This window comes from Salinicola lusitanus, assembly GCF_038648475.1.
GTDB lineage: Bacteria > Pseudomonadota > Gammaproteobacteria > Pseudomonadales > Halomonadaceae > Salinicola > Salinicola lusitanus.
On the sequence record NZ_CP151919.1, the window covers coordinates 2,392,207 to 2,449,877 of the forward strand.

Here is a 57,671-nt window from a genome sequence, read left to right on the forward strand (position 1 = left end):
TGATCGCCTTCGATAGCGAGGAGGAGGCGGTCGCCGCCGCCAACGCCACGCCGTTCGGTCTCGCCGCCTATCTGTGGACCCGCAACCTGGGGCGGGCGGCGCGCGTTTCCGAAGCGCTGGACTACGGTATCGTCGGTGTCAATGACGGTGCGCCTTCCGTGCCCCAGGCGCCGTTCGGCGGCGTCAAGGATAGCGGGCTGGGCCGCGAGGGTGGTCGTTACGGCATCGACGAATATCTCGACACCAAGTTCGTCTCGACGCGGCTGGATGGCTGACCGCCGTGTCGGTTGACGAAACCGACCTGAAGCGGCCGCCGGTCGAGCTCGACCTGGCCACGGCGCTGCGCGAGACCAATCTGCGTCACGCTCGCGTGGTGGCCGGCGAGCGCTCGTTGGATCGGCCGTTGCGCTGGGTGCACATGGTCGATCATCCCGATATCGTCGCCTGGGTTCGCGAGGGTCAACTGCTGTTGACCACCGGTTACCACTGGCCCGACGAACCGGCCGCCGAGCGCTCGCTGATCGAGGCGCTGGTGAAGAAGGGGCTCGCCGGCGTGGCGCTGGCGGTGCCGAGGTTTCTCACTGCCTTTCCCGAGACCAGCCGTCGCGTCGCCGAATCGCTGGATTTCCCGCTCCTGGAGATTCCCTGGGATGTACCGTTCAGCCAGATCACCGAGGAGGTGCACGCCTGGCTGATCGCCCGTCAGGGGCAGTTGATCGCCCAGGCGGAGAGGATTCATCGCGATCTCACCCGGTCGGCGCTGACTGCGCGCAGTCTGGGCGATATCGCCACGGCATTGAGCCTGTTGCTAGAGCGGGACGTGCTCTTTACCGGTCTGGAGGGCGAGTGGCTGGGAGGCAGCGCCGAACTCGACACGAGGCGCCTGCCGACATCGGCCATGCTGACCGATGCCCAGTTCCTGACCTCGGTCTCGGCGCGCTCTCTGGGCGAGGAGGGCGATGGCCGAATGCTGGCCTGTCCGGTACGGATTCTGGAGATGCCGGCCGCCACGCTGTGGATCGACGAGACGGCGTCTCCCGTCGGCGAGCTGGAACGGCGCGCCGCCGAGCAGGCTGCGCTGATCTCTGCACTGCACCTGTCCCACCAGCGGGCGCTGCAGGCACAGGAGACCCGGCTCGGCTACGCCTTCGTCGACTCGTTGCTGGAAGGGCGGTTCGAGCCCACCCCGGCCGCGCTGGAGCGGGCGTCGCTGCAGGGGTGGGACCCCCGAGCCGGCTACCATGTCTGTGCCATCCTGCTCAACGAGCCGGTGCCGCTGAGCCGGGACGGGCTGCTGCGTCGGGAGCGATGGGAGCGTCGCCTGAGGGAGCTGCTCGAGACCCAGGGCCTGCCGCCGCTGATCTCCGTCTCGCTCAACCAGTTGCTGTTTCTGGTTCGCACCGACATCTCGACCGCAATGCTGTGGCGCGAACTCAACGATGGCGCGGCGGCCATGGCGATCAGTCGCGAAGCGCGGGGGGCGACAGCCATCGCCGAGGGCGCCGGCGACGTGGCGCGCCTGCTGCCCTCCCTCAGGCCGGGAGAACGCCGGGATTTCGAAGCCTTGCTGTTCGACCGGGTGCTGGAGGGCGATGCCGAGGCGCGACGACTGTTCCTCGAACGCATCTCCCGTGCCCTGGGGCAGGGCGCGCGGCGGCAGAGTGCTGTCGAGACGCTCTCGGCGCTGGCGGACAGCGGCTTCCAGCTGGCGCAGACCGCCCGGGCGCTCGATATCCACATCAGCACGCTGCGTTACCGGATCGAGCGATTGGAGACGGCGCTGGGCATGCCCCTGAACGACGCCGACGCCAGACTGCAGCTCCAGGTCGCCATACGCCTGCTCAACACGGAGTCCGGTTGAACGCCAGCCGAAGCATTGACATACGACTCTGGAAACGCATTTCGACACTACCCGAGAGAACACCATGCAATTGACGGATTTCACCACCCTGACCTTCGACGTCTACGGCACCCTGATCGACTGGGAGAGCGGCATGGTCGCCGGGCTGCAGCCGCTGCTGCAGCGCACCGGGCTGAGCCTGAGCCGCGACCAGGTGCTCGAGGCGCACGCCCGACATGAATCGACCCAGCAGCGTTACACGCCACACCTGCAGTATCGGCTGCTGTTGGCGGTCGTCTACAAGCGCCTGGCGGAAGAGTGGGGCGTGGCGGTCAACCATGACGAGTGCCTGGCCTACGGTGACTTCGTCAAGCAGTGGCCGGCCTTCGCCGACACGGCGGAGGCGCTTGGCTATCTCAAGCAGCACTACAAGCTGGTGGTGCTATCCAACGTCGACAACGAGAGCTTCGCTTACAGCCAACGCAAGCTTGGCGTCGAGTTCGATGCGGTCTACACGGCGGAGGACATCGGTTCCTACAAGCCGGCGGCGCGCAACTTCGACTATATGCTGGAAAAACTCGGTGAGCGCGGGATCGACAAGTCGAAAATCCTGCATACCGCCGAGAGCATGTTCCACGATCACCAGCCGGCCAACCGCTATGGACTGGCCAACTGCTGGATCTATCGTCGCCACGACAAGGAAGGCTTCGGCGCGACCATGAATCCCGGCGACATGCCGACGGTCGACTTTCGCTTCAACAGCATGGCGGCGCTCGCCGAGGCGCATCGCGAGTTGGCGTGATCGCCTTCAGCGAAGTGCCCCCCACACCTGCGCTTCGCTGATGCCCAGCGCCTCGAATTCCGCCTGCCTCAGTGGCGCTTCGTCGAGCAGGAAGAATTCGTCGAGCTGTGGCGGGGCGACGTCGGTCTCCGAAAGCATGGCATGAACCTGGCCACGGTGATGCGTCTGGTGGACGAAGAGATGTGCCAGCACGCGATGTGCTGGCTCGAGTTGTCGACGGTCGGCCCGCTCGAGTGTGACGTTGTCGGCGAGCGTCGAAGGCTTCAGCTCGTCGCAGACAGCGATCAGTCGTCGGTCCAGCATCTCCTGCGCCGGCAGAAGCGTATCGATGCGCGCGTGCGGTGTCTCGTCCTCGAACGCCCGCTGACCGAGCGTGCCCCCCTCGAGCGCGTCGATGTAGTAGGCGTCGACGACCAGGATATGGTTGAGCGTGGCATGGATCGACGGGAAAAAGCTGCTGCGCCTGGCCTGTAGCTCGGCCACCGACAATCTGGCGCAGGCCTCCAGCAGGCGATGGTTCGACCACAGATTGCAGTAGGCCTGATGGCGAAAGTGTTGGATCATGACAGGATTACCTCGCGCTTCTCTTCGGCATCGCAGGAGTCGTCATGGAAATCCTACACGGTTTGGTCGTCATCACCTTCGTGCATCTGCTGGCGGCCGCCTCGCCGGGGCCGGACTTCGTCCTCGTCACCCAACAGACGCTCAACCACGGCAAGCGCATCGGCCTGCTGTGCAGCCTGGGCATCGCGCTGGGCCTGTCGATCCACATCGTCTATTCCGCCTTCGGGCTCGCCGCGGTGATCGCCAATTCCGCGGAAGCGCTGTGGGCGATCAAGCTGCTGGGCGGGGCCTACCTTCTCTATCTGGGGATCAAGGGGTTGCGCTCACGGCCGGCTGCCGTGACGGCTAACATCGGTGACGCCCCGGTGGTAGCGCCGCGCTCGGCGCTGCGAACCGTCGGCACCGGGTTTCTCTGCAACGCGCTCAACCCCAAGGCACCCATCTACTTCGTCTCGCTGTTCACCATCGTGCTGTCGCCGTCGATGCCGCTATACCAGATCGCCATCTACGGCGCCTGGATCATGCTCATCCAGTTGGGTTGGTTCTCGGCGGTGGCACTGTTGCTCTCCACGCCGCCCATTCATCGGGGGTTCAAACGCTTCAGTCACTGGATCGACCGGGTGCTGGGGCTGGCGATGGTGGCGTTGGGTATCAAGGTGCTGACGACGCGGGTGTGATCCCGAAAATGCCGGCACACAGCTGCGTTCGCCCGCATTGCGTTGAAATCCGGCTCAAAATGCTCGTTTACTCCCCGTAAACGGCGTTTCTTCGACGGAGTTTGCCTCCAGGGGTATCGCTCGTGACGTCCGTCGGCACCTCGCCGACGCTTTCCTCGCCGACTCATTTTCGGCATCCTGAATCGCATTCCATCTACCGGCGAGGAAAGCTCATGGAGACTTGGTTGCGTGAACTGCCCAAGGTCGAACTGCATCTGCATATCGAGGGTTCGCTGGAGCCGGAGTTGATGTTCTCGCTGGCGGCGCGCAATAACGTGGCGCTGCCTTACGATACCGTGGACGAAGTGCGCGCGGCCTACGATTTCAGTAATCTGCAATCTTTTCTGGACCTCTACTACCAGGGTATGCGGGTGCTGCACACCGAGCAGGATTTCCATGATCTGGCGATGGCGTACCTCGAGCGTGCCCACGAAGAGGGCGTGGTGCATGTCGAATTGTCATTCGATCCCCAGGCGCATCTGAACCGGGGAGTGGAGCTGGCGATCCCGTTCGAGGGGTTGCGCCGCGCGATGCGAGATGCACAGCGCCGCTGGGGCATGACCACGGCACTGATCATGAGCTTCCTGCGCGATCGTGATGCGAGCGAAGCGATGGATGTGCTCGAGAAAGCGGCGCCCTTCTACGAGTCGATCGACGCGGTGGGGCTCGATAGCGCGGAGGTGGGCAATCCGCCGGCCAAGTTCGCGGCGGTATTCGAACGGGCCAAGGCGCTGGGCATTCCTCGCGTGGCGCACGCAGGGGAGGAGGGGCCGGCGGCCTATATCAGTGAGGCATTGGACGTGCTCGATATCTGTCGGGTCGATCACGGCGTTGCCTGCTTGCAGGATGAGACGCTGCTGGAGCGTCTGCGTGAGTCCCAGGTGCCATTGACCGTCTGTCCACTCTCCAACGTGCGATTGAAGGTCGTTCCGACGATGGCCGATCATCCGTTGCCCGCGATGATCGAGCAGGGTGTGAAAGTCACGCTCAATTCGGACGATCCGGCCTATTTCGGTGGCGGCGTGCTGAATAATTACCTGGCGTGTTTCGAAGCCTTCGACTGGGATCGGGAGCTTTTCAAGCAGTTGGCGGGCAACGCGATCGAAGTCGCGTTCATGTCGGAGGCTCGCCGCAGCGAGCTCTTGGAAAGGCTGTCGACCTGCTGAACGGTTTCGAACCCCGCGCGAGACTGCCCGCCGAAGATGGCGGGCAGTCTCGTTCAGCCCTCTAGATAGGCAGTGGTGTCCTGTGAAGCCTCGGCCAGCTCGGTAAGGAACGGAGTCAGTCGGTCGAGCGCTTCCTTGGCAAGCTCGGGATCGATGGCGAAGCAGATCCGAAGGTAGTCTTCACCCTCCGGACCGAAGGCGCTGCCCGGAGCTACGCCGACTTTGGCTTCCCGCAGAATCCGCTTGGCCATCTCCAGGCTGGATTCATCGAGCCCGTGAACCTTGAAGAAGAGGTAGAAGGTACCTTCGGGTGAGAATACGGTCACGTTGTCCAGCGCGGTCAGCCCGTGGACCAGGACGTCCCGCGATGCCTGGCAGCGGGCGACCTGCTGGGCGATGAACTCATCGCCCTCCTCGAGAGCGACGATGCAGGCCCGCTGAATGAACGATGCCACGCCGGTGGTGTTGTACTGGCAGAGTCGGGCGAACAACTGATCCATGCCGCCTGGGAATGTGATCCATCCCGCACGCCAGCCGGTCATGCACCAATTCTTGGAAAACGTGTTGGTCACCAGCAGCTTGTCATCAGGCTTGCAGATCTGCAGGAAGGATGGCGCCGGGCCTCCGCCGTCATAGACGAAGTGATTGTAGACCTCGTCGGCCACGATCCAGAGCCCTTTCTCTCGGCAGAAGTCTCTCAGCCGCCGCATGTCCTCGAGCGGCATGCGCCAGCCCGTCGGGTTGGACGGTGAGTTGATGAAGACGGCACGGGTGCGCTCGGTCACTCTGGCGAACAGCTTGTCCAGGTCGAGCTCGATATTGCCATCCGGATGGAAGTCGAAGGCAACCGGCACGTTGACTCCTCCCACGATCTCGATCATCTGCCTGGCATTGGGCCAGGCCGGGGTGGGCATGATGACTTCGCTCCCTTCATCGAGAATCGCCTGCATCGCCATGGTGACGGCATTCATGCCTCCGATGGTGACGCAGAAGCGATCGCTGGAGACCTCCACCTGCCAATGGCGACGATGGTAATCGGCCAGTGCCTGGCGAAGCTCGGGCAACCCTTGAGAGTAGCTGTAGCGGGTATCGTCGTCCTTTAATGCATCCATTGCCGCCTGTTTGATGTATTCAGGTGTCGGCAGGTCACCCTCACCGATCCAGAGCCTGACGACCGAGGCGTCGTGCCGGGCGAGATCCGCGACCGCGACGATCTGGTTGTCGGGCATCGTGTGAACACGGGAAGAGCAGGAAGGACGCAGGCTTGAGGGAATGACGTCAGACATGGAGGGGCTCGCTGGTGGTCAGGGGCGCATGCCTCGATCATAACGCCTCGATGGCGAGTCGACTAATGACGGATCTCGTACGGCATCGGGGGAGTGACGGCAAGGCGAGGAATCTTCGTGACATCGCGTTAACGATCAAAGCGAATTGATTACCTTGAAAATATTCGCGGTGAGAAGGGTGCTGAAACTCATGCGGAATCAGGGGTGCGCGACGAAAGATAGCGCCTGTGGAGTATTAAAAAACTAATGAAAAAAGACTATCTGTAGAATGGTGCGTGCAATTCGCCTTTAGTGTGTTACTGTTTGTATCTATATATGGCATAAATCTAATAAATTGGTGGCTTATTGGGGCTCGGCGATTCGGGATGTCGCCGCGATAGCCGCCGCGGACATCTGGCTCGGGGAACAACTGTGACGCAGTCTCAGGATATTTCGCATTTGTTGAGGGTGGTAGGAGAGGACCGGGTACGGTACCAGGAGACCGCTCCCCAGTCCGGTCAAGGACGTTGGTTGCTCCTCAACCAGGTTCGAGGTGTGCCGCTCGCCGACTCCAGTGCGATGGCGCCACCGCCGCCCCGAGTAGAGACAGTCGCCCCTGGCCAGCGGGAGCCTGCCGTCCAACGAGCTGACATTGCGGTGTCGCCGGAGCCGGCGTGCTCGTCCGTGACTCCCGGACTGTACCCCTCGCGGCCGGCACTGGCGCCGCAGGAACAGAACGAGCCGGCGCTGCGCGGGTCGCTGCCGACGCTCGAGAGAGAACGGCCGCATCCGCCTGAACCATTACCGAACTTCAAGCTCTTCGAGGCGGAAGTCCCGGCCAGTGCCTCCTTGGCGTCCGGCCCCTCCGAGGGACACGGCGAGCCTCTGTCCAGCCTGCTGAAGCGGATCTCACGATGCCGCTGATCAATATCATGTCACCCAAGGGCGGTGTCGGTACCACCACGCTCTGCGCCAATCTCGCTGAGGCGCTGCGGCGCCTCGGATATCGCGTCGTCATGATCGACTTCGATCCGCAGAATGCGTTGTGCCTGCATTCCCGGTTCGGTCTGGATGACGAAAGAGGGTTGGTGACCCGATTCGAGGAAGAAGGCGACTGGCGTGCCTTGCTGCTGCCGGTCGCGGATGGTGTCGAGATGCTGCCGTTCGGATTGGGCAGCGTCAGCCAGCAGCGTGCACTCTTGCAAGCGCTCGGCCAGCGCAGTTTCGTCGAACCTCACCTCGAGCGACTGATACAGAGTCGCAATACCTTCGTGCTGGTGGATATGCCAGCCGGCCAGAGCCCGGTGACAGAGGTCATGCGCGATATCGCCAACCTGTCGTTGGCCGTGTTCCTGGCGGATCCCGCCTCTCTGGCGCTACTCCCACGAATGAATGCGTTTCACGGAGAAACCGGAGCGACCCAGAATGATGGGCGGTTGGGTTACGTCATCAATCAGATGGACACGCGTTCGCGGCTCAATCGCGAAGTGGTCGGTCTGATGCTCGAGCGCTTCGGCCCGTACCAGTGGGGTGTCGTGCACCGGGATGAAGCCCTTATGGAGGCGTTGGCCGAACAGCGCTCCGTATTTGATCTGGCGCCTGCCAGTGCTGCGGCAAGGGATATCGGGGAACTGGCTCGACGTCTGGCCGAGCGCTTCCCGCTGAATTTTGCCGGTGACGGTGGGAGGCCATTCTAGGTGGCCGTATTCAAGAACGCCGTGTCGCGTCTGTGGCTGGTGATCGTCGTCCTGATCACGCTGCCTGTGATTGCCTTGACCGTATTGACGCCCATGTCGGTGGCGCACCAGGGGCTGTTTGGCCTGATCACCGTAGCGGCGATGCTCATCCTGTTACGGTTGCGGGCGAAGTCCAAGCCCATCGCGGTCTTTCTGATCCTGTTATCCGCCGTCATCTCAACCCGTTATCTGTATTGGCGTGCCACCGAGACACTGGTCTTTCAGAGTACCCTCGAGGCGATTCTGGGGTATGGGCTTTTCGCCGCGGAGACCTACGCATGGCTCATCCTGATCATGGGATACCTGCAGAATCTCTGGCCGCTGGAAAGGAAAGTCGAACCGCTTCCGGACGACATGGAACGGTGGCCGAGCGTTGACGTATATATACCCAGCTATAACGAGAGTCTGCAGATCGTGCAGGATACGGTCCTGGCGGCGCAGAACATCGATTACCCGCGCGACAAGTTGAGCATCTATCTGCTTGACGATGGCCGTCGCCCCGATTTCGCCGCCTTTGCAGCGTCGGCGGGCGTCGGCTATATCACCCGCGATGACAATCAGCACGCCAAGGCGGGCAACCTCAATCACGCTCTGAGCAAGACCGGGGGCGAGCTCATCTGCATCTTTGACTGCGATCATGTGGCCACGCGCGGTTTTCTACAGATGACAACGGGCAGTTTCCTGGTGGATGACAATCTCGCGCTGATTCAGACTCCGCACCATTTCTACTCCCCCGATCCGTTCGAGCGAAATCTCAGTGTGGGCCATCAGATGCCCAGTGAGGATGAACTTTTCTATGGGCTCATCCAGAAAGGGAACGATTACTGGAACGCGACCTTTTTCTGCGGTTCCTGTGCAGTCATTCGCCGATCGGCGCTGGAGGAAATCGATGGATTCGCCGTGGAAACGGTGACCGAAGATGCACACACGGCGCTCAAGCTTCAGCGCCGAGGCTGGAAGACCGCCTATCTGGGGATCCCTCTGGCCGCAGGCCTGGCCACCGAGCGGCTTTCCCTGCATGTCGGCCAGCGCATGCGTTGGGCGCGTGGTATGACGCAGATCCTGCGCAGGGACAACCCGATGCTGGGCAGAGGGTTATCCTTCATGCAGCGGCTCTGTTATCTAAACGCCATTCTGCACTTTCAGTTCGGTCTGCCGCGAATCGTCTTCCTGACGGCGCCGTTGGCGTATCTGCTGATAGGGCAGAACATCATCGCGGCCTCGGCATCGATGATCTTCGTCTACGCCTTGCCCCACCTGGCCCATACCCTGGCACTCAATTCGCTACTGCAGGGGCGCTATCGTTTCAGCTTTTGGGCGGAAATCTACGAAACGGTGTTGTCCTTCCATTTGGTGAAGGTGACGTTCTCGACACTGATCAACCCGCGGCGAGGCAAGTTCAACGTGACGGACAAGGGGGGACTCCTGCCGGAGGGTTTCTTCGATTTTCGTATCGTGCGTCCTCACTTGATAGTGGCCGTCTTGCTGTTCGTGGCCATCGTCTGGGGCGTGGTCAGGTTGATATGGGATACCCACTTCGGCATCGAACGTGGCGTCATGTTTCTCAATCTGTTCTGGGCCTCCTTCAGTCTGCTGATGCTGATGGCGGCCATTGCCGTCGCCAGGGAAACCCGGCAGGTCCGGCATGATGTGCGGGTGGATGTCTCGTTACCGGCGACGGTATACATGGCCAGCGGGCACGCCATATCGGGATTGGTCAACAACCTGTCGATGGGGGGAGCGCGCATTGAGGTGCCGTCCACGGCGGGCAATTTCGTGGGCGAGATCGAGTGGATCGAGTTACATCAGGATCAGCGCTACATCGCCTTCCCGGTATCCGAAATCCGCCGGGAGGCGCTGGAGGAGCGCCCTGACACCAGCGAGGTGCGGCTGCGTTTCGGGCGCCTGGATATCGGCCAGCGGCGCATGCTGGTGCGGGCCGTGATGGGCCGTGCGGATGCTTGGTTGCCTACTGGCGAGCAGGTCGATCATCCTCTGCGGTCGCTATGGTGGGTCGTCAAGGCCGTCTTCGGGCTATTCTTCACCTCCTGGCAACGCCGGCATGACGGTTCTCGGAAAACCATCGTCCAATCGGCTTGGCCCGCCGGACGCCTGCTCCTGCTTACCTTCCTGGCGGCGCTTCTGCTGATTACGGCACGCAGTGCGCTCAGCCAGGAGTCGGTGTCGTCGGACGTCACTCTTACCGCCGGCCCGCGCCCCTCGGCCGTCACGGGGTTGCCCGCGCCACAACGTCAGGCGGATGGCGGACTCTCGTTTCTCGCTGGGGGCAGCGGCAACGCCTCTTCCGAAGCCTCTGGTCCGGTCTGGGAGAGCGTGACTCTAGGGGAGCTGAATGGCGAGCGTGACATGGTGCTGGGTGGCAGCCAGACCCACTCCGGCGTGGCTTTTTCGCTACGCCCTGATGACATCGCGACGCAAGCTTCACTGGTGCTCGACATTCGCATGCCCGAAACGGAGATGGCCTCGCGTGCGTTTCTCAACGTATCCCTCAATGGCCAGCTTCTGAGAAGCGTCGTTCTCGACAAGGAGGCCGGAGAGCGCTTTTCGCTGACACTGCCCGTCGCCCCCGCACTGCTGGTGACTCACAACCAACTGGACTTTGCGATTACCCGTCAGCAGAGCGAAGAGTGCCTGTTCGAGGAGGGTGTCAGCGGCGGGCTGGTCATTGCCGCCGAGTCGCTGATTCAACTATCGCGGCAGCGATTCGCTCTGGGGCATGATCTGGCCAATTATCCACTGCCGTTCTTCGATGACGTGGCGATATCCCCCCCTCACGTCTCCATCGTCGTTCCCGAGCACCCGAGCGAGACGACATTGCAGGCGGCAGCACTGATGGCCTCCTACATCGGGACCCGCGTCGGATCCCGAGGCATCGACTTCGATACGCATTTGGGCGAACTGCCGGCGGAAGACGCCATCGTCTTCACCAACCGAGACGAGCCGATTCCCGGCATTACCGCCGCACAGTCGGCGGGCGATGGCGTGCGGCTGATCGACAATCCGCGCGATCCGACCCGCACGCTGATGCTGATTCATGGTGACGATGCAACGGGCGTGCTTTCCGCCGCGCGCTATTTCGTGGCCAATCAGCCGACGCTTTCGGGAGCCGAGGTGGCGGCAAAGCCGGTGACGCGTTCCTCTCCGGAGGCCTACCAGGTCCCCAACTGGATCTCGACGCAAGTGCCGGTCAGGCTGGATGCGCTGGTGACGCCCGACACATTGGTCAGTCCGGACATCGCCCACTCGGCCATCGATATCAACTTCAGAGCGTCACCGGATCTCTTCCTGTGGCCGGGAGACACGATTCCCCTGCGTCTGCGTTATACCTTTCCCGGAAGCGATTGGCTGGATGAAACTCGCTCACGGCTGGACGTCAACCTCAACGGGACCTATCTCGGTTCCCTCGGTGTCAACCACACCGGCTTCCTCGAGCGCGCCTGGGGCTGGCTCGGTGGCGACACTCGCCGTGACAGCGGGGTGATCGATATTCCGCCCTACCTGATCTATGGCGAGAATACGCTCAGTCTCTACTTCAATATCCAGACCCAGGATAGTGCCGGCTGCGCGCCGGTCGGCGGCAATGTGCAGAGCGAAGTCGACGGAACGTCGACACTCGATCTAAGCCGGACCCGTCATTTCGACTCGCTTCCCAATCTCTCTTACTTTGTCGGGGCGGGGTTTCCGTTCACGCGATATGCAGATCTCTCGACAACGGCATTCATTCTCTCCGCGCAACCCGATGCCAACGAGCTGACGGCGATGATGGGAGCCGCCGCTCGCCTGGGCGAGTCGAGCGGGGTGGCGGCCTATGGGGCGCGTGTCGGATTGGGTGTGACCGGGTTACAGCAATACACCGATCGCGACCTGCTGGTCATCGCGACCACGGATTCTCCGGTCTCGGCAGCGCTGCTTGCGGAGGGCTCGGTTCGCATCATCGATAACAAGCTGGTAGCCGAGGATCTGCCATGGAGCCAGCGCATGATGCGCTGGGCTCAGGGCGACTGGCGCAATGACGGCGATGCGTTGCAGCGGGCGCTGATCAGTCGCCGTAGCGTCAACGCCTTGATCGGCGTCGAGGCGCCTTCCGGCGGCGGGCGCAGTGCCATTCTACTGACGGCGGCGGACTCCGGCGCCATGCCGAAAATGATGTCGGCCTTCTCGGACCTGGCAGTCAGTGCCGCCATTCGCGGCGACGTCGTTCTGATCGACAGCGACCGTACCGTCAGTAGCTTTTCCCTCTCGCCCAAATATCAGGTCGGTAGCATGCCATTGCCGCTTTACTGGGTATGGCTCTTCAGTCAGCGCCCTTGGTGGCTGATGTGGTTGCTGATCGGTTGTCTGCTGATGTGCACGATGCTCCTCTATCCGGCGCTGAAACAGCGTGCGGCCAATCGCCAGCCCTCGAAGGAGGACCGTCATGAAGCGTGATCTGTGGCGGAAGGCCATTTTATTGTGCGCGCTCGGGGGGAGTGCTTCGGTTCTGGCGCAGTCATCGGATGCGACGCTTCAGCCGTTATTCGAGCAGGCCGATTTCTGGCAGTCACATCAACGCAATGATCTGGCCGAAGAATCCTTGAATCGGGTACTGACGGCGGATCCTGGCAACCCCGAAGCGCTCTATCGTCTGGGAATGATGGCCGTCGCCAATCAGGACACGGAAGCGGTGACACGGTGGCTCTCTCAACTGTCTCAAGCCGCGCCGGACGACCCCCGGGTAGAACGATTGCGCCAGGCGCAGGCGCGCAGTGACATCGACAACGCCGAACTGGCTAGAGCCCGGGCGTTGGCGCGCGCCGGCAATACCGAGCAGGCGGTGCGGGCGTATCAAAGCCTGATCTCACCCACGGACCCACCGTGGGATCTGGCCCCGGAATATTACGAAACGCTGGCAGGTACGCCCGAGGGCTGGGAGCAAGCGCGTGCCGGCCTGGAACGTCTGAATCAGCGGGATCCGGGCGATCACGCCGTGTCTCTGGCGCTGGCCCGGGTTCTCACCTATCGAGCAGAGACTCGCGAGGATGGCATCGCGCGGCTGGCGGCGATGTCCCAGAGTACGGATGTGAAGGCTGCCTGGCGTCAAGCCCTGCTTTGGCTCGATGCCAGTGCTGACGATCAGGGCGTGTACGAACGCTATCTGCAACGTTATCCCGACGACCAGGCGGTGCGGGAGTACTATCTTGCCAAGACCGCGGCACCCGAGACCGACACGCTAGGCGCGGCGCGACAAGCCGGTTACACGGCTCTGGACAAGCAGAACCTCGATGAAGCGCAGCGTCAGTTCCAGCGTGTTCTGGACGAGACGCCAAACGATGCCGAGGCGCTGGCCGGGCTGGGTCTGGTTCAACTACGCCGGCAGCGTTTCGCCGAGGCGCGGGACGAGCTTGGCAGAGCCATCTCGCTCTCGCCGCAGAGCGCTTCTCGCTGGCAGGGGGCGTTTCGTAGCGCCAGCTTCTATGCGGAATTGGCCGAGGTTCGGCGTCTGGCGGACCAGGGGCATCTCGACCAGGCGCTGAGCAAGGTGGCTCCGCTGGGTCGAACATCCGGCCAGGATGGCCGCTCCGCACAACTGCTCGAGGCAGAACTGCTGCGCCGCGACGGACAGCTGGAGGCTGCGGAGCAGGGGTATCGTCGGTTGATGGAGCGCAGTCCCTCCGACGTTGCGGCGGCCAGTGGTCTTGTCAACGTGCTTCGGGACCAGAAACGCTGGGACGAGGCGGCTCAGGTTGCCGAGAAGTTGCCGGCCCGAGTTCGCGACGGCCTTGGCGATCCGCGTCATGATCAGGCGATGGCGTTGCGACAGCAGGCGAACCAGTCTCTGTTGGCAGGTAACTCGACGCAGGCACAGCAGCAGTTGATTCAGGCGGTCAATCTGGCTCCGGAAGATCCCTGGATACGATTGGATCTTGCGCGTCTCTATCAATCTCAGGGCAAGCCGTATCAGGCCAGCTTCGTGATGTCCCCGCTACTGGGAACGGCTGCTTCGCCGGATGCACTCAAGGCGGCGGCGCTGTTGGCCAGCGAGCAGCAGCATTGGGACGAGGCGGCGGAATTTCTCGATCGCCTGCCGACGGAGGGGCGAGATGCGGACACCGTCGCCCTGGCGCAGCGGGTGACGTTCAATCGGCGGCTGGCGTCTCTACGCCAACGCCTGGACAGTCACGATCCCGCCGCGCGACAGGCGCTGCTCGACTGGTATCGACAGCCGCCGCAGACGCCTGCGGATCTGGGTGGCCTGGCGCTGTTGATGGCAGACAACGGCGAACAGGGAATGGCCCTGCAACTCGTTCGGAGTCGCCTGGCCGATGCCGACATCGACGAGTCCCCAACCGACTATCTGAACTACGCTCTCGTGCTCGCCAAGTCCGGACGTATCCGCGAGGCGAACGATCTGCTGCGACGGCTGGATGAGGCGGCCTCGAGCAGCGAGGATCGTCTGGCAGTCCAGTCGACCGCGCGAGGCCTCGCGGTCGTCGAGGCCGACAGACTGCGTCAGCAGCAGCAGTATGCGGCCGCCTACGACGTGTTGCTGCCCCAGTTGCAAGCCGCGCCGGACGACACCTCGCTGTTGCTGGCTCTGGGGCGACTCTACTCCAGTGGCGACATGCCCGAAGCCGCGGGGACTGTCTATGACCACCTGCTGGAGCGGAATCCGGACAACGATGACGTGCTCGCTGGCGCGGTGAACGCGGCGCTTGAGCAGGGCGAGGGCGACCGTGCCGAGCAACTGCTGGTGGACCATGCTCCCATTCGATCGCCCGAGCTGGTGGTGTTGGCGGCGCGCACCGCGCGCATGAAGGGAGACCATCGGCAGGCCGTTCAACTGCTCGAGCAGGCGCGGGCGCAACGACTCCAGCAGGACGGCGATCAGTGGCTGCTGCCTGGAACACGAGTCGCCAGCAGTCAATTGCTGCTGCCAGGCAATCCTTTCCGCCGGACGCGGGATGCCGCCCGGGTGACCGTCGCGAATGCCGGCGCGATGGCTTCCCGAGGGGCCTGGCTGCCGGGCGCGCCGGATTCGTCGCAAGCGTCGGCGGGTGTCGATTCGATTGCCGATGATCCCGTGCTGGTGGAGATCGACCGCCTGTTGGCGGAACTGCATGACGAGACGGCGACATACCTGAAGCCGGAAGCGACATTGCGTTCCCGAGACGGGGAGGAGGGGCTCAGCGAGCTCACTTCGCTAGGCAGCAGCGTCACTTTTTCGGCGGCGCCATTCAAGCGCGGTCGCCTGGAAGTGTCGCTCTCGCCCGAATATATCTCTGCCGGGACACCGGGCAGCAACGCTCGCGGCCGCTACGGCTCCAACGTGTTCGTGGATGCTGCCGAAAACCTAAGCGACAGTCTGGACGGTGTCGGTACCGTGCTCGACAGCATTCAGCAGTCGGCGGACAGTTACGCGGCGCTGCAGATTCAGGCGCAGGAAAATCCGGATGACCCGCTGATCGAGCGGCAGCTGGCGCGGGCGGCGGAGAACTTCGATGACGCCTTGTCGCGTAATCCGTTCTTCGAGTCCGGAATCGAAACGGCCTCGCTCTCGACCGAGCAGTTGGCAAAATTCCGGACGGCGGTTACGGATTTCGTGGTGACGGATGATCTGTCGACAGCCGATCAGGCGCAATTGCGCCGCGATATCGACGTGCTGTTCGACGCGGATTTCCAGAATGTCGACGCCGATGGGTTCGATGATATTCGCCAGACACTGGAAGAGAGCATTGCCAACGTGCAGCAGGGTATCGCGCGCCGTTTGAGTTCGGTGCCCAGCGCGGCACGCAGTCCCGACTCCATCCATGATGCAGGGGTCGGTCTGAGACTGGCATATCGCTGGGATAGCGCGGACATCGATATCGGCGCCACGCCTCAGGGCTTCGAGAAGTCCAATGTTGTCGGTGGCGTCGCCTGGCGCCCCAAGTTGACGGACAACACCACGCTGGAACTGAAGATTGAGCGACGGGCGGTGACGGACAGCGTCCTATCCTACGCTGGGGTCAAGGATCCACTGACAGGCGAAACCTGGGGCGGCGTGACGCGTACCGGCGGCGCAATCGGTATCGCCTACGATGATGGTGACAGCGGAGCCTACGCATCTGCAGGCGCCTACGCGTACGAGGGCGAGCATGTTGCCGACAACCACTCCGTGGAGGTCACCACGGGTGCCTATGTTCGCCCGATCAACGAGCCGGATCGCCAGCTTCAGATCGGGGTCAACCTCGGCTACATGGGGTACGACAAGAACCTGCGCTACTTTACCTATGGTCACGGAGGCTACTTCAGTCCGCAGGATTACGTGAGCCTCTCGCTGCCGATCAGTTACCGACAGCGCCAGGACAAGTGGACCTACCACGCCAGCATTGCACCGGGTTTTCAGAGCTACAGCGAGGACGATGCTGACTACTTCCCCGAAGATGGTGATGCGCAGGATCTGCTGGACACGCTGGCTGGGGCAGGGCTGGTCGGCCAGTCGCGCTATCAGGGCGAGAGCAAGAGCGGCTTCGGCATCACGCTGAAAGGGGGCGTTGCCTATGAGGTGGCGCCGAACTTGAGCGTCGGGGGCGCGGTCGGCTATGACACCTTTGGTGATTACTCGGAAAGTACGGGGCAGTTGTATCTCGATTATCGCTTGGGAGCGGGACCTTGAAATCCATCGATGAACACGATCGTCTTAGTCTGGATTACTTCACCCGGCGGCACTGCAGCCGCCAATGGCGAACCTTTCTTAAGGTATTGGCCAGCGAGATGCAGTCATCGGCAGGCAAGGAAGAGAGTGCGAGATTCATGCGTCACGTCGGCCGTCATCTCGCAAGCGAGTACCCGCTGGACGCGCCGGCGACCCTGGGCGATCTCGAAGCTCAGATCAACGCGCGATTGGACAGTATGGATTGGGGATGGTGCACGTTGAACGCAAGCGATGATCATCTGGCTATCGAGCATGTCGCCTACCCCGTGGCGGTCGATACGGTCGAAGATCCGGTGGCTGGCGAAGCCTGGACAAGGACCATCAGCGCATTGCTCGAAGGGCTCTACAAACATTGGCTCGATGGAGAAGGCGGCGATGCCCCTATTGCGTACCGGCATGGAGAGCCGGGGCGATACCTGGCATTTCGCTATGGCGGTTCCTGAGCGTTGGCAGTTCCTGAGCGGGCGACTGCGCCAGGGACTGTGGATCATGGTGATGCTGGCGATGTCGGCCACGGCATGGGCTCAACCCTTCTTCTCCCGCGGTGACGCGGGCTGGGAGAGCTACAAGTCGCATTTTCTGTTGCCGGAGGGTCGGATCATCGATACCGCCAACGGCAATGTCAGTCATACCGAAGGGCAGGGCTGGGGGATGTACCTGGCGGTTCAGTTTCAGGATCGCGAAACCTTCGACCGGTTGTGGCAATGGACCGAAGCTCACTTGGCGAGAGAGGATGTCGCCCTCTATTCGTGGCGCTATGACCCGGCGTCCACGCCTCCCGTCGCGGATATCAACAATGCCAGTGACGGGGATCTGTTCATCGCCTGGGCACTGCAACTGGCCGCTGATCGCTGGGACGACCCGAGATATCGGGCTCGCGCCGACCAGATACTGGATGCGGTCCAGGATGACCTGATCGTGGAGGTAGCGGGATATCGCATCCTGCTGCCCGCCATGCAAGGGTTTCGTCACCCCGGGTACGTGAACATCAACCTGTCCTACTGGGTCTTGCCGGCATTGCGGGATTTCGCGGCCAGGGAGCCCGCCGGTCCCTGGCAGTCGCTGATCGACAGTGGCGCCCGACTGTTGACGCTGGCCCGATTCGGCGACCATGACCTGCCTGCCGACTGGTTGAGATTGAGCGACTCTGCCAGATTGGCGCCTGCCGAGAAGTGGCCGCCACGCTTCGGCTTCGAGAACGTGCGGGTGCCACTCTACTTCACTTGGGGCAATCGTCGAGATGTCGACACGCTCGAGGAGATCGCGCGATTCTGGGATACACCGCTGCCCCCGGCCTGGATCGATGTGACTACCGGCGAGGTCGCGGGATACCCGCTATCCGAAGGCGGAATGGCCATCAATGCGCTGTTGGCGGGAAAACCGTGGGAGATCCCGCAACAGTCTGCTGCGGGAGAAAACTACTACTCGGCAACGTTACTGATGTTGGCACGGGTCGCGGCCAACCAGCTCAGTCTGAGCGGGAGTTACCCGTGATGGCGAGTCGCGCGGCCGAATCGGCGGTGGATCCGGCGCGACTTGTCTCAGTGGCCGCGGATACTCACCGTCGAGCGTGCCGAGCATCGACCGTGGCGGTTGCTGAGCGTTACCCAACTCGGCGGCGCCCCCGATAGAAGCCGGAGTTAGGGGTCAAGTGAGTGCGGCGGCAAAGGTTCAGCGACCCCTATTCGAAAGTGGCCGACGTTCGCGTTGAATATGGCTCGTCGCCGCTGGACCTGGCATCCACCGACTAGGACTGGCTTGAGAGTCCCCTCCGACATCGAGTTGATACCCCTCAATTCGACACCCGAACCAATACTTCTGATGATCGGCGCCTCTGCCGTTCTTTCCCCCTCAGCCGCGCCGCGCTTTCGATTGATGCGTCGATTGGCCCGAGTCCTAGAAAAGTGTCATGGCTTCTTCCGGACATCGTCTGAATACGGGAAGCAAGGCATTGGGCCAGGTTGGCGGAGAGGGCATCGCACCAGAAGGTCTCGCCCGGGGCATGGCCCCGGCGAAACCTGTAACGCGATCGATTTAAGGGGGCTAATCGTCTCTTTGGTCGAGTCCCGTTGCGCTAACATTTTATAACACGCTGGATTTGCTAAGGTTTGTAAAAACTGCGCTACGATCAATAAAAGCTCTGCAGGATAATTAATAAAATCTTGTTGCTTCTGGATACCAAACGGTTACTTTTCGCGAATGATGGGGGTGCCTGATTCCCCGTGTCTTCTGTCTGCTGAGGTGAAAGTCGATGGCTGCTCTCGTCGTTATCGTTCGAGTCGATGGCAATGTCTTTTTGATGGACCCCCAAAAGCCCCTGGTGCAGGGGATGGCGGTTCCGGAAGGCGCCACCCTCTTCTCCCCGGATGGCGGCCGACTCATCCTTGCCGACGGTACCGTGCTGCCATTGAGCGCAGGGCAGCCGTTGACTCTACAGATCATCGAAGGCATCGCCACGGTCGCTGTGGCGGATCCGGCCGCGGCGGATCCAGAGGTAGCGGCACTTCAAGCGGCCATCGCTTCAGGGCAGGACCCTACGGCCATTCAGGAAGCCCCGGCGGCCGGTGCCGGAGAAGGCGGCGGAACGATTGCAGGCGGCGGTGGTTACTCCGCGCCTTTCGATATCGCCCGGACCGGACGTGAAGCGTCCAGCACCTATCGTTATGCGGCAACGCAGGCTGACCCCGAACGGGTAACGGTGACGCCTGCCAGCTTCAACCCCGAGGCCAACACAACGACGGGCGATGGCGCGGCGGGCGGCGGCGGCACGTTGCCCCCGGTCGTCAGTGTCAGCCTCGATGCCATCGCCATCGATGACATCGTCAATCGCGCGGAGTCGGAGCAGAACATCACGCTCAGCGGCAAAGGCGGTGGCGATGCCGTTGCTGGCGACCAGGTGACGATCACCATCGGTGGCATTGCCTATAGCACGGTGCTGAACGAGGATCTCAGCTTTGCGGTCGTCGTTCCGGGCAGCGTGTTGGCGCAATTCCCCTCGGCTACAGCGACGTTGACGCATGTCGGTGACGGTAGCGTGGTCACCGCGACCTCGACCCGGCCCTACAGTGTCGACCTCGATGCGCCTGCGCCGACCGTGCAGTTGGACACCATCGCCGGCGATGACGTGATCAACGCTGCCGAGTCCGGGGAGTCCATTACCTTGACGGGACGCGCTGGCGGCGATGCCGTTGCGGGCGATACCGTCACGATCGCGATCGGTGGCCAGCAGTACCAGGTGTCTGTCGCCGACGATTTGACCTTCAGCGTCGTCGTGCCGGGCGGGCTCCTGGCGGCTGCGGCAGGCGCGACGGTGACGGCGGTGATCAGCCACACCGACGCGGCCGGCAACACTGGCATTGCCACCACGACGCACGCCTATGGCGTCGACACCGTGCCACCGACGCTCGGTATCATCCTGGACACCATCGCTGGCGACAATGTCGTCAATGCCGCCGAAGCCGGCCAACCGATTCCGGTGACCGGCAAGGTCAGCGGCGATTACGCCGTCGGCGACCGCGTGACGCTGACCGTGGGCAACCAGACCTACAGCGGTAGCGTCAAGGCCGACGGCACGTTCAGCATCACTGTGCCCGGCAGTCAACTGGCCCAGAACGGTTCGATCCAGGCCGTGGTCAGCCACACCGATGCTGCCGGCAACACCGGCACCGCCAATACTGCCGGCAGCTATGCCGTCGATACCACTGCGCCAGTGGTCACGATCAGCCTGAACGCCGTTGCCAGCGACGACGTGATCAATGCCGCCGAGGCGCGGCAGAATGTCACTCTGAGCGGCAGGGCCGGCGGCGATGCGGTTAGCGGCGACACGGTGACGATCGAGATAGGCGGCCAGACCTATACCACGACAGTGGGTGCCAACGGCATCTTCAGCCTCTCTGTCCCGGGGGCGGTGCTGGCCAACGCCGGCACCGATCGGATCAATGCCACGGTCAGCCACACCGACGGGGCCGGTAATACCGGCACCGCCACGACCACCCACGCTTATGGTGTCGACACCACGCCGCCAACTGCGATTGCCGATACTGGCTCGACCCAGCAGGAGCAGGCGCTGAACATCGATGCGGCACACGGTGTTCTAGCCGACGATTCTGACCTGGGTAGCGACAGGTCGACGCTGCATGTCGTTGCCATCGATGGCAACGCGGAGGGCGTTGGGAGATCTGTCGCCGGTTCCAACGGCGGAACGTTCATCGTGCAATCCGACGGCAGTTATCGATTCCTGCCGGGAGATACCTACGACTCACTCGCAGCGGGCGAAAAAACCACTTCCCAGATCAGTTACACCGTCAGTGATGGCCACGGCAATGTTTCAGTGGCCACATTGACGGTGACGATCGTCGGTACGAACGATGTGGCTATCATCAGCGGTCCCGCTGTTGGCAGCGTCGTGGAAGATAGTGGCGTTAGCGGTGGAAAACTCGCGACGACAGGCTTGCTCTCGGTGGCAGACGTCGATACCGGGCAGTCGAGTTTCAATCCGGGTAGCGCGATCTTCACGGGCGCCAGTGGCGCAACTGACGGCGTGACTTCCTCGCTGGGCTCGCTTTCCATCACAGCTGATGGCCGTTGGACCTTCAATGTCGATAACAGCAAGGTTCAATACCTTGGTGAAGGCCAGGTTAGGACCGAAACCTTTACGGTGAAATCGGCTGATGGCTCTGCGAGTCAGACCATCACTATCAACATCATCGGCACCAACGACGCCCCAGTGGCCCGCGCCGATACCGGCAGCACGGGTGAGAACGCCACTCTTACCGTTAATGCCGCCCAGGGTGTGCTGACCAACGACAGTGATGTCGATGGCGGCACGTTGAGCGTCAGTGCAGTCAATGGCGTGGCAGGTAGCGTGGGGCAGTCTATCGCCGGCTCCAACGGTGGCACCTTCACGCTGAACGCGGATGGTTCCTATAGCTTCAACCCAGGTACGGCGTTCGATCGTCTGGCCGCGGGTCAGACTGACAGGACTCAGATCAGCTACACCGTCAGTGACGGCCAGGGCGGCACTGCCACCTCGACGCTCACCGTGACAGTCACAGGCACCAACGATCTGCCGGTGGCCAAGGCCGATATCCAGACCACCAGTGAAAACCAAGTATTCGAAGGCACTGTCCCGGCGGCCACCGATGTGGATGGCACCGTCGAGAGCTATCAGCTCGCGAACGGCGTGGGTCAGGGCAATGGCTCGCTGAGCTTCAATAGCGACGGCAGCTACACCTTCAACCCGGGTACCGCCTTCGACGGTCTGGCCGCCGGTCAGAGCCGTGACGTCACCTTCAGCTACACCGCCACGGACAATAACGGTGGGGTGAGCGCACCGCAGACGGTGACCATCACTGTCACCGGCACCAACGATGCGCCGGTTGCTCGCGCCGACACCGGCAGCACGGGTGAGAACGCCACCCTCAACGTCGCCGCCGCCCAGGGCGTGCTGGCCAACGACAGCGATGTCGATGGCGGCACCCTGAGCGTCAGTGCGGTCAATGGCGTGGCAGGTAGCGTGGGGCAGTCTATCGCCGGCTCCAACGGTGGCACCTTCACGCTGAACGCGGATGGTTCCTATAGCTTCAACCCAGGTACGGCGTTCGATCGCCTGGCCGCGGGTCAGACCGACAAGACCCAGATCAGCTACACCGTCAGCGATGGTCAGGGCGGCACTGCCACCTCGACGCTCACCGTGACAGTCACCGGCACCAACGATGCCCCGATGGTCCGCGCCGATACCGGCAGCACCGGTGAAAATGCCACCCTCAACGTCGCCGCCGCCCAAGGCGTACTGGCCAACGACAGCGATGTCGACGGCGGTACGCTGAGCGTCAGTGCGGTTAATGGCGTGGCAGGCAGCGTGGGCACGGCCATCGCCGGCTCCAACGGTGGCACCTTCACGCTAAACGCGGATGGTTCCTATAGCTTCAATCCGGGCACGGCGTTCGATCGCCTGGCCGCGGGCCAGACCGATACCACCCAGATCAGCTACACCGTCAGCGACGGCCAAGGCGGCACTGCCACCTCGACGCTCACCGTGACAGTGACCGGCACCAACGACGCGCCGGTTGCTCGCGCCGATACCGGCAGCACGGGTGAGAACGCCACCCTCAACGTGGCAGCAGCTCAGGGCGTACTGGCCAACGACAGCGATGTCGACGGCGGCACGCTGAGCGTCAGCGCGGTCAATGGCAACGATGTCAACGTCGGTCAGGCCATCGCCGGCTCCAACGGTGGCACCTTCACGCTGAACGCGGATGGCAGCTACAGCTTCAATCCGGGCACGGCGTTCGATCGTCTGGCCGCGGGTCAGACCGACAAGACACAGATCAGCTACACCGTCAGCGACGGTCAGGGTGGCACTTCTACCTCGACGCTGACCGTGACAGTCACCGGCACCAACGATGCGCCGGTTGCTCGCGCCGACACCGACAGCACGGGTGAGAACGCCACCCTCAACGTCGCCGCCGCCCAGGGCGTACTGGCCAACGACAGCGATGTCGATGGCGGCACGCTGAGCGTCAGTGCGGTCAATGGCGTGGCAGGTAGCGTGGGGCAGTCGATCGCCGGCTCCAACGGTGGCACCTTCACGCTGAACGCGGATGGTTCCTATAGCTTCAACCCAGGTACGGCGTTCGATCGCCTGGCCGCGGGTCAGACCGACAAGACGCAGATCAGCTACACCGTCAGTGACGGCCAGGGCGGCACCGCCACCTCGACGCTCACCGTGACAGTCACCGGCACCAACGATGTGCCGGTGGCCAAAGCGGACACGCCGACGACGGGTGAGAATCAGGTACTCGAAGGCAATGTTCCGGCAGCGACCGATGTGGATGGCACGGTCGAGAGCTATCAGCTCGCGACTGACGTCGGCCAGGGCAACGGCTCGCTGAGCTTCAACAGCGACGGCAGCTACACCTTCAACCCGGGCGCCGACTTCGACGGTCTGGCCGCAGGCCAGAACCGTGACGTCACCTTCAGCTACACCGCCACCGACAACAATGGCGGCGTCAGCGCCCCGCAGACGGTAACCATCACCGTCACCGGCACCAACGATCTGCCGGTGGCCAAGGCGGACACCCAGGCCACCGGTGAGAACCAGGTACTCGAAGGCAATGTACCGGCAGCGACCGACGTCGACGGCACCGTCGAGAGCTATCAGCTCGCGACTGACGTTGGCCAGGGCAACGGCTCGCTGAGCTTCAACAGCGACGGCAGCTACACCTTCAACCCGGGTGCCGACTTCGACGCACTGGCCGCTGGCCAGAGCCGTGACGTCACCTTTAGCTACACCGCGACCGACAACAACGGCGGTGTCAGTGCGCCGCAGACGGTGACCATTACTGTCACCGGCACCAACGATGCCCCGGTGGCCCGCGCCGATACCGGCAGCGCGGGTGAGAACGCCACTCTCAACGTGGCCGCCGCGCAAGGCGTGCTGGCCAACGACAGCGATGTCGATGGCGGGACGCTGAGCGTCAGTGCGGTCAACGGCTTGGCAGGTAGCGTGGGGCAGTCGATCGCCGGCTCCAACGGCGGTACCTTCACCCTCAATGCCGACGGTAGCTACAGCTTCAACCCAGGCACGGCGTTCGATCGCCTGGCCGCGGGTCAGCAGGACACCACCCAGATCAGTTACACCGTCAGCGATGGTCAGGGCGGCACCGCCACCTCGACGCTCACCGTGACAGTCACCGGCACCAACGATGTGCCGGTGGCCAAGGCCGATACCCAGACGACGGGCGAGAACCAGGTATTCGAAGGCAGTGTCCCGCCGGCAACTGACGTCGATGGCACCGTCGAGAGCTATCAGCTCGCCACGGATGTGGGCCAGGGCAACGGCTCGCTGAGGTTCAACAGCGATGGCAGCTACACCTTCAACCCGGGCACGGACTTTGATGGTCTGGCTACTGGCCAGAGTCGCGATGTCACCTTTAGCTACACCGCCACTGACAACAATGGCGGCGTCAGTGCCCCGCAGACGGTGACGATCACCGTCACCGGCACCAATGACGTGCCGGTGGCCAAGGCGGATACTCAGACCACTGGCGAGAACCAGGTGCTCGAAGGTAGCGTGCCAGCGGCGACTGACGTCGATGGCACGGTCGAGAGTTATCAACTGGTGCAGAACGTCGGTGATGGCAATGGCAGCCTCAGCTTCAACAGCGATGGCTCTTACACCTTCAACCCGGGTGCGGACTTCGATGGTCTGGCCGCGGGTGAACGCCGTAACGTCACCTTCAGCTACACCGCCACCGACAACAACGGCGGGGTGAGTGCGCCGCAGACGGTGACGATTACGGTTACCGGCACCAACGACGCGCCGGTAGCTCAGGCGGCCACGGCCACGACGGAGGAAAATACCGTCCTGACCAGCCAGGTTCCGGCGGCGACCGATGTCGATGGCACCGTCGAGAGCTATCAGCTTGCGACCGGCGTTGGCCAGGGTAATGGGTCGCTGAGCTTCAATAGCGACGGCAGCTACAGCTTTAATCCGGGCACGGACTTCGACGGTCTGGCCGCGGGTGAAAGCCGTAACGTCACCTTCAGCTACACCGCCACCGATAATAACGGCGGCGTCAGTGCCCCGCAGACGGTGACCATCACCGTCACCGGCACCAACGATCTGCCGGTGGCCAAGGCGGATACCCAGACCACCGGTGAGAACGCCGCCCTGAACGCTCAGGTGCCGGCGGCTACCGATGTGGATGGCACCGTCGAGAGCTATCAGCTCGCGACTGACGTCGGCCAGGGCAATGGCTCGCTGAGCTTCAATAGCGACGGCAGCTATAGCTTCAACCCAGGTACTGACTTCGACGGTCTGGCCGCGGGCGAGAGCCGCAACGTCACCTTCAGCTACACCGCCACGGATAATAATGGCGGTGTCAGTGAACCGCAGACGGTCACTATCACGGTGACTGGCACCAACGACGCGCCGGTGGCCAGGGCCGATACCCAGACCACTGGTGAAAACGCCGCCCTGAACGCTCAGGTGCCGGCAGCGACCGATGTCGATGGCACGGTGGAAAGCTATCAACTGGTGCAGAACGTCGGTGATGGCAATGGTGCACTGAGCTTCAATAGCGACGGCAGCTACACCTTCAACCCGGGTGCGGACTTCGACGGCTTGGCCGCTGGCCAGAGTCGCAACGTCACCTTTACCTACACCGCCACCGACAACAACGGCGGTGTCAGCGCCCCGCAGACGGTGACCATCACCGTCACTGGCACCAATGATGCCCCGGTGGCCAAGGCCGATACCCAGACCACTGGTGAAAACGCCGCCCTGAACGCTCAGGTGCCGGCGGCTACCGATGTGGATGGCACCGTCGAGAGCTACCAACTGGTCAACGGTGTTGGTAACAACAACGGTTCACTGAGCTTCAATAGCGACGGCAGCTACACCTTCAACCTGGGTGCGGACTTCGACGGTCTGGCCGCGGGCCAGAGTCGCGACGTCACCTTTACCTACACCGCCACCGACAACAACGGCGGCGTCAGTGCCCCGCAGACGGTGACCATCACCGTCACCGGCACCAACGATCTGCCGGTGGCCAAGGCCGATACCCAGACCACTGGTGAAAACGCCACCCTGAACGCTCAGGTCTCGGCGGCGACTGATGTGGATGGCACCGTCGAGAGCTATCAGCTTGCGACTGACGTGGGCCAGGGCAACGGCTCGCTGAGCTTCAATAGCGACGGCAGCTACACCTTCAATCCGGGGTCGGACTTCGACGGCTTGGCCGCTGGCCAGAGTCGCAACGTCACCTTTACCTACACCGCCACCGACAACAACGGCGGTGTCAGCGCCCCGCAGACGGTGACCATCACCGTCACTGGCACCAACGATGCGCCGGTCGCGGTTGCCGATACCGGCAGCACCGGTGAGAACGCTACCCTCAACGTCGCCGCCGCCCAGGGCGTGCTGGCCAACGACAGCGATGTCGACGGCGGTACGCTGAGCGTCAGTGCGGTGAATGGTCTAGCGGGCGGCGTGGGGCAGTCGACTGCCGGCTCCAACGGCGGCACCTTCACGTTGAACGCCGATGGCTCCTACAGCTTCAACCCGGGCACGGCATTTGATCGTCTGGCCGCGGGTCAGCAGGACACCACTCAGATCAGCTATACCGTCAGCGACAGCCAGGGCGGCAGCGATACTGCCATCCTGACGGTCACCGTTACCGGCACCAATGACGTGCCGGTAGCCAAGGCCGATACCCAGACCACTGGCGAGAACCAGGTGCTCGAAGGTAGCGTGCCGTCGGCCATCGATGTGGATGGCACGGTCGAGAGTTATCAACTGGTGCAGAACGTCGGTGATGGCAATGGCGCGCTGAGCTTCAATAGCGACGGCAGCTACACCTTCAACCCGGGCACGGACTTCGACAGTCTGCCGGCGGGTGAAAGCCGTGATGTCACCTTCAGCTACACCGCTACGGATAATAATGGCGGGGTGAGTGCACCGCAGACGGTGACCATCACCGTCACCGGCACCAACGATGCGCCGGTGGCCAAAGCGGATACCCAGGCCACGGGTGAGAACGCCACGCTGACTAGCCAGGTTCCGGCGGCCACCGATGTGGATGGCACCGTCGAGAGCTATCAGCTCGCCACGGATTTGGGTCAGGGCAATGGCAGCCTCAGCTTCAATAGCGACGGCAGCTACACCTTCAACCCAGGTGCCGACTTCGACGGTCTGGCCGTCGGCCAGAGCCGCGACGTCATCTTCAGCTACACCGCGACCGACAACGACGGTGGGGTGAGCACACCGCAGACGGTGACCATCACCGTCACTGGCACCAACGATCTGCCGGTCGCCAAGGCCGATACCCAGACCACCGGTGAAAACGCCACTCTGAACGCTCAGGTGCCGGCGGCGACCGATGTCGATGGCACGGTCGAGAGTTATCAGCTCGAGAACGGCGTGGGCCAGGGCAACGGCTCGCTGAGCTTCAATAGCGACGGCAGCTACAGCTTCAATCCGGGCACGGACTTCGACAGTCTGGCTGCTGGTCAGAGGCGCGACGTCACCTTCAGCTATACCGCCACCGATAATAATGGCGGCGTCAGTGCCCCGCAGACGGTGACCATCACCGTCACCGGTACCAATGATGCGCCGGTCGCCAAGGCCGACACCCAGACCACCGGTGAGAACCAGGTGCTCGAAGGTAGCGTGCCGGCAGCCACCGATGTGGATGGCACCGTCGAGAGCTACCAACTGGTCAACGGTGTTGGTAACAACAACGGTTCACTGAGCTTCAATAGCGACGGCAGCTACACCTTCAACCCGGGCGCCGACTTCGACGGCCTGGCCGCTGGCCAGAGTCGGGACGTCACCTTTAGCTACACCGCGACCGACAACAATGGCGGCGTCAGTGCGCCGCAGACGGTAACCATCACCGTCACCGGCACCAACGATGCGCCGGTTGCTCGCGCCGACACCGGCAGCACTGGTGAGAACGCGACGCTCAACGTCGCCGCCGCCCAGGGCGTGCTGGCCAACGACAGCGATGTCGATGGCGGCACGTTGAGCGTCAGTGCAGTCAATGGCGTGGCAGGTAGCGTGGGGCAGTCGGTCGCTGGCTCCAACGGCGGTACTTTTACCCTCAACGCCGATGGCAGCTACAGCTTCAACCCAGGCACGGCGTTCGATCGTCTGGCCGCGGGTCAGCAGGACACCACCCAGATCAGCTACACCGTCAGCGACGGTCAGGGTGGCACCGCCACCTCGACGCTCACCGTGACAGTCACCGGGACCAACGATGTGCCGGTGGCCAAAGCGGACACGCCGACGACGGGCGAGAATCAGGTACTCGAAGGCAATGTTCCGGCAGCGACCGATGTGGATGGCACGGTCGAGAGCTATCAGCTCGCGACCGGCGTGGGTCAGGGCAATGGCTCGCTGAGCTTCAATAGCGACGGTTCCTACACCTTCAGCCCGGGCACGGATTTCGACGGTTTGGCTGCTGGCCAGAGTCGTGACGTCACCTTCACTTACACCGCGACCGATAATAACGGCGGCGTCAGCGCCCCGCAGACGGTAACCATCACCGTCACCGGCACCAACGATGCGCCGGTGGCCAAAGCGGATACGCAGACCACTGGTGAAAACGCCGCCCTGAACGCTCAGGTGCCGGCGGCGACCGATGTCGATGGCACGGTCGAGAGTTATCAACTGGTGCAGAACGTCGGTGATGGTAATGGCGCGCTGAGCTTCAATAGCGACGGTAGCTACACCTTCACCCCGGGGGCCGACTTCGACGCACTGGCTGCTGGTCAGAGTCGTGACGTCACCTTTACCTACACCGCCACGGACAACAATGGCGGCGTCAGTGCCCCGCAGACGGTAACCATCACCGTCACCGGCACCAACGATCTGCCGGTGGCCAAGGCCGACACCCAGACCACCGGTGAGAATCAGGTACTCGAAGGCAATGTTCCGGCAGCGACTGATGTCGATGGCACGGTCGAGAGCTATCAGCTCGCGACCGGGGTGGGCCAGGGCAATGGCAGCCTCAGCTTCAATAGCGACGGCAGCTACACCTTTAACCCGGGTGCGGACTTCGATGGTCTGGCCGCCGGCCAGAGCCGCGACGTCACCTTCACTTACACCGCGACCGATAATAACGGCGGCGTCAGCGCCCCGCAGACGGTGACGATTACGGTTACCGGCACCAACGACGCGCCGGTAGCTCAGGCGGCCACGGCCACGACGGAGGAAAATACCGTCCTGACCAGCCAGGTACCGGCAGCGACTGACGTCGATGGCACCGTCGAGAGCTATCAGCTTGCGACCGGCGTGGGCCAGGGCAACGGCAGCCTCAGCTTCAATAGCGACGGCAGCTATAGTTTCAACCCGGGTGCGGACTTCGACGGTCTGGCCGCGGGCCAGAGTCGCGATGTCACCTTTACCTACACCGCCACCGATAATAACGGCGGCGTGAGCGCACCGCAGACGGTCACTATCACCGTCACTGGCACCAACGATGTGCCGGTCGCTCAGGCGGCCACGGCCACGACGGAGGAAAATACCGTCCTGACCAGCCAGGTACCGGCAGCCACCGATGTGGATGGCACGGTCGAAAGCTATCAACTGGTGCAGAACGTCGGTGATGGCAATGGTGCACTGAGCTTCAATAGCGATGGCACCTACACCTTCACCCCGGGTGCCGACTTCGATGGTCTGGCTGCGGGCCAGAGTCGTGACGTCACCTTTAGCTACACCGCGACCGACAACAATGGCGGCGTGAGTGCCCCGCAAACGGTGACCATCACCGTCACCGGCACCAATGACGCACCGGTCGCCAAGGCCGACACCCAGACCACCGGTGAGAACCAGGTACTCGAAGGTAGCGTGCCGGCAGCGACCGATGTCGACGGCACCGTCGAGAGCTATCAGCTCGCGACCGGCTTGGGTCAGGGTAATGGCTCGCTGAGCTTCAATAGCGACGGCAGCTACACCTTCAACCCGGGTGCCGACTTCGACGGTCTGGCCGCCGGCCAGAGCCGCGACGTCACCTTCACTTATACCGCCACCGACAACAACGGTGGGGTGAGTACACCGCAGACGGTGACGATCACTGTCACTGGTACTAACGACGTACCGGTCGCTCAGGCGGCCACGGCCACGACGGAGGAAAATACCGTCCTGACCAGCCAGGTTCCGGCAGCCACCGATGTCGACGGCACCGTCGAGAGCTATCAGCTCGCGACTGGCGTGGGTCAGGGCAACGGTAGCCTCAGCTTCAATAGCGACGGCAGCTACACCTTCAACCCGGGTGCCGGCTTCGATGGTCTGGCCGCGGGCCAGAGCCGTGACGTCACCTTCACTTACACCGCCACCGATAATAACGGCGGCGTCAGCGCCCCGCAGACGGTAACCATCACCGTCACCGGCACCAATGACCTGCCGGTGGCCAAGGCGGATACCCAGACCACCGGTGAGAACCAGGTGCTCGAAGGTAGCGTGCCGTCAGCCATCGATGTGGATGGCACGGTCGAGAGCTATCAGCTCGCGACCGGCGTGGGCCAGGGCAACGGCAGCCTCAGCTTCAATAGCGACGGCAGCTACACCTTCAACCCGGGTACCGACTTCGACGCACTGGCCGCTGGCCAGAGCCGTGATGTGACCTTCAGCTACACCGCCACCGACAATAACGGCGGCGTCAGCGCCCCGCAGACGGTAACCATCACCGTCACAGGCACCAACGATGCGCCGGTGGCCAAGGCCGATACCGAAACGACGGGTGAGAATGCCACGCTGACTAGCCAGGTTCCGGCGGCTACCGATGTGGATGGCACCGTCGAGAGCTATCAGCTTGCGACCGGCGTTGGCCAGGGTAATGGGTCGCTGAGCTTCAATAGCGACGGCAGCTACAGCTTTAATCCGGGCACGGACTTCGACGGCTTGGCCGCTGGCCAGAGTCGTGACGTCACTTTCAGTTATACCGCCACCGACAACAACGGCGGCGTCAGCGCCCCGCAGACGGTAACCATCACCGTCACCGGCACCAACGACGTGCCGATTGCTCGCGCCGATACCGGCAGCACCGGTGAGAACGCCACCCTCAACGTGGCAGCAGCTCAGGGCGTGCTGGCCAACGACAGCGATGTCGACGGCGGCACGTTGAGCGTCAGTGCGGTGAACGGTGTGGCAGGCAGCGTGGGGCAGGCGATCACCGGCTCCAACGGCGGTACCTTCACCCTCAACGCCGATGGCAGCTACAGCTTTAACCCGGGCACGGCGTTCGATCGCCTGGCTGCTGGGCAGACTGACAAGACGCAGATCAGCTACACCGTCAGCGATGGTCAGGGCGGCACTGCCACCTCGACGCTCACCGTGACAGTCACCGGCACCAACGATGCCCCGATGGTCCGCGCCGATACCGGCAGCACCGGTGAGAACGCCACCCTCAACGTGGCCGCCGCGCAAGGCGTGCTGGCCAACGACAGCGATGTCGACGGCGGCACGCTGAGCGTCAGTGCGGTGAATGGTCTAGCGGGCGGCGTGGGGCAGTCGATTGCCGGCTCCAACGGAGGCACCTTCACGCTGAACGCGGATGGTTCCTATAGTTTCAACCCGGGCACAGCGTTCGACCGCCTGGCTGCAGGGCAGACCGACAAGACGCAGATCAGCTACACCGTCAGTGACGGCCAGGGCGGCACCGCCACCTCGACGCTCACCGTGACAGTCACCGGGACCAACGATGTGCCGGTGGCCAAAGCGGACACGCCGACGACGGGCGAGAATCAGGTACTCGAAGGCAATGTTCCGGCAGCGACCGATGTGGATGGCACGGTCGAGAGCTATCAGCTCGCGACCGGCGTGGGTCAGGGCAATGGCTCGCTGAGCTTCAATAGCGACGGTTCCTACACCTTCAACCCGGGCACGGATTTCGACGGTTTGGCTGCTGGCCAGAGTCGTGACGTCACCTTCACTTACACCGCGACCGATAATAACGGCGGCGTCAGCGCCCCGCAGACGGTAACCATCACCGTCACCGGCACCAACGATGCGCCGGTGGCCAAAGCGGATACCCAGGCCACGGGTGAGAACGCCACGCTGACTAGCCAGGTTCCGGCGGCTACCGACGTCGACGGCACGGTCGAGAGCTATCAGCTCGCCACGGATTTGGGCCAGGGCAACGGCTCGCTGAACTTTAACAGCGACGGCAGCTACACCTTCAACCCGGGTGCGGACTTCGACGCACTGGCCGCTGGCCAGAGTCGCGACGTCACCTTCACCTATATCGCCACGGATAATAATGGCGGGGTGAGTGCACCGCAGACGGTCACTATCACGGTGACCGGCACCAACGACGCGCCGGTGGCCAAGGCGGATACCCAGACCACCGGTGAGAACGCCACGCTGACTAGCCAGGTTCCGGCGGCTACCGACGTCGACGGCACCGTCGAGAGCTACCAACTGGTCAACGGTGTTGGTAACAACAACGGCTCGCTGAGCTTCAATAGCGACGGTTCCTACACCTTCAATCCGGGTGCGGACTTCGACGGTCTGGCCGCTGGCCAGAGTCGTGATGTCACCTTCACCTATACCGCCACCGACAACAACGGCGGTGTCAGTGCGCCGCAGACGGTAACCATCACCGTCACCGGCACCAACGATGCGCCTGTAGCTGTAGCCGACACCGGCAGCACGGGTGAGAACGCGACGCTCAACGTCGCCGCCGCTCAAGGTGTGCTGGCCAATGATAGCGACGTCGATGGCGGCACGCTGAGCGTCAGCGCGGTCAATGGCAACGACGCCAACGTCGGTCAGGCCATCGCCGGTTCCAACGGCGGTACCTTCACGCTGAACGCGAATGGCTCCTACAGCTTCAATCCGGGTACGGCATTCGATCGCCTGGCCGCAGGGCAGACCGACAAGACCCAGATCAGCTACACCGTCAGCGACGGCCAGGGCGGCACCGCTACCTCGACACTGACCGTGACGGTGACCGGTACCAACGATGCGCCGGTAGCCCGCGCCGATATCGACAGCACCGGTGAGAACGCCACCCTCAACGTCGCCGCCTCTCAGGGCGTGCTGGCCAACGACAGCGATGTCGACGGCGGCACCCTGAGCGTCAGCGCGGTGAACGGCAACGATGCCAACGTCGGTCAGGCCATCGCCGGCTCCAACGGCGGCACCTTCACGTTGAACGCCGATGGCAGCTACAGCTTCAACCCGGGCACGGCGTTCGATCGCCTGGCCGCGGGGCAGACCGACAAGACGCAGATCAGCTACACCGTCAGCGACGGTCAGGGTGGCACCGCCACCTCGACACTGACCGTGACGGTGACCGGTACTAACGATGTGCCGGTGGCCCGCGCCGATACCGGCAGCACCGGTGAGAACGCCACCCTCAACGTCGCCGCCGCTCAAGGTGTGCTGGCCAACGACAGCGATGTCGATGGCGGTACCCTGAGCGTCAGTGCGGTCAATGGCGTGGCAGGTAGCGTGGGGCAGTCGATTGCCGGCTCCAACGGCGGTACCTTCACCCTCAACGCGGATGGCTCCTACAGCTTCAACCCGGGCTCCGCGTTCGATCGCCTGGCCGCGGGGCAGACCGACAAGACCCAGATCAGCTACACCGTCAGCGACGGTCAGGGTGGCACGTCTACCTCGACACTGACCGTGACGGTGACCGGCACCAATGATGCCCCGGTAGCGGTTGCCGATACCGGCAGTACCGGTGAGAACACCACGCTCACCGTCGGTGCGGCCCAGGGCGTGCTGGCCAATGACAGCGATGTCGACGGCGGCACGTTGAGCGTCAGTGCGGTCAATGGCGTGGCAGGTAGCGTGGGGCAGTCCATTGCCGGCTCCAACGGTGGCACCTTCACGCTGAACGCGGATGGCAGCTACAGCTTTAACCCAGGCACGGCGTTCGACCGTCTGGCTGCAGGGCAGCAGGACACCACCCAAGTCAGCTATACCGTCAGCGACGGTCAAGGCGGCACCGCCACCTCGACACTGAACGTCACGGTGACCGGCACCAATGATGTGCCGGTGGCAGTCGCCGATACCGGCAGCACGGGTGAAAACGCCACCCTCAATGTCGGTGCTGCCCAAGGCGTACTGGCCAACGACAGCGATGTCGACGGTGGCACCCTGAGTGTCAGCGCGGTGAACGGCACCGATGCCAATGTAGGCACCGCGATCGCCGGCTCCAACGGCGGCACCTTCACGCTGAACGCAGATGGCAGCTACAGCTTCAACCCGGGCACGGCGTTCGATCGCCTGGCCGCGGGTCAGCAGGACACCACTCAGATCAGCTATACCGTCAGCGACAGCCAGGGCGGCAGCGATACTGCCATCCTGACGGTCATCGTTACCGGCACCAATGACATGCCGGTAGCCAAGGCCGATACCCAGACCACCGGTGAGAACCAAGTGCTCGAAGGTAGCGTGCCGGCGGCCACCGATGTCGATGGCACCGTCGAGAGCTATCAGCTCGCCACGGATGTGGGCCAGGGCAATGGCTCGCTGAGCTTCAATAGCGACGGCAGCTACAGCTTCAATCCGGGCACAGACTTCGACAGTCTGCCGGCGGGTGAAAGCCGCAACGTTACCTTCACCTATACCGCCACGGACAATAATGGCGGGGTGAGTGCGCCGCAGACGGTGACGATCACCGTCACCGGCACCAATGACGTGCCGGTGGCCAAGGCGGATACCCAGACCACCGGTGAGAACCAAGTGCTCGAAGGTAGCGTGCCGGCGGCCACCGATGTCGATGGCACCGTCGAGAGCTATCAGCTTGCGACCGATGTGGGCCAGGGCAACGGCAGCCTCAGCTTCAATAGCGACGGCAGCTACAGCTTCAACCCGCTTACCGACTTCGACGCACTGGCCGCTGGCCAGAGTCGCGACGTCACCTTCACCTACACCGCCACGGATAATAACGGCGGCGTCAGCGCCCCGCAGACGGTAACCATCACCGTCACCGGCACCAACGACGTACCGGTGGCCAAAGCCGACACTCAGACCACTGGTGAAAATGCCACGCTGACTAGCCAAGTGCCGGCGGCTACCGACGTCGATGGCACGGTCGAGAGCTATCAGCTTGCGACTGACGTCGGCCAGGGCAACGGCTCGCTGAGCTTCAACAGCGACGGCAGCTACACCTTCAACCCGGGTACCGACTTCGACGCACTGGCCGCTGGCCAGAGCCGCGACGTCACCTTCACTTATACCGCCACTGACAACAACGGCGGGGTGAGTGCACCGCAGACGGTGACTATCACCGTCACTGGCACCAATGATGCGCCGGTGGCCAAGGCCGATACCGAAACGACGGGTGAAAACGCCACCCTGAACGCTCAGGTGCCGGCAGCGACCGATGTGGATGGCACCGTCGAGAGCTATCAGCTCGCCACGGATGTGGGCCAGGGCAATGGCTCGCTGAGCTTCAATAGCGACGGCAGCTACACCTTCAACCCGGGTACCGACTTCGACGGTCTGGCCGCAGGCCAGAGTCGTGACGTCACCTTCACTTATACGGCGACTGATAACGACGGCGGGGTGAGCGCACCGAAGACGGTGACCATCACCGTCACCGGTACCAATGATGTGCCGGTGGCAGTCGCCGATACCGGCAACACCGGTGAGAACACCACGCTTACCGTCGGTGCAGCCCAGGGCGTACTGGCCAACGACAGCGATGTCGACGGTGGCACCCTGAGTGTCAGCGCGGTGAACGGCACCGATGCCAATGTAGGCACCGCGATCGCCGGCTCCAACGGCGGCACCTTCACGCTGAACGCAGATGGCTCCTACAGCTTCAACCCGGGCACGGCGTTCGATCGCCTGGCCGCGGGTCAGACCGACACCACCCAGATCAGCTATACCGTCAGCGACGGCCAAGGCGGCATCGATACTGCCATCCTGATGGTCACCGTCACCGGCACCAATGACCTGCCGGTCGCCAAGGCCGATACCCAGACCACCGGTGAAAACGCCGCCCTGAACGCTCAGGTTCCGGCAGCGACCGATGTGGATGGCACGGTCGAGAGCTATCAGCTCGCCACGGATGTGGGCCAGGGCAACGGCTCGCTGAGCTTCAACAGCGATGGCCGCTACAGCTTCAATCCGGGGGCGGACTTCGACAGCTTGAAGGCGGGCGAGAGCCGCAACGTCTCTTTCACCTACACGGCGACTGACAACAATGGCGGGGTGAGTGCGCCGCAGACGGTAACCATCACCGTTACCGGCACCAACGACGTACCGGTCGCCAAGGCCGATACCCAGACCACCGGTGAAAACCAGGTGCTCGAAGGTAGTGTGCCGGCAGCGACTGACGTCGATGGCACCGTCGAGAGCTATCAGCTCGCGACCGACGTGGGCCAGGGCAACGGCTCGCTGAGCTTCAACAGCGACGGCAGCTACAGCTTCAATCCGGGGGCGGACTTCGACAGCTTGAAGGCGGGCGAGAGCCGCAACGTCTCTTTCACCTACACGGCGACTGACAACGATGGTGGGGTGAGTGCACCGCAGACGGTAACCCTCAAGGTGACCGGCACCAACGATGCCCCGGTGGCGAACGACGATAGCTACGCCACGAATGGCAAGCTTGGCGGACTTTACTCCGAGTACTTCGCCTACCAGGAGGGCGCTGACGCCGATGGTCCGAATCTCTCGAGCGTCTCGCAGGCCCAGGCATTCATCGCCGAGAAAGGCACGCCCGATGCCACCTTCGTGGCAAGCTCGCTGTTCTACAACTACATCAGTGGCAATCTCGCCAACCCCACCAATCTAAAGGCGTTTCTTGGGGCAGACGCTGACTCCTTAAGCACCGATACGCCGGCGACAGGCACCGATGCCATTCTTCGGATGCGAGGTGTCGTCGAGCTGCAAGCAGGCAGCTACTCGTTCAAGATCCTCTCGGACGATGGCTATCAGGTGATGATCGATGGCAAACCGGTGGCCACTGTCGATCACAATCAAAGCCCGGCGACCAACGAGCACAGTTTTACGGTGGTGCAGGGCGGTACGCATGCCATAGAGATCGTCTACTGGGATCAAGGTGAGCATGCGATCTTCCAGCCCGAGCTGAAGTTCGGCGACGGCGAGTACATGCCACTCGGCGACTTCGTCGTCGATGCCCCGTTGACGACCGCGGAAGATACCGCGATCTACCTGCGTCCTGGAGATCTGCTTGCCAACGACACCGACGTCGAGGGCGATACGCTGAGCGTCACGAGTGTCGGTAATGCCAGCCACGGCAGCGTGTCGTTCGTCGATGGGGCCATCGTCTTCACGCCGGAGGCCAACTACAGCGGCCCTGCCACGTTCGAGTACACGATCAGCGATGGCCAGGGGGGCAGTGACACGGCAACGGTCACGCTACTTGTGACGCCGGTGAACGACGCGCCTGTTGCTCGCGCCGATACCGGCAGCACCGGTGAAAACGCCACCCTCAACGTTGAGGCTGCCCAAGGCGTGCTGGCCAACGATAGCGATGTCGATGGCGGAACACTGACGGTGAGTGCGGTCAATGGCGTGGTAGGTAGCGTGGGGCAGTCCATCGCCGGCTCCAACGGCGGTACCTTCACCCTCAACGCCGACGGCAGCTACAGCTTCAATCCGGGCACGGCGTTCGACCGCCTGGCCGCGGGGCAGACCGACAAGACCCAGATCAGCTACACCGTTAGCGACGGCCAAGGCGGCAGCGATACCGCCACGCTGACCGTGACAGTCACCGGCACCAATGATGCGCCGGTGGCTCGCGCCGATACTGGCAGCACGGGTGAGAACGCCGCCCTCAACGTCGCCGCCGCCCAAGGTGTGCTGGCCAACGACAGCGATGTCGACGGCGGCACCCTGAGCGTCAGCGCGGTGAACGGCACCGATGCCAATGTAGGCACCGCGATCGCCGGCTCCAACGGCGGCACCTTCACACTCAATGCCGACGGTAGCTACAGCTTCAATCCGGGCACGGCGTTCGACCGCCTGGCCGCGGGGCAGACCGACAAGACCCAGATCAGCTACACCGTCAGCGATGGTCAGGGCGGCACTGCCACCTCGACGCTGACCGTGACGGTTACCGGCACCAACGACGTACCGGTGGCCAAAGCCGACACTCAGACCACTGGTGAAAATGCCACGCTGACTAGCCAGGTTCCGGCGGCTACCGACGTCGATGGCACGGTCGAGAGCTATCAGCTTGCGACTGACGTCGGCCAGGGCAACGGCTCGCTGAGCTTCAACAGCGACGGCAGCTACAGCTTCAACCCGGGTACGGACTTTGATGGTCTGGCTACTGGCCAGAGTCGCGATGTCACCTTTAGCTACACCGCCACTGACAACAATGGCGGCGTCAGTGCCCCGCAGACGGTGACGATCACCGTCACCGGCACCAACGACTTGCCGGTAGCTAAGGCGGATACCCAGACCACGGGCGAGAACGCCACGCTGACTAGCCAAGTGCCGGCAGCGACCGATGTCGACGGTACGGTCGAGAGCTATCAGCTCGCGACCGGCGTGGGCCAGGGTAATGGCTCGCTGAGCTTCAATAGCGACGGCAGCTATAGCTTCAACCCGGGGGCCGACTTCGACGGTCTGGCCGCTGGTCAGAGTCGCGATGTCACGTTCAGCTATACGGCGACCGACAACAATGGCGGCGTGAGTGCCCCGCAGACGGTGACCATCACCGTGACCGGCACCAATGACGTGCCGGTCGCCAAGGCCGATACCCAGACCACCGGCGAAAACGCCACCCTGAATGGCCAGGTCCCGGCAGCGACCGATGTGGATGGCACCGTCGAGAGCTACCAACTGGTCAATGGTGTTGGTAACAACAACGGCTCGCTGAGCTTCAATAGCGACGGCAGCTACACCTTCAATCCGGGCGCGGACTTCGACGCACTGGCCGCTGGCCAGAGTCGCGACGTCACCTTTACCTACACCGCCACGGACAACAACGGCGGCATCAGCGCACCGCAGACGGTAACCATCACCGTGACCGGCACCAATGACGTGCCGGTGGCCAAGGCCGATACCGAAACGACGGGTGAGAACGCCACCCTGAACGCTCAGGTGCCGGCAGCGACTGATGTGGATGGCACGGTCGAGAGCTACCAGCTCGCGACCGGCGTGGGCCAGGGCAATGGTGCGCTGAGCTTCAATAGCGACGGCAGTTACACCTTCAACCCGGGTACCGACTTCGACGGTCTGGCCGTGGGTCAGAGCCGCGACGTCACCTTTAGCTACACCGCCACCGACAACAACGGCGGCGTCAGCGCACCGCAGACGGTGACCATCACCGTCACCGGCACCAACGACGTACCGGTGGCCAAGGCCGACACCCAGACCACCGGCGAGAACGCCACGCTGACTAGCCAAGTGCCGGCGGCGACTGACGTCGACGGCACCGTCGAGAGCTACCAGCTCGCGACCGGCGTTGGTCAGGGCAACGGCTCGCTGAGCTTTAACAGCGACGGCAGCTACACCTTCAACCCGGGCGCCGACTTCGACGGTCTGGCTGCGGGAGAAAGCCGTAACGTCACCTTTAGCTACACCGCCACTGACAACAACGGTGGGGTGAGTGCCCCGCAGACGGTGACCATCACCGTGACCGGCACCAACGACGTGCCGGTCGCCAAGGCGGATACCCAGACCACTGGCGAGAACCAGGTGCTCGAAGGTAGCGTGCCGGCAGCGACTGACGTCGATGGCACCGTCGAGAGCTATCAGCTCGCGACCGATGTGGGTCAGGGCAATGGCAACCTCAGCTTCAATAGCGACGGCAGCTACACCTTTAATCCGGGTGCGGACTTCGACGCCCTGGCGGCTGGCCAGAGCCGCGACGTCACCTTTAGCTACACCGCCACCGACAACAATGGTGGCGTCAGCGCCCCGCAGACGGTGACCATCACCGTCACTGGCACCAACGATCTGCCGGTGGCCAAGGCGGATACCCAGACCACCGGTGAGAACCAGGTACTCGAGGGTAGCGTGCCGGCAGCGACTGATGTCGATGGCACGGTCGAGAGCTATCAGCTCGCGACCGGCGTGGGACAAGGCAACGGCAGCCTCAGCTTCAACAGTAACGGCAGCTACACCTTCAGCCCAGGGTCGGACTTCGACAGCCTGCCCGTGGGTGAGAGTCGCGACGTCACCTTCAGCTATACCGCCACGGATAATAATGGCGGGGTGAGCGCGCTGCAGACGGTAACCATCACCGTCACCGGCACCAATGATGTGCCGGTGGCCAAGGCAGATACCCAGACCACCGGTGAGAACGCCACGCTGACTAGCCAGGTTCCGGCGGCCACTGATGTCGACGGCACCGTCGAGAGCTATCAGCTCGCCACGGATGTGGGCCAGGGCAATGGCGCGCTGAGCTTCAACAGCGACGGCAGCTACACCTTTAATCCGGGTACGGACTTCGACAGTTTGCCGGCGGGTGAAAGCCGTAACGTCACCTTTACCTACACCGCCACCGATAATAACGGCGGCGTCAGCGCACCGCAGACGGTGACCATCACCGTGATCGGCACCAATGACGCACCGGTGGCCAAGGCCGATACCCAGACCACCGGTGAAAACGCCACGCTGACTAGCCAGGTTCCGGCGGCCACTGATGTCGACGGCACCGTCGAGAGCTATCAGCTCGCCACGGATGTGGGCCAGGGCAATGGCGCGCTGAGCTTCAACAGCGATGGCAGCTACACTTTCAATCCGGGCACGGACTTCGACAGTCTGCCGGCGGGTGAAAGCCGCAACGTCACCTTCACTTATACCGCCACTGACAACAATGGCGGGGTGAGTGCGCCGCAGACGGTGACCATCACCGTGACCGGCACCAACGACGTGCCGGTCGCCAAGGCGGATACCCAGGCCACGAGTGAGAACGCCACGCTGACTAGCCAGGTTCCGGCGGCTACCGACGTCGACGGCACCGTCGAGAGCTATCAGCTCGCGACCGGTGTGGGCCAGGGCAATGGCAGCCTCAGCTTCAATAGCGACGGCAGCTATACCTTCAACCCGGGCACCGACTTCGACAGCCTGGCCGCTGGCCAGAGTCGCGACGTCACCTTCAGCTACACCGCCACTGACAATAATGGTGGGGTGAGCGCCCCGCAGACGGTAACCATCACCGTCACCGGCACCAATGATGTGCCGGTGGCCAAGGCAGATACCCAGACCACCGATGAGAACGCCACGCTGACTAGCCAGGTTCCGGCGGCCACTGATGTCGACGGCACCGTCGAGAGCTACCAACTGGTCAACGGTGTTGGTAACAACAACGGTTCCCTGAGCTTCAATAGCGACGGAAGCTATAGCTTCAACCCGGGTACCGACTTCGACGGTCTGGCCGCGGGTGAAAGCCGCAACGTCATTTTCAGCTACACCGCCACAGACAACAACGGCGGGGTCAGCGCGCCGCAGACGGTGACCATCACCGTGACCGGCACCAATGATGCGCCGGTGGCCAAAGCGGACACGCCGACGACAGGCGAGAATCAGGTACTCGAAGGCAATGTTCCGGCAGCGACTGACGTCGACGGTACCGTCGAGAGCTATCAGCTCGCCACGGATGTGGGCCAGGGCAACGGCTCGCTGAGCTTCAACAGCGACGGCTCCTACAGCTTCAACCCGGGTGCCGACTTCGACGTTCTGGCCGCGGGTGAAAGCCGCAACGTCACCTTCACCTACACCGCCACGGACAACAACGGCGGGGTGAGTGCACCGCAGACGGTGACCATCACCGTGACCGGTACTAACGACGTGCCGGTGTCCAAGGCAGATACCCAGACCACCGGCGAAAACGCCACCCTGAACGCTCAGGTGCCGGCAGCCACCGATGTCGACGGTACGGTCGAGAGCTATCAGCTTGCGACCGGCGTGGGCCAGGGCAATGGCTCACTGAGCTTCAACAGCGATGGCAGCTATAGCTTCAATCCCGGTACTGACTTCGACGGTCTGGCCGCAGGCCAGAGTCGCGACGTCACCTTCACCTACACCGCCACGGACAACAACGGCGGGGTGAGTGCACCGCAGACGGTGACCATCACCGTTACCGGTACTAACGACGTGCCGGTGTCCAAGGCAGATACCCAGACCACCGGCGAAAACGCCACCCTGAACGCTCAGGTGCCGGCAGCCACCGATGTCGACGGTACGGTTGAGAGCTATCAGCTTGCGACCGGCGTGGGCCAGGGCAATGGCTCACTGAGCTTCAACAGCGATGGCAGCTATAGCTTCAATCCCGGTACTGACTTCGACGGTCTGGCCGCAGGCCAGAGCCGTGACGTCACCTTTACCTACACCGCCACCGATAATAACGTCGGCGTCAGTGCCCCGCAGACGGTGACCATCACCGTCACCGGCACCAATGATGCGCCGGTGGCCAAAGCGGACACGCCGACGACGGGCGAGAATCAGGTACTCGAAGGCAATGTTCCGGCAGCGACCGATGTCGACGGTACGGTCGAGAGCTATCAGCTCGCGACCGATGTGGGCCAGGGCAATGGCAGCCTCAGCTTCAATAGCGACGGCAGCTATACCTTCAACCCGGGCACCGACTTCGACAGCCTGGCCGCCGGCCAGAGCCGTGACGTCACCTTCAGCTACACCGCCACCGACAACAATGGCGGCGTCAGTGCGCCGCAGACGGTGACCATCACCGTTACCGGCACCAACGATGTGCCGGTCGCCAAGGCGGATACTCAGACCACGGGTGAAAACGCCACGCTGACTAGCCAAGTGCCGGCGGCTACCGACGTCGACGGTACCGTCGAGAGCTACCAACTGGTGCAGAACGTTGGCGACGGTAATGGCGCGCTGAGCTTCAACAGCGACGGCTCCTACAGCTTCAACCCGGGTGCGGACTTCGACAGCCTGCCGGCGGGTGAGAGCCGTGACGTCACCTTCAGCTACACCGCGACCGATAACAATGGCGGTGTCAGTGCGCCGCAGACGGTGACGATCACCGTCACCGGCACCAATGACGTGCCGGTGGCCAAGGCCGATACCGAAACGACGGGTGAAAACGCCACCCTGAACGCTCAGGTGCCGGCAGCGACTGACGTCGATGGCACGGTCGAGAGTTATCAACTGGTGCAGAACGTCGGTGATGGCAATGGCAGCCTCAGTTTCAACAGCGACGGCAGCTACAGCTTCAACCCGGGTGTGGACTTCGACAGCCTGGCTCCGGGCCAGAGTCGCGACGTCACCTTCAGCTACACCGCCATCGACAACAACGGCGGCGTCAGCGCCCCGCAGACGGTAACCATCACCGTCACCGGCACCAATGATGCGCCGGTGGCAGTTGCCGATACCGGCAGCACCGGTGAGAACACCACCCTCAATGTGTCCGCCGCCCAGGGCGTGCTAGCCAACGACAGCGATGTCGATGGCGGCACCCTGAGCGTCAGCGCGGTGAACGGCAACAATGCCAACGTCGGTCAGGCGATCACCGGCTCCAACGGTGGCACCTTCACACTGAACGCGGACGGTTCCTACAGCTTCAACCCGGGCACGGCATTCGATCGCCTGGCCGCCGGTCAGCAAGATACCACCCAGATCAGCTACACCATCAGCGATGGCCAGGGCGGCACTGCTACCTCGACGCTGACCGTGACAGTCACTGGCACCAACGATCTGCCGGTCGCCAAGGCGGATACCCAGACCACCGGTGAGAACCAGGTGCTCGAAGGTAGCGTGCCGGCGGCCACTGATGTCGATGGCACCGTCGAGAGCTATCAGCTCGCGACCGACGTGGGCCAGGGCAACGGCAGCCTCAGCTTCAATAGCGACGGCAGCTACATCTTTAACCCGGGTGCGGACTTCGACGCACTGGCCGCTGGCCAGAGTCGCGACGTCACCTTTAGCTACACCGCCACCGACAACAATGGCGGCGTCAGTGCCCCGCAGACGGTGACCATCACCGTCACCGGCACCAACGACGTGCCGGTTGCTCGAGCCGATACCGGCAGCACGGGTGAGAACGCCACCCTCAACGTCGCCGCTGCCCAGGGCGTGCTGGCCAATGACAGCGATGTCGACGGCGGCACGTTGAGTGTGAGCGCGGTCAATGGCGTGGCAGGTAGCGTGGGGCAGTCCATCGCCGGCTCCAACGGCGGCACCTTCACGCTGAACGCGGATGGTTCCTATAGCTTCAACCCAGGTACGGCATTCGATCGCCTGACCGCGGGTCAGACCGACAAGACCCAGGTCAGCTATACCGTCAGCGATGGTCAGGGTGGCACTGCCACCTCGACGCTGACCGTGACGGTGACCGGTACCAACGATGCTCCGGTGGCTCGCACCGATACCGGCAGCACCGGTGAAAATGCCACCCTCAACGTCGCCGCCGCCCAGGGCGTGCTGGCCAACGACAGCGATGTTGACGGCGGCACCCTGATCGTCAGTGCGGTCAATGGCGTGGCAGGCAGCGTGGGCCAGGCCATCGCCGGCTCCAACGGTGGCACCTTCACGCTGAACGCGGATGGTTCCTACAGCTTCAACCCTGGCGCGGCGTTCGATCGCCTGGCTGCAGGGCAGACTGACAAGACCCAGGTCAGCTACACCGTCAGCGATGGCCAGGGTGGTACGGCCACCTCGACGCTCACCGTGACAGTCACCGGCACTAACGACGCCCCGGTCGCGGTTGCCGATACCGGCAGCACGGGTGAGAACGCCACCCTCAACGTCGCCGCCGCCCAGGGCGTGCTGGCCAACGACAGCGATGTCGACGGCGGCACGCTGAGCGTCAGTGCGGTCAATGGCGTGGCAGGGAGCGTGGGGCAGTCCATCGCCGGCTCCAACGGCGGTACCTTCACGCTGAACGCGAATGGTTCCTACAGCTTCAATCCGGGCACGGCGTTCGATCGCCTGGCCGCAGGTCAGCAGGACACCACCCAGATCAGCTATACCGTCAGCGACGGCCAGGGCGGCACCGCCACCTCGACACTGACCGTGACGGTGACCGGCACCAACGACGTACCGGTCATCACGGGTGCCGACACCGGCTCGGTGATCGAGGACAGCAACGTCAATGTCTCGGGTAACCTGACGACCAACGGTGCCTTGACGGTCACCGACGCTGACTATGCCCAGAGTGCCTTCGTGCCAGGCAATGCCAGTGCTGCCGCCGGCACGCTGGGTGCCCTTGCCATCACGGCCGGGGGGAACTGGAGCTACAGCGTTGCCAACAGCGCCGTGCAGTATCTGAAAGCGGGTGAGAGCAAGGTCGAGAACTTCACGGTGACCACTCTCGATGGCACGGCGAAGACGATCTCGGTGACCATCGCGGGTACCAACGAGCTGCCAGAGGCGCGGGATGTCAGTGTCACCGGCACCGAAGACCCGTCACCACTCATCGCGGTCAACCTGTCGGGTACGGATGTGGATGGTTCGATCGCGAGCTTTCAGATCACCGCCCTGGGGGCCAACGGCAAGTTCTACAGCGATGCGGCAGGCACCCAGCTTCTGGCTGCCGGAGCCAACGTCGCGGCTAGCAACAATGGGGCGACGGTCTACTTCAAGCCTGATGGCAACTGGTCGGGTACCACTTCGCTCAAGTACACGGCGACCGACAATCAGGGTGGCAAGGATGCGACGCCGGCGACAGCCACGATCAATGTCACGGCAGTGGCGGATGCGCCCTCGCTGACGCTGAGCGGCAATAGCGCCAACGGCAGCGGGTTGCTCAAGGAGACCTTTGCCAATCTGTCGCTGGGTACCGACGGCAATGGCGTCAATCCTGCAACACTTCAGTCGACGATCGACGCTGCCGGCACGCCGGCGAGCAGTGGCAATACCACCAATGCCGTCAATAGCAACGTGGCCGCTGGTACCGGGACGCACCTCTCTGGCCTGATGTATCTGGAGGCGGGCAAGACCTACGCCTTCAGCGGGGTCGGCGATGACAGCATCCGTCTGCTGGTCGGCGGCAATGTGGTTGCTCAGGCCACCTGGGGTGGCTCCGCCGGTGCCTACTCAGGTTCGTTCAAGCCGAGCGTGAGCGGCTACTACACGCTGGACCTCTATCATCACAACCAGGCGGGCGCGGGCAACTACAGCCTCAATGTCGGCGTCAACGGTGGCACCGCAGTCCCGCTCAACACTGGCAACTACGTGCTGATGCAGGATGTCAGCGCGCTCGACGCCGCCAACGTCAACCACTCCGGGCTGCTTGGCGGCGACGGTAATGGCAACAGCTACTATCAGCTCTACGCCATGAACGAAGGCGATGAGGACTCGGTAATCCATCTGTCCAAGATCGCCGCGGCACTGACCGATACCGACGGTTCGGAGACGCTCGGCAGCGTCAGGTTGAGCGGTATTCCGGCAGGTGCCACCCTGAGCGATGGCAGTCACACCGTCGTCGGCAGCAGCGGGCAAACCAGCGTCGATCTAAGCGGTTGGAATCTCAACACGCTGACGCTCAAGCCGGCCGCCAACTACAACGGTACGATCAACCTGACCGCCGCGGTCACCTCGACCGAGGGCAGCAACGGCGACACCGCGACGGCCAGCGTGGCGATTCCGGTCACCGTGCATGCGGTCAACGATGCGCCGCTGGTCGCAGCCCAGGGCTACAGCGCCACCGTCTCAGAGGAGGGGCTGCCGGGCGGCGCGCCGGATACGCTGGGGACGTCCGATACCACGGATTCCGCGACCGCCAGCGGCCGCGTGATTGCCACCGATGTCGATGGCGACAAGTTGACTTATACGCTGACGGCGCCGACCACGGTGCTGAGCTCGGGGGGTGCGGCAATCACCTGGAGCGGCAGCGACAGCGGCACGCTGATCGGATCGGCCGGTGGCAAGGAGGTGATTCGCGCCACCATCGATGCCAATGGCCAGTATCAGGTCACCCTGAAGGCTGGCGTGGACCACCCCGGCAAAGGCGAGGACACCCTCGGTTTCAACCTCGGGGTCAAGGTCAGCGATGGCAGCCTGAGTGCCAATACCAGTATCGCCATCACCGTCGAAGACGACTCGCCGGTTACCCAGTCCCAGTCGATCAGCTTCGTGCAGGGGGCAATCAACACCAATGTACTCCTGATCGTTGATACCTCCGCCAGCATGAACGACAAGGTGACCGTTGGTGGCGTCGAGCAGACGCGTCTCCAAGTGCTGCAGCAGTCGATCAAGGAGATGTTGACGAAGTACGACGACATCGGGAACGTCAAGGTGGCGCTGGCGCCGTTCTCGGATCAGCTCGATAGCTCACCCAAGCAGTGGATGACGGTCTCCGATGCACTCAAGGCGGTGGAAGCCCTGCAGGCCAATGGCGGCACCAACTATGACTACGCGCTGAGCAATGCCCAGACTGCCTGGAACGGCAGCGGCAAGCTGACCGGTGACGTGCAGAACGTCTCGTACTTCTTCTCCGATGGTGAGCCCACCTTGTCGAGCGCCTACCCGACGGCATCGCAGGCCAACCCGGGCAATACCGTGGACGTCAATCGGGGCGACGGTATCGATGCCAGCGAAGAGGCGGCCTGGAAGGCGTTTCTCGGCAAGAATGCGATCGACTCGCTGGCACTGGGGATCGGTGGTGACGTGAGTCAGACCTATCTCAACCCGGTAGCCTACGATGGCCGCACCGGCGATAACACCGATGCGGTGGTCATCACCAATCTCGACACGCTCTCCAGTGTCGTGAGCGGCACGGTGCAGATGCCGCTGCTGCAGGATGGCCTGTTGAGCGGTAGCGCGCATGGGTTGTCGTCACTCGGCGGGGATGGCGGCTACATCAAGAGCCTGGTGGTCGACGGCGTGACCTACACCTTCGACAAGAGCAGCGGCACTGTCTCTGCCTCGTCGAGCGGAGCCACCTACACCTATGACGGCAACTCGCACCAGCTTGGCATCACCACGGAGCTGGGCGGCAAGCTAGTCATGGACATGGACGACGGCAGCTACCGCTACACGGCCAAGCTGGGCAGCTTTGGCACCGACGCCATTCGCTACACCTTGAGCGACGCCGACGGTGACACCGCCAGCGGGGTGATGAACATCAACGTCAAGAACGGCGTCACCTCGGCGCATGACGACCACATCATCACCAATATCCTGAGTCCGAATCTGAGCGTTGGCGCCGACGTGCTGCTCGCCAATGACGCCATTGCGGCGGGTAGCACGGCGACCACCAACGGGCTGACGCTGACCACTGGCTGGAAGGATCGTGCATCCGATTTCACCGCAGCCAGCGTACAGACCCAGGACAAGCGCAGCGTCGACAGCTTCACTCTCGATCGCAGCAGCTTCTCTACCGCCGCCCAGGCGGCCAACACCGCGGCGACCGTGGTGCGTGGGACTCTGGCGGGTGGGAGTTTGTTGTTCGGATTCGGGAGCAGTGCCAACGATCTCATGACGCTGACCCTGCGTGCCGGCGAATCCCTGACCCTGGCGACCGGCGTCGCGGGCAGTGTGGCGCTGGCCTACAAGGGCGCTGGGGATAATGGCTTCACCGCGCTGCCCAACGGTGGCACCTTCACCAACTCGAGCAGCGGGGACAAGAGCTACACCGTTGCGGTCATGAACGTGAAGGACAGCGGCACCGGGCTCTTCGACGGCTATGGCCCGGAGACCTACGACCTGTCGATGAAGATCGGCTACGCCAACGCCGCCGACACGACCTCTACGCTGAGAACCGACTACACCGTCACCGATAGTCAGGGGAGCACCGACACGGCGTCGGTAACCGTCGACTACCAGCGCGGGCAGACGTTGACCGGCAGCGACGGCGACGACACCCTGATGGCCAACGACAGCGGCACGACGCTCATTGGGGGCAAGGGCGACGACGTGCTGATCGGCGGCAAGGGCAATGACATCCTCACCGGAGGCGACGGTGACGACATCCTGCGCGGGGGCGAGGGCAACGATATCCTCAGCGGCGGTGCCGGTCGCGACATCTTGACCGGCGGCGCCGGCAACGACACGCTCGATGGCGGCGCTGGCGCCGACCGTCTCGAAGGTGGCAAGGGTAACGATATTCTGACGGGCGGGGACGGCAGCGATACCTTTGCCTGGATGCGCGGCGATCAGGGCGCCCCGAGCGCCCCGGCGATTGATCGCATCACCGACTTCAAGGGTGGTGACGGCGGTGACCGGCTCGACCTCTCCGATATGCTCGACATCGGGAACCCGAGCCTCTCCAACGCCGACCTGGCCTCACTGGCGGCTCAGCAGCTGCACTTCGTCAAGGGCGAGGCCAGCGGCGCGCCGGGCGCCGCCACCAGCGGCGGCTCGACGCTGGAGATCAAGACAGGTGGTCCGGAGGGTGCCGTGACGCAGAAGATCGTCTTCAGTAACGTCGATATGACAACGCTCGGCGGCTCGGATACCGAAATCATCAAGTCGCTGCTGGATCACGGCAACCTCAAGACGAATCTCGACGGCTGAGGATGGCCGCGGAATGACAGGAGACCAATGGTTTGGTTGATGAACCGACACCGCTTCGCCCGGATCCGGCCGGGGAGAAGGAGATCGACCCGCTACTGGGTGCGCTGGTCTTTCTCTCCCGCCATCACGGCACGCCGAAATCGGCCGATGTGATCAGTGACGGCTTGCCGCTGGACGACGGCAGGCTGACGCTGTCGCTGGTCCCGCGAGCGGCTCAGAAAGCGGGGCTCTCGGCCAAGCTGGTGAGTCAGCGCGCCGATCGCGTGGCCGATATCCTGTTGCCGTGCATCGTGATCCTGCAGGGGCGGCGTGCCGTGGTGATGCTGGCGCGCGATGCCCAGCGCCAGCAGGCGACGGTCTACCTGCCGGAAGCGGACGGCACCCAGACCGTCGACATGGCGTCGCTGATCGAACAGGCCACCGGCCAGGTGATCTACGCTCGTCGGGAACATCGTTTCGATGCGCGCGCGCCGGAGACGGTGAAGCTCGCCGAAGGGCACTGGTTCTGGTCGACGCTCAAGCTCTCGACACCGATCTATCGCGACGTTCTGATCGCCTCGCTACTGATCAACCTGTTCGCCCTGGCGGCACCGCTGTTCACCATGAACGTCTACGACAAGGTGGTGCCGAACCTGGCGTTCGATACGCTCTGGGTGCTGGCGACGGGCATGGCGATCGTGGTCGGTTTCGACCTGCTGATGCGCCAGGTCCGATCGTGGTTTCTCGATACGGCGGGCAAGAAGTCGGAGGTACTGCTGTCGGCCAAGATCTTCGCCAAGGTGATGAATCTGAGGATGGAGGCGCGCCCGGTATCGGTAGGCGCCTTCGTCAAGCATCTACAGGAGTTCGATTCCGTTCGCGATTTCTTCACCTCGATGACCATGACCACCCTGGTCGATCTGCCGTTCGCGATTCTGTTTCTGCTGGTGGTATGGATCGTTGGCGGTGCGCTGGTGTGGGTGCCCATCGTCGCGCTACTGATCCTGATCGGCTACAGCATCATCATCCAGTGGCCGCTGAAGCGCTCGATCGAGCTGGGTTCGCGCCTGGCGACGGAAAAGCACGCACGGCTGGTGGAGAGCGTGGCCGGACTGGAGAGCATCAAGCTCGCCAATGCCCAGGGCGAGACCCAACGCCGCTACGAGCGGGCCGTCGGGGAGATTGCCAAGTGGGGCGTCAAGAGCCGTAATCTCTCGACCTCGGTCTCGTCGCTGACCATGTCGGTCAATCAGCTCTCCACCGTGGCGCTGGTGGTGCTCGGGGTCTACCTGATCGGCAACGCCCAGCTGTCGATGGGCGGGCTGATCGCGGCCGTGATGCTGACCGGCCGTGCGCTACAGCCGTTGGCGCAGATGGCGCTGCTGATTACGCGTTTCGGTCAGACCCGCAGCGCCATGGCGGCGATCGACCAGATCATGCACCTGCCCGACGAGGTCGAAGAGGCCAAGAACTACGTCCATCGCGACAAGCTCAACATGCGCATCGAGTTCGATCACGTTGGCTTTCGTTACGGCGAGCAGTCACCGGAAGTACTGGCCGATGTCTCGTTCACCATCGAACCGGGGGAGCGGGTGGCGATCATTGGCCGCATGGGCGCCGGCAAGAGTACCGTCGAGCGGCTGATGAGCGGTCTCTATCGTTCGACCGCGGGCAGCGTGCGAATCGACGGGCTCGATATCAACCAGATCCATCCCGCAGACGTGCGCCGGCATATCGGGTTCGCCGGCCAGGACAGCTCGCTGTTCTTCGGCTCGGTTCGCGACAACATCATCCTCGGCCACCCCTACGCCAGTGACGAGGCGGTCCAGCGCGCGGCGGATATCGCTGGGGTGGGCGAGTTCACCCGACGCGATCCCGATGGCCTGGATCGCCAGATCGGCGAGGGAGGACGACTGCTTTCCAGCGGACAGCGCCAGACGGTGCTGCTGGCGCGAGCGATTCTGACCAATCCCTCCCTGCTGCTGCTGGACGAGCCCGGCTCGCACATGGATAACCGCGCGGAGGCAATGCTGCGCCGCACGTTGCGTGACCTGCCGCGAAGCCAGACCCTGGTGCTGGTGACGCACAAGAGTTCGATGCTGGAAGTGGCCGATCGGATCATCGTGCTGGATTCCGGTCGGGTGATCGCCGATGGGCCCAAGCCTACCGTTCTCAAGGCGCTCAACGAGGGTCGCGTCCAGGCCCCCGCGGAAACGAACTCCGCAATGCCCCAGGCCGACGGCCAGCAGGAGGTGCGCCATGGCCAGCGCGGATAATGTCGTCAAGTGGCCTCGGCCAAGCGCGCGCGAGCTCGAGCTGGCCGACGATGCCAGCGCCGCCACACTGCTGGCGACGCCGTGGCGATCGCGCATCATCATCTGGGTGCTGTTGGCCGCGCTCATCGCGTTCCTGGTGTGGGCAGGGCTGTCGAGCATCGAGGTGGTGACGCGTGGCACCGGGCAGGTGGTTCCCTCTTCCCGGCTACAGACGATCCAGAACCTGGAAGGCGGCATCGTCCGCGAGATCTACGTCGACGAAGGCGACGTGGTCGACGCCGGCCAGCCGCTGGCACGGATCGATCCGACGCGAGCGACCTCCGACCTGGCGGAACGCAACTCGACCCTGGCCGGCTTGCAGGCCTCCGTGGCGCAGTACCAGGCGGAACTTGCCTCGGTCACGGTATCGCCCGACGCCCCGGAGTGGCGGGATCAGGTCAGCGTGTCGGCCCAGAAGATTCCGCTGAGCGATGAGTTCGAGGCCACCAATCAGGATATCTACAGCGCCGCCTCCAGCGCCTACAGCGAGCGGATCAACGGCCTGCGTTCCCAGCTCGATCAGGCAGCCGCGCAGATTCAGCAGCGTCAGCAGGAACTTCAGGAGTTGCGGGCCAAGGCGGATTCGCTGTCGCGCAGCTATCAACTGTCACGCCAGCAGTTGGGTATTACCGCGCCGCTGGTGAAGGAGGGCATCGTCTCCCAGGTCGACCTGCTCAATCTGCAGCGTCAGGTCAACGACCAGCGCGGTGAGCTGGAGTCCGCGCAACTGTCGATCCCGGCCAAGCAGTCGGAGTTGCAGGAAGCGATCAGCAAGCGGCGGGACGTTGCCGCGCAGTTCCGTTCGCGAAGCGCCGACGCCCTGACCGAAGCGCGAAACAAGCTCGACAGTCTCCAGCAGGGCCGCGTCAGTCTTCAGGATCGGGTCGATCGCACTCTGATCACGTCGCCGGTTCGAGGCAGCGTGCAGTCGATCAACGTCAATACCATCGGCGGCGTGGTCGATCCCGGTGCCAGCCTGATGGAGATCGTGCCGATCGAGGACCAACTGCTGGTCCAGGCGAAGATCTCGCCGCGGGATGTGGGCTTCATTCGTGCCGGCCAGCCCGCCACGGTCAAGTTCTCGGCCTATGACTTCACCATCTACGGCGGCATGAAGGGGCAGGTCATGCGAATCAGCCCCGACACCGAAGAGGATGAAAAGGGCAATACGTTCTATGAGGTGACGGTGCGCACCGATAGCAATCATCTGGGCAAGAACGTCGACGACCTGGCGATCATTCCAGGCATGCAGGCCACGGTAGACATCATTACCGGCGAGCAGACCATTTTGCAGTACCTGCTGAAACCGATACTTCGGGCGCAGCAGGGCGCGATGCGTGAACGATGAGTGCGCTGCGAGACAAGAAACGGGGTGAGACAAGCGTGATGATGAAGAGATGGGTTCTGTCCGCCGGTATCGCGACATTAGCCGGCAGCGCTCAGGCGCAAACCTTGACCGAGGCCGTGACCCAGGCTGTCATGGAATATCCCAGTACGCGCACCGAGATGGCGCGCTATCAGCAGAACCTGGAGGATGCCAGGGCGCAGCGTGGCGCCTACCTTCCCTCCGTCGATCTGGAAGCGCGCGTCGGCTATGGCGAGAACGAGAGCGAGACCGACGGCATCTCGCAGTCCAGCGACCCCCACAGCTACCGGCGCGCCTATCTCACCCTGTCGCAGCTGATCTGGGACGGTAACACCACGATCGAGCGCATCCGCCAGGCGGATGCCGAGAGCGACTACCAGCGCTGGCAGGTCGCGGCGGCGGCCAATCAGGTAGGCCTGGTCACGGTTCAGAGCTATCTCGACGTGTTGCGGTCGCAGCGCCTGCTGGAGCTGGCGCAACGCAACGTCGACACTCACCAGCGCATCGCGGCCGATATCCGGCGCCGTGAGGAGTTGGGGGCCGGCACGGCTACCGACACCAGTCAGGTCGAGGGCCGCCTTGCCCAGGCCCAGGCAAGTCTGATCGCCGCGCGCAACAATCTGGACGACGCCGTTTCCGCCTTCATCCGCTATGTCGGCGAATCACCCAGGAACCTGACCTTGCCGGAGGACGTCGACATGCACGGCGTGCCCGGCGATTTCGACGCCGCCATGGCCATGGCCACGGCCAACAATCCGCTGGTCATTTCCGCTTCCCATTCGATCGCCGCTGCCCAGCACGAGGTCGCCGCCGAACGTGGCAATTTCCTGCCCACCTTCCGCGCCGAGGCGAGCCGACAGGCCAGCCGCGATTACGATTACGAAGGCAGTGACGCGGATGACTGGAGTGCCGACCTGGTGATGTCTTGGAATCTCTATCGCGGCGGTATCGACGTCGCCGAGATGCGCTCCCGGGAGGAGTCGCTGCGTGCGGTGCGCTATGACAGCGATCGCTCCCTGCGCGAGATCCGCGACGAGCTGCGGCTGGCCTGGAATGCGCGCGACTACGTCACCAGCCAGTTGCCGTTCCTGCAACGTCATGTCGAGGCCAGCGAACAGACCCGCGTCAACTATCGCAAGCAGTTCGACATCGGTCGCCGCACGCTGCTCGACATGCTCGACAGCGAGACCGAGCTCTATGATGCCCAGCAGGCCCAGGTCCAGGCGACGTTCGCGCTACGTCAGGCCAATTACCGATTGCTTTCCGCGACCGGGCAACTGCTGGACACGCTCCAGGTGGACACTGCCATGATCGGGGACGCCGGTGATCGTTACCCCGGGGTGAACCCTGCCAACGACCGCCCAAGGGGCTGACGAGGAGAGCTCCATGAGCCTGTTTCGACGTTCGATCGCCATCATGGTCGGCCTGCTGTTCCTGTTCTCGGCCGGTATCTTCGCGATCGAAGTGCACCAGACCCGAGCGTCGCTGGCCGAGCGCCAGCAAGCCGACGTCGACAATCTCGCCCAGGCGTTGAGCCTGTCCCTGGTGCCGTTCGTCGAGATCGGCGACTGGACCAGTGCCGAAACACTCATGCGAGCGGCGGCCGATGGGGGATCGGTGCGCCGGCTCCGTCTCGAAGCCGTGGGAAGGGAAGAGCCTTTGGTGATCGACTCGCGGCGCGATAGCGACACGCCCCAATGGTTCCAGCGTCTGGTGGTGCTGCCCGATGCGGTCAGCGAGCGCGAGATCAGTGGCGGCTGGTCGGCGCTCGGCAGCATCCGGGTCGAGTCGGAACGAGCCGGCGCCTACGATCAGCTCTGGTACCTGGCGCTGCAGCTACTGACCTGGCTGGCGATCGGCATGCTGGTAGTGGTGGTGCTCTGCGTGATCGGTATCAAACGGCTGCTGGGCCCGCTCAATCGGCTCTCGCGGCGCATCTCCGACATGCAGATCGACGGTTTCGACGAAGCGCTGGAACCCAGCCGTATCCGCGAACTTCAGGGGATCACCGAGTCGGTGAATCGGCTGGGCGCCAGACTCAACCAGCAGTTCGAGCAGCAGGCGGAGCAGGTCGTCCGTCTGCAGCGCCTGACCGAGCAGGACGCGGTATCGCAATTGGGCAACCGGGCCTATCTGGCGCGGGCGCTCGACGAGTGGCTGGCGGCGCCGGTGGGAGGCGCTCTGGCGATTCTGCGCATCGATCATTTGCAGGAGCTCTACCGGCGTGACGGTTTCGAGGCTCGGGACCAGGCGATCCGCAGCCTGGGCAGTCATCTCAAGGGGGCGCAACTGGAAGGCCGTGCCGTTCTGGCCGCCCGGCTCTCCGCCGAGGAGTTCGCGTTGATTCTCCCGGATTGCGACGACGAGACGCGGGAGCGATGGCTCAAGGATACTCTGGACCGTCTCGACGATGTCGTCGATGCCAATCCACTGGTCGAGACCCGTTTCGAACATACGCGGGCCGGCCTGGTGTTGAAAGAGCCAGGCATGACCCGCGAAGGCGTACTGGCTAGGGCGGATAGCGCACTGCGCGAGGCGATCGAGCTGCGCCAGCGCTGGGTCGTGGTGCGTCCTGAAAATACCTTGGCGGCGCGGGGACGGCAGGAGTGGCGCCAGGTCATCGATCGGGCGCTGGAGACGCGCAGTCTCAGCTTCGTCGCACAGCCGGTCTTGCGGATCGACGGCAGCGAGTTGCACCGCGAGGTGTTCGTGCGTCTCGACGAAGAGGGCACGCAGCATCCGGCTTATACCTTCCTCCCTGTCATCAACCATTTTCAGTTGGGGGCGAAGCTCGATCGCGCGGTCCTGGAGAGCCTGGGAGAGAACGTGGCGCGCTTCGAGGGCAGGCTGGCCATCAACCTGACGGCGGACTCGCTGGCGGAACCGGCGCGTTACCGCGAGTTGATCGGCTGGCTCGAGTCTCATCCGCGCGTCACCGAGCGGCTCGATCTGGAGGTCAGCGAGGAGATCGCGCTCGATCATCTCGATGTCGTGCAGCAGTTGTTTCGCAGCGCGCATCGCCTCGGCGCCCGCTGCGGTGTCGACCGCTTCGCGAGAAACCTTCAGGCGATGGCCTATCTGGCCAGGCTGCGTCCCGACTACGTCAAGATCGACCAGGGCTTCTTCGTCCGCGAAGAGGTGGATACCGAGTTCCTGAGAAGCCTCTGCATGGCGGCTCATCAGGTCGAGTCGCAAGTGATCGTGACGCGGGTCGAGTCGGACGAGCAGCGGCAACGGGTGGAGGCGGTCGGCGCCGATGGTTATCAGGGCTATCTGGCCCCGATCTCCCCGTTGGCATTGAAGTGACACCGGGGGCATCGATTGGCCGGCCGGGCCTGAGCCGATGGTGACGAGCGTCGTTCGAGGGGGCATCGGCCACTGGGTGATGCCGCTGCTGGGTCTGCTTTGCCTGCTGGGCATGTTCCAGTTCGGGCCCGTGGCCCAGGCCCTGCCGAAGCTGCCGCCGCGACAGGAGGTGGTCTCGATCTATGGCCAGGCGGGATGGCAGCGCATCCAGCAGTGGCAGGTGCTCATCGATCGGCTTCAGGGCCGCTCGGTAAACATGCAACTGGCCGGGGTCAACGACTTCTTCAACCAGTTGCGCTTCGTCGACGATATCGAGGTCTGGCACGTGGAGGATTACTGGGCCACGCCCTTCGAGTTTCTCGGGGTCGGCGCGGGGGATTGCGAAGATTTCGCCATGGCCAAGTACCTGACGCTGCGCGAGCTCGGCGTGCCGGACAATCAATTGCGCCTGCACTACGTCAAGTACATTCCCTACGACCAGTTCCATATGGTCGTGACCTGGGCATCGAGCGCGACGACGCCACCGGTGGTGCTGGACAACATCGACAAGCGGATCGAGCCGGCGTCCCGTCGAAACGACCTGCTGCCGATCTACAGCTTCAACGGCAGCCATCTCTGGATCAGCAAACTGGGTGGAGGCGGGCGTGAAGTCGGTGAATCCAGCCGGCTGAGTCTGTGGCAGAACTGGCAGCAGCGGCTGGATGACGGCACGCTGCGGAACCCGCGGCGATGATGCCATCGTCGGTATCGGATGTGAATTTCGAGGGAGACGAACGGATGAAGGCAAAGGCGACGAATCTCAACCCATGGGTGAATGCGAGAACCGCAGTGCGACCGCAGGCATGGCTCGTGTCGATACCCATGATGCTATGGCTGGCGGCTTGCGCCTCGAACACGACGAATCACGACGTCGTCGTCGACCGGCCGACGGCCCAGGGGCTCAGTCAGGTCAGTGCCGACAATGTCTTCGATACCGTCGATAGCGATGGAGATGGTTCGTTGCTGCCACTGGATGTCGAACGACTGGGGCTGGGTGGCGACTGGCACACCCT

At 63.3% G+C, this 57,671-nt stretch carries 19 protein-coding genes (2 of these 19 only partly in view); 17 read left to right on the forward strand and 2 right to left on the reverse strand.

Translation table 11 applies throughout. The features are described from left to right. The 3 genes from AAGT95_RS10990 to AAGT95_RS11000 all read left to right on the forward strand — a co-directional run. Positions 1-275, forward strand: partial view of an NAD-dependent succinate-semialdehyde dehydrogenase gene (locus tag AAGT95_RS10990; RefSeq protein WP_342593802.1) — the 3' portion only. It extends 1,210 nt beyond the left edge of the window; only the last 275 of its 1,485 coding nucleotides appear in the window; its start codon lies off the left edge, out of view; it ends in the stop codon at positions 273-275. Positions 276-280: 5 nt separating this feature from the next. Continuing rightward, complete coding sequence (locus AAGT95_RS10995) at positions 281-1,861, forward strand: PucR family transcriptional regulator (protein ID WP_342593803.1); 1,581 nt, start codon at positions 281-283, stop codon at positions 1,859-1,861. A 64-nt stretch (positions 1,862-1,925) separates the two neighbouring features. Then, positions 1,926-2,642, forward strand: a complete 717-nt coding sequence (locus tag AAGT95_RS11000; RefSeq protein ID WP_110601197.1) for a haloacid dehalogenase type II — start codon at positions 1,926-1,928, stop codon at positions 2,640-2,642. Between the two features lie 6 nt (positions 2,643-2,648). On the opposite strand, the gene AAGT95_RS11005 is transcribed toward AAGT95_RS11000, so the two are convergent. Beyond that, positions 2,649-3,206, reverse strand: a complete 558-nt coding sequence (locus AAGT95_RS11005) for a DinB family protein (RefSeq protein ID WP_342593804.1) — start codon at positions 3,204-3,206, stop codon at positions 2,649-2,651. 44 nt (positions 3,207-3,250) lie between these two features. On the opposite strand from AAGT95_RS11005, the gene AAGT95_RS11010 reads away from it, so the two are divergent. Both AAGT95_RS11010 and AAGT95_RS11015 read left to right on the forward strand, forming a co-directional pair. Beyond that, complete coding sequence (locus AAGT95_RS11010; protein WP_342593805.1) at positions 3,251-3,883, forward strand: LysE family translocator; 633 nt, start codon at positions 3,251-3,253, stop codon at positions 3,881-3,883. 212 nt (positions 3,884-4,095) lie between these two features. Then, positions 4,096-5,088 (forward strand): adenosine deaminase, encoded by a 993-nt coding sequence (locus AAGT95_RS11015; RefSeq protein WP_342593806.1) that lies wholly within the window; start codon positions 4,096-4,098, stop codon positions 5,086-5,088. Positions 5,089-5,141: 53 nt separating this feature from the next. Here AAGT95_RS11015 and AAGT95_RS11020 read toward each other — a convergent pair whose 3' ends face one another. Continuing rightward, the gene (locus tag AAGT95_RS11020; RefSeq protein WP_342593807.1) at positions 5,142-6,374 is read right to left on the reverse strand and encodes a pyridoxal phosphate-dependent aminotransferase; all 1,233 of its coding nucleotides are present in this window, start codon (positions 6,372-6,374) and stop codon (positions 5,142-5,144) included. A gap of 893 nt (positions 6,375-7,267) precedes the next feature. Between AAGT95_RS11020 and bcsQ the strand changes: the two genes are divergently transcribed. The 12 genes from bcsQ to AAGT95_RS11080 all read left to right on the forward strand — a co-directional run. Then, positions 7,268-8,050 carry a cellulose biosynthesis protein BcsQ gene (gene bcsQ, locus AAGT95_RS11025; RefSeq protein ID WP_110601208.1) on the forward strand — a complete coding sequence of 261 codons (783 nt, stop codon included), beginning with the start codon at positions 7,268-7,270 and terminating at the stop codon, positions 8,048-8,050. Continuing rightward, positions 8,051-12,538: a UDP-forming cellulose synthase catalytic subunit gene (gene bcsA / locus AAGT95_RS11030; protein ID WP_342593808.1), complete on the forward strand. Its 4,488-nt coding sequence runs from the start codon at positions 8,051-8,053 to the stop codon at positions 12,536-12,538. Beyond that, positions 12,528-16,745 (forward strand): cellulose biosynthesis protein BcsC, encoded by a 4,218-nt coding sequence (locus AAGT95_RS11035; RefSeq protein WP_342593809.1) that lies wholly within the window; start codon positions 12,528-12,530, stop codon positions 16,743-16,745. The genes bcsA and AAGT95_RS11035 overlap by 11 nt, the downstream gene beginning before the upstream one ends. Then, complete coding sequence (gene bcsD / locus AAGT95_RS11040) at positions 16,742-17,227, forward strand: cellulose biosynthesis protein BcsD (protein WP_342593810.1); 486 nt, start codon at positions 16,742-16,744, stop codon at positions 17,225-17,227. The genes AAGT95_RS11035 and bcsD overlap by 4 nt, the downstream gene beginning before the upstream one ends. Further along, a complete protein-coding gene (locus AAGT95_RS11045) occupies positions 17,160-18,278 on the forward strand; it encodes a glycosyl hydrolase family 8 (protein ID WP_342593811.1) in 1,119 nt (372 codons plus the stop codon). Before bcsD ends, AAGT95_RS11045 begins: the two co-directional genes overlap by 68 nt. Before the next feature lie 757 nt (positions 18,279-19,035). Further along, positions 19,036-49,653, forward strand: a complete 30,618-nt coding sequence (locus tag AAGT95_RS11050; protein ID WP_342593812.1) for an Ig-like domain-containing protein — start codon at positions 19,036-19,038, stop codon at positions 49,651-49,653. A 32-nt stretch (positions 49,654-49,685) separates the two neighbouring features. Further along, positions 49,686-51,908 carry a type I secretion system permease/ATPase gene (locus AAGT95_RS11055; protein ID WP_342593813.1) on the forward strand — a complete coding sequence of 741 codons (2,223 nt, stop codon included), beginning with the start codon at positions 49,686-49,688 and terminating at the stop codon, positions 51,906-51,908. Then, positions 51,892-53,295 carry an HlyD family type I secretion periplasmic adaptor subunit gene (locus AAGT95_RS11060; RefSeq protein WP_342593814.1) on the forward strand — a complete coding sequence of 468 codons (1,404 nt, stop codon included), beginning with the start codon at positions 51,892-51,894 and terminating at the stop codon, positions 53,293-53,295. The genes AAGT95_RS11055 and AAGT95_RS11060 overlap by 17 nt, the downstream gene beginning before the upstream one ends. A gap of 38 nt (positions 53,296-53,333) precedes the next feature. Continuing rightward, on the forward strand, positions 53,334-54,686 hold the full coding sequence (locus tag AAGT95_RS11065) for a TolC family outer membrane protein (RefSeq protein ID WP_342593815.1): 1,353 nt from the start codon (positions 53,334-53,336) through the stop codon (positions 54,684-54,686). A gap of 13 nt (positions 54,687-54,699) precedes the next feature. Continuing rightward, positions 54,700-56,619 carry an EAL domain-containing protein gene (locus AAGT95_RS11070; protein ID WP_110602892.1) on the forward strand — a complete coding sequence of 640 codons (1,920 nt, stop codon included), beginning with the start codon at positions 54,700-54,702 and terminating at the stop codon, positions 56,617-56,619. 37 nt (positions 56,620-56,656) lie between these two features. Next, positions 56,657-57,352: a transglutaminase-like cysteine peptidase gene (locus AAGT95_RS11075; RefSeq protein WP_342593816.1), complete on the forward strand. Its 696-nt coding sequence runs from the start codon at positions 56,657-56,659 to the stop codon at positions 57,350-57,352. A 116-nt stretch (positions 57,353-57,468) separates the two neighbouring features. Next, positions 57,469-57,671, forward strand: partial view of an EF-hand domain-containing protein gene (locus AAGT95_RS11080; protein ID WP_342593817.1) — the start only. The gene runs 331 nt beyond the window's last position; the window shows 203 of its 534 coding nt (coding positions 1-203); it begins with the start codon at positions 57,469-57,471; its stop codon lies beyond the right edge, outside the window.

What these genes read in the sequence shown, in the direction of transcription:
- AAGT95_RS11050 (WP_342593812.1), top strand. Translation starts at nt 19,036, where the DNA reads ATGGCTGCTCTCGTCGTTATCGTTCGAGTCGATGGCAATGTCTTTTTG.
- AAGT95_RS11010 (WP_342593805.1), top strand. Translation starts at nt 3,251, where the DNA reads ATGGAAATCCTACACGGTTTGGTCGTCATCACCTTCGTGCATCTGCTG.
- AAGT95_RS11070 (WP_110602892.1), top strand. Translation starts at nt 54,700, where the DNA reads ATGAGCCTGTTTCGACGTTCGATCGCCATCATGGTCGGCCTGCTGTTC.
- bcsQ (WP_110601208.1), top strand. Translation starts at nt 7,268, where the DNA reads ATGCCGCTGATCAATATCATGTCACCCAAGGGCGGTGTCGGTACCACC.
- AAGT95_RS11065 (WP_342593815.1), top strand. Translation starts at nt 53,334, where the DNA reads ATGATGAAGAGATGGGTTCTGTCCGCCGGTATCGCGACATTAGCCGGC.
- AAGT95_RS11000 (WP_110601197.1), top strand. Translation starts at nt 1,926, where the DNA reads ATGCAATTGACGGATTTCACCACCCTGACCTTCGACGTCTACGGCACC.
- AAGT95_RS11045 (WP_342593811.1), top strand. Translation starts at nt 17,160, where the DNA reads ATGCCCCTATTGCGTACCGGCATGGAGAGCCGGGGCGATACCTGGCAT.
- AAGT95_RS11015 (WP_342593806.1), top strand. Translation starts at nt 4,096, where the DNA reads ATGGAGACTTGGTTGCGTGAACTGCCCAAGGTCGAACTGCATCTGCAT.
- AAGT95_RS11035 (WP_342593809.1), top strand. Translation starts at nt 12,528, where the DNA reads ATGAAGCGTGATCTGTGGCGGAAGGCCATTTTATTGTGCGCGCTCGGG.
- AAGT95_RS11005 (WP_342593804.1), bottom strand. Translation starts at nt 3,206, where the DNA reads ATGATCCAACACTTTCGCCATCAGGCCTACTGCAATCTGTGGTCGAAC.
- AAGT95_RS11075 (WP_342593816.1), top strand. Translation starts at nt 56,657, where the DNA reads ATGGTGACGAGCGTCGTTCGAGGGGGCATCGGCCACTGGGTGATGCCG.
- AAGT95_RS11060 (WP_342593814.1), top strand. Translation starts at nt 51,892, where the DNA reads ATGGCCAGCGCGGATAATGTCGTCAAGTGGCCTCGGCCAAGCGCGCGC.
- AAGT95_RS11020 (WP_342593807.1), bottom strand. Translation starts at nt 6,374, where the DNA reads ATGTCTGACGTCATTCCCTCAAGCCTGCGTCCTTCCTGCTCTTCCCGT.